Here is a 52,785-nt window from a genome sequence, read left to right as displayed (position 1 = left end):
CAGTATGCCCTGCGGGCGCAACGAGTCCGAGACCTGTTTTCCGGGGTGCTGGCGCACGACCTGCGCTCGCCTTTGGGCGTGGTGCTGAATTCCGCTGAGATTCTGCTTTGCGACAAGAGCCTTTCGCCGGCGGGCATCAAAGCCACCGCCTATATGCAGCGCAGCGCGCTTCGTATGAAAAGAATGATCGATGACCTGCTCGTGTTCTCCGGCTCCCGCTTGGGTGCCCCATTGCCTCTCGAGTTGACACGGCAGGACATGGGCCGCATTTGCCAGAACGTCATCGAAGAAATCAATGTGCTGTTTCCCCATGTCAGCGTCAGGCTCAACCATGAAGGAGAAACCGCTGGAACATGGGATGCGGGCCGGATAGGGCAGTTGTTTTTCAATCTGCTGTCGAACGCGGCGCGATACGGCAAGGGCGGGATCGATCTGATCGTGACCGGCCAAGCGGAGGGCGTGGAGGTTGTCGTGGCCAATACAGGCAATCCTATTCCGCGCAGCGCGTTCCCGACGCTGTTCGACCCCCTCACGCGCGTGCAGGCCATTCCAAACGAGGGTGGCATGGCGGCGGGGATAGGCCTGGGCCTTTATATCTGCCGCAGTATCGTCATGGCGCATCATGGTGCTATCGAAGTGGAATCGGACGACTTCGGGACGGCTTTTACGGTGCGCCTGCCATTGAATTCGGGGGCGGTTGGCGCCTCGCCGCCGCCCGGTGCCTAGAGGCCGATTCAGGCCTTGCGCCACGTTGCATGCCTCGCATTTGCCGCCGATACTGCAAGCAGGCATGAGGCTTGCTGGCGGCGGTGGCGTTGCGCGCCAAGCGCGTCCCAACGGCACGTCGCTGCGCGACGTCGCAGCGTATGGAAACTTCCCCGACGCACACTCAATCGGATAAGCAGATGACGGACGCCAAAAACGTTTGCGGCGCACAGAAGGTCGTTCTCGTCGTGGAAGACAACGAGACCGCCCGTTGGATCCTGGCCGAGATATTGACTGTCGAGGGCTATGCCGTTTGCGAGGCCAGTAATGCGGATGAGGCAATGCAATGGCTTACGGGGCAAGCCGGCATCCATGCGGTAATTTCGGACATCGAGATGCCTGGATCGATGAATGGCCTGGAACTGGCAGCGCGAATACACACTGAACTGCCTCAGATTGCCGTGCTGCTGACATCGGGCCGCCATCATCCGCCTGTGGCTACGTTGCCTCCGGCGACAAAGTTCGTCCCCAAGCCTTGGGTGCCTGGCGAGATCATTCGAGAGTTGGAAGCACTGCTCTCCTGCTAGTCTTGGGGGGCAGTGCCGTCTTTGGGGGAAATGCTTGAATGTTCAGTCAGCCGCTTCAGCGCCTACCCTGGGGAAGTACAACGTGAAGGTCGTCCCCCCTTCCGGGCTACTGACGACATCGATATGGCCACCGGATTGCGAGACGTACCCGAAAACCTGGCTCAGACCAAGGCCCGTGCCTTTGCCTTCCGGCTTGGTGGTGAAGAACGGCTCGAAAATGTGATCCAGGACCTCTTGCGGGATGCCTTCGCCATCGTCGGAAATGCTGACCGCCACGTATTGACCGTCGTGCGCGTGTACGCGTCCGTCGGGGAGTGAATCGACGCAGCGGACTGCAATTTTTACATTGCCGCCGAAGGGCATGGCGTCCCCGGCATTCACCACGAGGTTCAGCAACGCATTCTCGAGCTGGCTGATGTCGGCATTAATGTGGCACGTTTCCTCAGGCAACTGATATTCCACCCGAACTGCGGCGCCGAGTGCGCCTTGGAAAATCTGCTTCATTCCCTGGACGCATAAGCCCACATCCATGTGGCAGGGCTCCAGGGGCTGGCGCCGGGCGTACGCCAGCATTTGATTCGTGAGGTGGGTGGCGCGCTGCGCTGTGTCGGCAATCGCGTTGATGTATTTAAGCCGCTTTTCGGTCGTGAGGGTGGGGTCGCGCAGCAGTTCGGCTGCCCCATTGATGACCGAAATGAAGTTATTGAAGTCGTGGGCAAGGCCGCCCGTGACGCGTCCAAGCGCTTCCATTCTTTGAGCACGATGCAGCGCTTGTTGCGTCGCCTGCAATTCGAGCTGGTTGCGCCGTTTGTCCGTGATATCGCGTGTGACTTTTGCAAAGCCGACGAGCTGGCCTCCGTAATCCCGGATGGGATCTATTACGACACTGGCCCAGAATCGCGAGCCATCTTTGCGGACTCTCCAACCTTCCGCTTCGAACCTGCCTTCGCTCAATGCGATGGCCAGCGCCCGCTGGGGGACTCCGTCGAGACGATCTTCTTCCGTATAGAAGCGCGAGAAATGCTGCCCGATGATCTCGGACGCCTGGTAACCCTTGAAGCGTTGCGCACCGGCATTCCAGCTTGCGACGTAGCCATCGGCGTCGAGCAGGAAAATGGCGTAGTCAAGAACGGCCTCCACCAGCAGTTTGTAGCGGTAGGGTTCGTCGAGCAGGGCCAAGCTGCCGAGGAGACTCGATTTTCCTTGTTCCGGGGGCTCAACAATGCTCATCGGTGCTCCAGGTCACGATGCTGGGAGCTCAATTATCAAGTGCAAGAGTCAGTCGTGCAACGATGTGGCGCTGCGACACCCGTGCGAGGCCAATGGTTCGCTCATTCCTCGGCTTTAGTGTCTAGACCCCGGGGGCTTAGACGCGGCAGCCGTCACGGCGCCAGCAGGCGGAATGCGAGATCGAGCAAGGTCAGCGTCAGGGCAACCGCGGCCCAGAGCAGCAAGGCCAGCCAAAGGCTGGTGGAAAAGCGAGGGCGTCTCCTCGCAGGGGCGGGGGCCGCATCCTCTTGAGCGGACGCCGCGTCCGCAGGCTCATCCCCGTTATTGGCTGCGACCGGCGCAACCCCATGCGGCGCCCGCGGCGGCAGCAGCGACACGGTTGCGTTGCCAGCCAGCACGGAGGGTGTTGCCTTCTTGGGGGTGTGCATGGCATATCCTGGTTGTTCCGGCATGACCCCGTCGCGCTGTCCTGCCTTGCGGGGCAACACCCAGACGCCTCTCAGCAATTTGCGTACCTGGCACCCCCCGTCGCCACGCGCAGTGCCGCCGCGGTGGCGGGAATCACGGCCGCTCGTTTGGGTACGCGACTTGCGACAAGTTGGGCGACCCGGCTTACAACGCCGGCGCAGGCCGGCACTCACTCCAAGGGTAGTGCCCGGTACAAAGGGGCGATCGCCTCGGTCTGGACCATCAAGGTGCAAAGCGGATCAATGGGTCAGTCTCTGGCCGACGTGTCAACGACTGGCTGGGCGCGCTCTGTTCGCGCGCTTTGTCCCTTCATGGGAGTCTTAGAGGGTCATATTATGGATAAGCTTAATACCCTGGCTCCAAGCGAAAGATGGTGGGTCAACGTGAATGAGCAGCGTGACCTGGAGTATTGGATGGAAAAATTGGGCGCCACAGAGGAGGAAATCCGGCAAGCCGTCGCGGTGGTGGGCGTTTCTGTTTCGGCCATCAAAAGGCAATTGAATAAGTAGAGGCACCGAGAAACGACAGGTTCGATATGAGCCACGCCACGCCGGCGCGGTCCGAAAACGGGAGCGCCGTATGCCGGGGACAGCCATGCCACAAACACCTGAGCCGCTCGACGTACAAGTGAAGCCGGAAGTCTGGGCGGTGGGCGATGTCCACGGATGCAGCGCATCTCTGGACGCATTGCTGTCGCGTCCAGAGATCGCAGATGACCCGGCATGCCGGGTCTGGTTCGTGGGCGACCTGGTCAACCGAGGCCCGCAGTCGGCCGCTACGCTCAGGCGCGTCATGGGCTTGGGCGGACGCGCCACGGCCGTGTTGGGCAACCACGATCTTCGGGCGTTGTCCATCGCGGCGGGCTGCATCAAGCCCGGCAGGCACGACACGGTGGATGATCTGATCAACGCTCCCGACGCCGATGTCTTGCTGGATTGGTTGAGTCGTCTTCCATTGATGCATGCCGAAGCGGGTTATGTCCTTACCCACGCTGGCATACACCCGCGCTGGGCGGTTGCCGAAGCCATGTCCCTGGCGGGTGAAGTTGAAAACCTGCTCGGGGATGGCCAGTGGCGGCGTCGGATGCGCATGTTCGACGGGCCAACGGCGGAAAGCTGGAACGCCAAGTTGACGGGGGCGCGCCGCGTCAGATTCATTGTCAACGCATTCACACGCATGCGCCTTTGCAACCCTCACGGCGAATTGACCTCCGCGTCCAGGTCCGTGCCTGGAAGGCGGCAGGGGGGAGCGCTGCCTTGGTTTGACGTGCCAGACAGAGCCGCCGAGGGCGCGCGCATCCTGTTCGGGCACTGGGCGGCCCTGGGCCTGATGGTGCGCTCTGACGTGGTTTGCCTGGACACGGGCTGCGTGACCGGCGGTTGCCTCACGGCCCTGAGGCTGAGTGACCGGAAGCTGCTCCAGGTCAGCCGCGAGCAGGCCGACTCGCCGGCCTAGACTCTTGCCGCCAGGCCGTTCATCGGCCCGCTTCCAAACAAAAGCCCGCGGCTTGCGCTCGCGGGCCTCTCATCTTCAGCCTTCAAAGAAGTTCTTCTTCTTCCTCCGATTCACCGGCCGGAGAATTTCACCTGACTTGAGCCGGTACACGTCTTTGCCCTCCCAGATCACGGTGCCGCCGGTGGAGAGGCGGCATTGCAGCACTATGTGTGGATCGGGACTTTCGTCCGTTGCGGGTTCTTGAATGATATGTCGCTCGATCCGGTACTGGTCTCCTGCTGCCGAGACCGCAATCACATCCTCCAGTCGTCTGCATGAGATTGACATGATGAGCCTCCTTCACTTGCACCACGTTGAAACCTGTGGCGCCGAGGTCATCGTCTCGACTGGCCCTTTCGCTGTCAATGCTGCTGGGGTTCATCATCCAAGCGTATGCGCGGCGCTCCCCTGGGGAGCGTCGTGCATAAGCATGAGGCGTTGCATGCGTTTGATCTAGGCTGTTTTCAAGGCAGAGCAGGCGTTGAATGCGCTTGCCTTCTGAGGTAGCGGCCGCCGCAAGGCCGCGCGCCCGATCTATTCAAGCTTCACGTTGGCGGACTGGATGACGCCGCGCCATTTCTTATAGTCCGCGGCGATGGTCTGTGAGAACTGCGCGGGCGTGGTGGGCATGGCGGTCGCGCCCTGGGCCGCGAGCGCATCCTGCACGTCCTTCAATGCCAGGATCTTGTTCAGTTCCGTGTTCAGCGTCTGGATGATGGGCTTGGGGGTGTTTGCGGGAGCGAGCAGTCCGTACCAGACGCGCACGTCGAAGTCGGGATAGCCAGATTCCGCGACGGTGGGTACGTCCGGCATCGCCGGGCTGCGCTTGAGCGAGGTCACCGCCAGCGGGATGGCGCTGCCCGCCTTGATTTGCGGCGCGGCCGAGGGGATGGACGTGAAGATGACGGGGACCTGGCCGCCAAGCAGGTCTGCCATGGCTGGCCCGGAGCCCTTGTAGGGCACGTGGACGAGCTTGATGCCTGCCTGCAGCTGTAGCAGCTCGGCGGCCAGATGGGTGATGGTGCCGGCTCCGGGAGATCCGTAGTTGATGGTTCCCGGCGCCTTCTTGGCGGCGGCGATCAGGTCTTTGAGGGATTTGTACGGACCATTCTTGTTGGCAACGACCACCAGGGGGGCTTCGCCCACGATGCCTATGGGCTCGAAGTCCTTGACCGGGTCATAGGCCAGCTTGGCGTACAGCGACGGCGCCACGGCCAGGTTGTCCACCTGGCCCATGACGATTTCGTAGCCGTCGGGCTTGGCGCGCGCGGCGGTGGTAATGCCTATGGTGCCGCCCGCGCCCGGGCGGTTCTCGGCGACGACGTTCCACTTGACCGAGTCCGAGAGCTTGGCGGCGACCGTGCGCGACAGGAAGTCGGTGCCGCCGCCTGGCGTGAACGGCACGATGACGCGTATGGGCTGGTTCGGGTACTGCTGTGCGGTGGCGGGGGCGCAGGCGGCAAGCGCGCAGGCCGAGAACATTAGGGCACGTAGCATGTGTAGTCTCCATTCCTTGGTGGGCGCGTCCGGTCATGATCGCCAGACGTCGGTTGCTGCGAATGCTGATGAGGCGTGCTGCGGGTCAGGCTACCGCGGGCAGGGCAGTCGGTGTGGGTTAGACGACTCCTTGCTCGCGCAGTTCGCGGATCCGGTTGTGGGACAGTCCCAGGTCTTCCAGCACTGCATCGGTGTCCGCGCCTAACGCAGGCGCGGCGCTGCGGGCCTGGCAGGGCGCATCGGCGAACTTGACCGGAAAGCCCAGCATCCGTACCTGCTGGCCATCGGGATGGGGCACGTCTATGGCCATCTGCTGGTCGGCCACCTGCGGATCATCAAACACTTCCTGCAGGTTCAGCACCTGCCCGCAGGGCACGCCGAACTGGTTCAGGCGTTCGATCCAATGGTGGCTGTCCTTCTGGCGGGTGCGGGCCTCGATGACGGCCTTGATGGATGCGCGGTTCAGCATGCGGTCCGCGTTGGTCCGGAAGTCCGGGTGCGCGCGCAGTTCAGGAAGTTCCAGCGCATCCAGCAGCTTCTCGTACATGGCGTCGTTGGACGGCGCGATTGCAACCTGGCCATCCGCGGTCTCGAACAAACCGTAGGGGGCCACGATGCCGTGGTCGTTTCCGGTGCGCGGCGGCAGTTCGCCGCTGGCGAAGTAGTTGGACGCCTGGAAGCTGAGCAGTCCTATCATGCTGGAAAGCAGGCTGACGCTGATGGAATCGCCGCGGCCGGTGCGCTCGCGGCGCAAGAGCGCGGCGACGACGCCCAGCGCGCCGTTCAGGCCGGCGGCCAGGTCGCTGATGGGTGGGCCGGCGCGCATGGGAGGATTGTCTTCGCCGCCGTTCAGGCTCATGAAGCCGCTCATGGCCTGGGCAATGAAATCGAATGCGGGCCGGTCGCGGTACGGGCCGGACGTGCCGAAACCGTTGATGCTGCAGTGAATGATGTCCGGGCGCAGCGCTTTGAGGGCTTCGTCGCCGAAGCCCATCTTGTCCATGATGCCGGGCCGGTAGTTTTCGATCACGACGTCGCAGCTCGGTATCAGCTGGCGCAGGATCTCTTTGCCTTGCGCGCTGTACAGGTCCAGCGTGACCGACCGCTTGTTGCGGTTGTAGTTGGCGAAATACCAGCTCAGCCCGTCTTTGATGACGCCCTGGCGGCGAATGGGATCGCCTTCGCCGGGAGCCTCGATCTTGATCACCTCGGCGCCCATGTCAGCAAGTATGGATGTGCAGTACGGCCCTGAGATGATGCGTGTCAGGTCGAGGACGCGGATTCCGGTAAGTGGCATGGTGTGCATCTTTTCAGCTTTTGTTTATGGTCAGCGGCCCAGTCCCGGCAGCCACAAAGTCAGGGGAGGAAAGGCGCAGATCAGCGCAAGCACGATCAACGACCAGATGAAGAAGGGAACGATCTCGCGCACGATCGGGCCTATCGGGGTGCGACCCACGGCGGACGTGACAAACAGCAGAATGCCGACAGGCGGGGTCAGCATGCCCGTCATCAGGTTCAGGATCAGGATCATGGCGTACTGGATCGGATCCATGCCCAGCTGGGCGCCAATAGGCAGTAGCGCGGGTAGGGTGATGATCATGGCGGGCAGCGGTTCGAGTATCTTGCCCACCAGGATCAGGAACACGTTCACCGTCAGCAGCACCACCCAGGGCTGATCCGAGACGCCCAGGATGCCCTTGGCGATCGTGGCCGCGACGCGCGATTCGCTGATCAGCCAGCTGAAGGGGCCGGCGGCCGCCAGCAGGAACAGCACCACCGCCATGGTGCGACCGGCAGAGTAAAAAGCCGATCCCAGTTCGCCCGGCTTCAGTTCCCGGTACACAGCCAGGCCCACCAGCAGGGCGTACACGGCCACGAACGCCGCCGCCTCGGTGTCGGTCAGGAGGCCGAAGCGTATGCCTGCGATGATCAGGACCGGCATCATCAGGGCCCAGATGGACGCGCGCGTGACCTGGGCCCGCTCGGGCCAACTGGCTCGAGGGCGCGATTTGTAGCCATGCCGCCGTGCCTGCCAGGCGCAGATGGCCATGTACCCCGCCAGCAGCATGAAGCCGGGAATAATGCCAGCCAGGAACAGGCGGATGATGGACAGGTTGGCCAGCACCGCGTACACGATCATCGGGATCGATGGCGGCAGGATGGGGCCCAGCATGGCGCCGCAAGCGATGACGGCTTCGGGGTAACCGCGCCGGTAGCCTTCGCGCTTCATCGACGGAATCATCGCGGTGCCGATGGCGCTTGCGTCCGCCACCGCGGAGCCGCTGATGCCGGCCATGACCAGGTTGGTGGTCAGGGACACTTGCGACAGGCTGCCGCGCATATGTCCGACCATGGCCATGGACCAGTTGATGAGCCGCAGCGTGACGCCGCCGCGGTTCATGAGTTCACCGGCCAGGATGAAGAGCGGAATGGCAACGAGGGCGGTCTCGTCGATGCCGCCCAGCATGGACAGCGGCGCCTGGGCGATATCGACCCCGCCGCCGCCCTTGAACAGCATGCCGATGAGGGCGGCGGTGATCATCGCGAAGCCTATGTCCAGCCCGACCAGGATGAGCACGACGAAAAGCACGACGGAAAAGAGGATCATGGGTGCGTCCCAGGGGTGTCGGACTCGTCGCGCGCAAAAGCGTCCAGCGGCGCGGCTGCGTCAGGGATCAGCAGGCGCAAGGCCAGGAACAGCATGAAGAACACCATGCCCACGGTCAGGGAGGCGTAGCTGACGGCATAGGTGAAGGGCGTGCCGACGATGTCCTGGAAATTTCCCACGGCGACCACGTCCAGACCCTTGTAGAACAGGGTGGCGGCCAGCGCCAGCAAGGTGGCGTCGAACAGGCGGTCGCGCACGCGCCTCACGCGTTGCGGCAGGTGGCGGTCGATGATGTCGATGACCACGTTGCGCCGTTCGCGCAATGCCATGGCGGCGCCGACAAATGCGCACCACAGCATGCCGATGCGGGCGATCTGGTCCCAGGCGTCGAACTGCGTTTTCAGCAGATAGCGGTCCAGCACCTGGGCGAAGCAAAAAATCAGCACCATGGCCAGGGTAAGGGCCACGGCGAGCCGGCCGGTCCAGCACACGACGCGGTCTGCGCGCAGGACCAGGCTGCGCCAGCCGGATGTCGCGTGGGCCGCGGGGCGAACCGTCGTCGCGGGCATGGGCGCGCCCATGGCTTACTCCTGCATCTTCTGTATGCGTTCAACCATGCCGGCGGGCCAGTCTTTGCCTTCGTATTGCTGGTAGACGGTGGCCAGCGCCGCCTTGAACGCGGCTTTGTCGGGCTGTGTGTACGTGACCCCGGCGTCCTTCAGGATTTTGATCGCGTTGTCGTCCAGCTCCTGGTCCAGCTTGGTGGCGACTTTGCCTCCGGCCTTGGCCGCCTCGGTCAGCGCCTGGCGCTGCTTGGCGTCCAGGCCTTGCCAGACGCGTTCGGAAATGAACCAGCCGGTCAGCTCGTAGGCGTGATCCGTTGCCGCCCAGTATTTCGCCTCTTCGTGGAAGCGCAGGGGAATCGACAGGTCGAAGCCGTTGTCCTGGCCGTCTATCATGCCGCGGCCCAGCGCTGTGTAGATTTCGGTCATGCCCAGCGGCACCACCTGCGCGCCCAGCTTCTCGAAGGTGGACTTCAAAATGGGGATCGAGGGGACGCGCAGCTTCAGGCCTTTGACGTCTTCAGGCTTGTTGATGGGGCGCGACACGGTCTGCAGTGCGCGCGGCGAGCGTATGCCAAAGGCCGCAAACACCCGCACGCCCGATTTCTTTGCCACGTCGTCGAAGATCTGCGCGAACTCATCGCTATTGATGATGCGTTCGGCCTGTTCGCCGCTTTTGAACAGATAGGGCGCGTACAAAATGTTCAGAGGCTGGGCGCCCCGCAGGAACACCACGGATCCCAGGCCGAAGTAGCCCATGTCCAGCGTGCCCAGTTGCATCGAAGACAGGATCTTGCTGATGTCGCCCAGCTGTCCGTCCGTATAGACGTGTACTTGCAGGTCGTTCTGGGATTGCCTGGCCGCCTCTTCGGCAAAGGCTCGCATGGCGTGGTCCCAGGGGCTGTTGGACGCGGCGATGGTCGCGATCTTCATTTCGCGCGCCTGCGCATCGGCCGCGGGGGCGAATGCGCCGGCGACGGTAATCGAAAGGGCCAGCAAGGCCGCCGAGGCGCGGGCCAGGGGCTGCGATATTTTCTTGTTCATGATGTCTCCTCCGGATTGCGGTCCGGGCTACCAGTTCCAGTGCACCGGCTTGAGCCCGGCGACCGGCGAATCGAACACCGCCAGCCGGGATCCATTGATGCAACCCATGTAGGCGGTCTTGCGTTCTGGGCCGCCGAACGCCAGGCTGGTGATGTTTTGCAGCCTCTTGCTATGGTTGTCATAGACCATGGGGCGGCTCAGGCGATTGGCCAGGTATTCGGCTTCCAGTCTGTCGATATGCGCGGCATCGCAGTCTTCCAGCACCAGCTGTTGCTTGCCGTCGGGGCTGACGCGTATCACCCGGTTGGAAACCACGCTGACCACCCAGATGTGGCCCTCTACGTCGACCGCCATGCCGTCGGGATAGGTGCCCTTGCCGAATTCCGTGATGACCGTCCGTTCGCTGAGGTTCCCATCGGCGCCGATGCGAAAACGCAGCAGGCGCCGGCCGAAGGTTTCGTTGACGTAAAGATACGTGCCGCTTGGATCGGTGCGGCATTCGTTGGTCCAATGCACGTCCTGGGCCACCACGCGCGTGCCTCGCTGGTCGCGCACCGCGATGAAGCCGTCGGCGATGTCGCGGCGGAACTGATGGTCGCCCCGGCGCACCGTGCTCACGCAGATCCACAAGCGCTCCCGATCATCCAGCCAGACAAAGTTGACGCTGGGCAGCGTCACCCCTTCGATCTCCATGATGTGGGGTTCCGCGGCGCCGTCGCGCTGCACGCGCCAGACGCCGCCATCGTCGGCCAGGTTCGCGACCGCAAAGGAGCCGTCGCGCAGCAAGGCGAAGCCGTTGGGAATCAGCCCGGCTTGGGCGCCGATCAGCCGCGCATCGCCATTGGGCAGGATGTGGCGTATGCCGCCGGCCTTGTCCGATACGTAGAGATCGCCCGCTGCCGTGCTCAGCACGCATTCGGGACGGTTCAGGTTGACGCCGGTCTCGCGCAGGTCCGATAGTTTCAGCAGCGCGCCGCGATTGGATTTGCTGTCCATGCTGCCTCCTCAGCCCACGGCGCCGGCGGCTACGTTGTAGTCGTGCAGGCGCAGGCGCGGTCCGGCCTTCATCAGCTGGCCGGGCAGGCCGCGGCCGATAATGCCTTCCAGGCGTTGCGCCACCTTGATCAGCTCGCCCAGATCGATACCGCTGTCCACGCCCATTTCATCAAGCAGATAGACCAGGTCTTCGGTACAGATATTGCCGGTGGCGCCGGGGGCGAACGGACAGCCACCCAGGCCCGCCAGCGAAGACTCGTACGAAGTGACGCCGGCCCGCAGGCCTTCCACCACGTTCACCAGTCCGATGCCGCGCGTATTGTGGAAGTGCAGCGATATCTTGATGCCGGGATGGTCGGCGCGCAGCGCTTCGACCGTGTTGCGTACCAGGCGCGGCGTGGCCATGCCGGTGGTGTCCCCCAGTGTCACGGCATCGAAGCCCTGGCGCGCGAAATGGTCGAAGATGGTCCGGATGCGACCCAGATCCACGTCGCCTTCGAAAGGGCAGCCGAAGGCGACGGCAATGGCGCCCTTGCGCTTGATGGGATGGTCTTTCAACAGCTGTGCGACGTCTTCGATGTCGCGCAGCGACTGTTCGACGGGACGGTTCAGGTTCTTGGTGTTGTGGCTTTCGGTGGCCGACAGGAATACGACGACTTCGTCGGCTTTCGATTGCAGCGCGCGTTCGACGCCCTTGCGGTTGGGCGCCAGCGCGCCCAGCACGACGCCCGGACGCTTATGCACGCCTTCCAGGACGTCCTGGGCATCGCGCATCTGCGGCACGGCGCGCGGCGACACGAAAGACGTGGCCTCGAAATGCCGTACGCCAGCATCGATCAGCGCGTTCAGGATCTGGATTTTGGTGTCAGTGGGCACGAACTCGGACTCGATTTGCAGCCCGTCACGCATGCCGACTTCCACGATTTCGACTCGGTCTGGAAGGCTCACGGCTTTTCGTCTCCTGGCGCCCGGATCCGCGCTTGCGCGAGGGTCTCGCGGCGATGTCCGGGACATGGGTTGTCGGCCACTATCTTCAGTGATGGACCCCGGCAGGACAAATCGTGAATATTCGGCGGGGTATCGCGAAACGCGATGGCTCGGACGGCATGCCTCGCGCGGCGGCAGGGCCGCGGACGTTATTGCTGCGTTGCGGCTTCAGCGATCAGGTGATCCAGCAGCAGCCGGGCGGCGCCCGACAGCGATTCATTGCTGCGCACGCACAATTTGAGTTGTCGCCTGGCCCAGGCATCGGTCAGCGGAATGATGCAGAGTTCATCGCAGACGTAAGCGGACAGGGCCTTGGTCGGCACAATGCCTATCCCCAGGTCCGCGCGCACCATGGACACCAGCGCGTCGTAAGAGGTGACCTGGAAGCGCAGCCGCAGCGAGCGGTTCATGGAGGCGGCTTCACGCGTGAACAGATAGTTCGCGGCGCTGCCCCGGTGCATGCCCACGTGGTCGTAATCCAGCGTGTCGGCAAACGATATCTGCCGGTGCCGCGACAGGGGGTGACCGGAAGGTGCCACCAGCGCCATGACGTCGCGGTGGTAGGGAAAGATGTCCAGGCCGTTTTCGTCGTCGGACTGCGTGTAGACGCCGATATCGGCGGTGTTGTCGATTACCGCGCGGGTGACGCCAGAGCTGACGGACTCTTCCAGATCGATCTGCACGTGAGGATGTTGCGTCAGGAAGCGGCGCAGTTCCATCGGCAGGAACTGCGCGATCGAAGACAGGTTGGCCGCCACGCGCACCCGCCCGCGCAGGCCGGTGGAGTAGTCGCGGATTTCGTCGGCCAGGTCCTGGGTTTGATGCAGCAAAGTGCGCGCGCGCCGCGCCAGCGCGCGCGCGGCGCTGGTGGGTTCCATGCCGCGCGCATGGCGCTGGAACAGCGGCACGTCCAGAACGCGTTCGAGTTCGGACAAGCGCTTGGACAGTGCTGACGGCGCGATATGTTCGCGCGTGGCGGCAGCGGCGATGCTGCCTTCTTCCAGCACTGCCAGGAACACCTGCAGGGTATACAGATCCAGACGAGGGGTCATGGGTAGTCGCGCATAGACACGTCCGCGAGGATAGCGGGTGTGATGCGCGGCAGGCCTAGGGGATTACGCTGAGCCTGCTTCCACCCGTGCCGCTGGCGTCGACCATGCACGGGGGCTTTGCTTCTTGGGATCTGGCCGGCGCGCCCGGCAAGCGGAACGGCGATGGCGCGCCGCTAGCGTTCCTGCATCGTGAAGGCCAGGGCCGCGGCGGCGCGTGCCATAGCCGCCAGGCTCATGAGCGAGCCCGGCTGGCGGCCGGTGTCTCCTTCTTGCCGCGCGGCTTGGGCGCAGTTTTCGGGGTTTGGGCAGGAGCGTCGAACTCCTGTTTGTTGCGTTCGCCCCGGGGGGTGTTTTCCGGATGCGGCTTGGGAAAAGCCCAGGGCTTGGTTTTCTGATCCATTGCATGTACTCCTTGCACAGGCGGAACAGTAGCATTAGCCGTGGCGCTGGGTAAGTGAGGGTTGACGTCAATATTCATCACATCGTGATTTTCAGGTGAAAAACGCGATGGATTCGACCCGCGATGCCCCATTATGTTCCGCCCTGATGGATCAGGAGCTGTCGGCGCCAGGCAGGAGCTTGCGCCGGGCGCCGGTGCTAACCGGCTTGCGGTTCGTTTTCGAGCCAGATGCGGTCGAACTGTTCGCGCGCATGCCGCGCCCAGTCATCGATGGCGCTGCGCACGTCGTCCGCCGTGGGTTGGCGGTCGGCAGGCAGATTGCCGCCCGTCACGGTGCCGAGCGAAGTGATGAGCAATTCGTTGGTGTTGGCGTCGCGCAGGGCGGCTTCGAGCAGCAGGCGAGCGGATTGGTCCCGGTAGCCAGCAGCCTTGACCGTCTGGCCGATTACGAAGCCGATGGGTACGTACTCCATGATCCTGGGGTCGCGTTCGTTGCGGAACGTGCCGGTGATGGCGGCGGACAGGCGCAGCGCGTGCGGCGCGGGGCGGGTCAGCAATTGATAGCCGGCTTGCTCGAACTCGCGCCGGATCGCCTCGTTCAGGTATGCCAGCGCGCGCTCGCGCATGACGCTGTCATCCTTCATGTTCAGCTCATCCGGTCGGTCGCCCTGGATGTACCGCACCGGTTCGAGAATGAGTTTCTTCTGGTACTGGCTGCTGACAGGGGGCCCGGGACGCACCCACACCATGCCAGCGCTCCAGTCGGGATCCTGTTTGAGCCGGCTTTGGTTTTCGCCCAGGGACGTGGAGTAGTTCTGCGGCTTGGGCAGGTTGGTGCAGCCGGCAAGGCCGATCACTGCGCAGCAGGCGGCCAGGGCGAGATGGAGCTTCATGTTCTTGTCTTCCAATTAGTGACGTCCGACGCCGCGGGGGAGGCCGCGCGTCATGGCCTGCGCAATTATTGCTTCATTCGTCTCGCGCATTGGCGTCTTGCGTGGGGGTGAAAACAAGGTTTCGCCGGAAAGCAGAATTCCATTTTCGTAAAAGTGGATTTCGCTTGCTCCTGAATGCCAGGCACCGACTCCCGGCGCCATTTCGGGTAGGCCGAAATAGCCGCCGCGGGATGCCGCCGCGGGACTACGATGGAAGCGTGAACATAGGGAGACAACTATGGACACCGCCAAGCAGTGGTATGCCGCCGTCAAGGATTGGCAGCGGGCCCGCGACGAGCTCACCGACGCAATCGCCGCGATAAAGTGGCCGAATCCCACGCAGGATTGCCTGGACACTTATGACCGTGCCTATGCCAATGAAACGCAGGCTCGGGACCGCATGAACCAGGCGTACGAGCGGGTGCGACGATAGCTGCGCGCATCTCCCTTCGCGGCCTGGGCGCGGGCATTGCTACACTGCCGCGCATGACGGACCAACAGAAATTCTTGATCAGGCCCGCGCGGCCCGAGGATGCGGCATTGCTGGAAGACCTGCTGATGCGCACCTACGAAGGCACGTGGATGCCACAAATGACGGCCGAAAGGGATCGGCAATTTCGCGCAAGCGGCAAGACGGCCACGTATGTGCGCACCCGGGGGCACCTCTTCCTGGTGTGTGAAATCGAAGGCGTGCTGGCTGGCATGGCGGACTGGGAGAACGACTTCATCTGGGCCTTGCATGTGCATCCCGCGAGGCAAGGCCAGGGCGTGGGCGGGGCTTTGCTGAGCCGGGTGGAAGCGGCCATCCGCGACCAGGGGTTCGGACGCGCGCGCCTGGAGACGGACACCTTCAACGAGCGGAGCCGGCGGTTCTACGGCAAACATGGCTACGCGGAAATCGACAGCTATCCAGACGAAGAGTGGGACAGCGGTTTTACGACCGTGCTGCTGGAAAAGCCACTGGCGGTTTGAGTTCTGTGGCCCCATGAAAAGGGCTTGGCCTGGCCCTGGTAATGGGGCCACGATAGCGGTATGTTCTGGCTTTGCCCGCTACCGCCGAACCCGCCATGTATCTGCCATCCGCCTTTCGCGAAGATTCGCTTGAAGTTCAGCACGATTTCATCCGCGCCCATCCCCTGGGTGTGCTCATGACCAGCGGCGATGGCGGGTTGATGGCAAACCATATTCCCTGTCTGCTGTATCCCGAAGGGCCGCACGGCGTGCTGCGCTTGCACGTGGCCCGGGCCAATCCGCAGCTTGCCGACCTGGCGACGGGCCGGGAGTGCCTGATCGTTTTTCACGGGCCCCAAGCCTACGTGACGCCCTCCTGGTATCCGACCAAGGCCGAAACCCACAAGGTCGTGCCCACCTGGAATTTCGTCGCCGTGCATGTCTGGGGCTCGCCGGTCATCCAGGATGATCCGGCCTGGCTGCGCGCACAGCTGGATGCCTTGACCGATAGCCAGGAGAAGGCCAGGACGCAACCCTGGCGCGTGGATGAGGCGCCAGCGGATTTCATCGCCGCGCAGATGCGCGCCATCGTGGGCGTGGAGATTCCTGTCTCGCGCATCGAAGGCAAATGGAAAGTCAGCCAGAACCGCACGCTTGCCGATCGGCGCGGGGTGGCCGAAGGCCTGGCGGGCGAAGCCGGCGATGCCGTCATGGCCGCGCTGGTTGCCCGTCGCGGCGGGTTGGCCTGACCCGCCCCAGCGCAAAACCTGCGATGGCGGCCGCCTGCAGGCTGGCTGCTACCGCGAGGAACCAGAAGAGCGGCTGTCCGGCCTGCTCGGACCAGGCGCGCAGCAGGCCGAACAAGGCAGGCGCGAAGGCATAGGCGCCTTGCGATATGGCGACGATCAACGGCACCACGCGTTGCGCGTCCTCGCGCGCAAATTCGCTCTGCGCGATCAGTGGCGGCAATGAAGTCGCGTTGCCTATGCCCGAGCCGAACAGGAGTACGCCCAGCCAGATGGCCCAGGCGTGTTCGGCGGCCAGCATCAGGACCAACGAGCCGCCGATCTGTATCGCGTAGGCCAGGCAAGCTACGATGCGCCGGTCCGCCCCGGCCGGCATCAACCAGCCCACCAACGTTCGGCCTGCGATGGCCGCAGCCGTCGCCAGTCCCATCGCAATTCCGGCGGTCTGCGCGCCCAGCAGTGGCGCCAGCAACGACAGCAGGTGAGCAATCAGGCCGATCTGGGCGAACAGCCCCAGCGCCATGCCCGCAGCCAGTGTGAGGAAAGCCCGGTTGTGCCACAGGTTCGCCACCGGCACTGGCGATACGGAGCTTGCGGCGGCCACCGCGTGCGGCGCTCCTGTCGCGCCGTCCGGTTCCTGTCCGAGCTGCTGCGGCGTAATGGCAAACACCTTGCGCGACAGCACCGCGATCACCGCCACCATGGCCAGGCCGACCCACCACGCGGCCTGTGCGAAGCCGGCGTGGCTGATCAGGTAGACCCACAAGGGCGAAAAGACGATGCCGCCTACGCTGGCGCCGTTGTAGGCCATGCCCAACGCGGCGGGCCGGCGGCGCGCGAACCAGGGGGAGATCAACGCATTAACGGCTGCCGCGCCCAAGGTCACCCAACCCATGCCGGAAAAGAGCGCGGCCACGTACAACTGCCAGGGTTGCGCGACCGTGGCCCAGCCGCCCACGCCCAATGCGAGCAGCACGGCGCCGCCCAGCGTCACCGCAGGCACGCCGCAGCGCCGATACAGGCGCGGCAGATTGGCGACCACCACGGTGCCGCAAAGAAAATGCAGGGTGACGGCGCCCGATATGAGGGCGACGCCCCAGCCTGTGCGCCCGGCCACCGCGTGCAGGAAGACGGGCGGGCCATAAAAGCCCACGCCCCAGCCGAAGACCGCGAGGACGAACGTGGCGTAAAGAACGGTCCAGCCGAAGAAGGGTTGGGTTGCGCGCATGGCTATCCGGCAGGGCCGGCTGTCTTGTGGTGTCGAGTCGCAGTATGCTTGACCGTGCACGCAACACTTTGATCAGGGTCGAATCATGGAATCCGAGTTCGCCGACATCAATCTTTCCGCCGTGGCAGGCGCCATCGCCGACCCGGCGCGCGCACGCATGCTGTGCGTGTTGCTGGACGGGCGCGCCCGCACGGCGACCGAACTGGCCGCCGCCGCCGATATCGGCGCTTCCACGGCCAGCAGCCATTTCCAGCGCCTGCGGGAGCAAGGCCTGGTTGAAATGGCCGTGCAGGGCAAGCATCGTTATTACCGCTTGTCCAACAGTGAGGTCGCACATGCGCTGGAGGCGTTGCTGGTCGTGGCCGGCGCCGAACGGGCGCCGTTCAAGCCCAATACGCCTTCCGCCCTGCGCGAGGCGCGCACCTGCTATGACCATATGGCTGGCACGCTGGCCGTGCGTATCCACGACGCCATGTTGTCGCGGCAATGGCTGGCGGCGGATGGGCGCGATTACCTCCTGACGCCGCTGGGCGAGGCCGCGTTGGCGCAGATTGGCGTGGACGTGGCGCAGGCGCGCCAGCGCCGGCGCCGCTTCGCCTGTTCCTGCCTGGATTGGAGCGAACGCCGCTCGCATCTGGGCGGCGCCTTGGGCGCGGCCCTGCTGGATGCGCTGACCCGGCGCGGCTGGGTCAGCAAGGACCTGGATTCGCGGGCGCTGAGCATCACGAAAAAGGGCGAACGGCAATTTCCCTCGTTCTTCGGCCAGGCCGATGAAGTCGCCCGGGGTTTCGCGCAGCGAGACCTGCACGCCGCTGCGTGATCACGCAACAAGGTGTGCATATGCAACAGGGCTAGGGAAATCCCCCGGATTCGCTCTGGGGACATATCACGGCCAGGCTATGCATCACGCCACAAGCCGCGTCACGCCTGGCCGGGCGACTCCCCCAATCACTCCGCGCGTTGCGTGCGGCAAATGGGGACGCAATTCTTGCGATGCAACAGTGTTTCTATTTTCTGCCAGGGTTACAAAACTTATCCGACCTGTCATGAACAGCCGGGGTATGCTGGATCGCAGAAAGAGGGCATCCGAAGTGCATCAGAACAACTTGATCTACAAGGGATACCGGCTGACGGCCAAAGTGTCCCGGGGCGCAGACGCCGAGGTTCAGGCGCAATCCAGTGGCCCCGTATTCATTGCGTCGGTGATGGTGGTCCAGGCAGGCGCCGTGCTCGAAGGCGGCGACGAATACCCGGTTCCGCGTTTTGCCGAAGGCGGTTTTGTCTACAGTCCGCGCGAAGCGGTGCATGCAGCCATCCTGCATGGCCGCGAGATCGTCGACGGCCTGACCAACATGCCAGCCTGACGCCCATCCTAGCTGGAAAAGACTTCCCGCCAATCCCGCGTTTTGGCCAGCGTCTGCACGGTTGCGGACTGTTCCAGTATGGTCACGGCCTTCTTGAATTCCTCGGCCGAGGCGCCGTCTTCCAGGATGACCATGCGCGAGTTGCGCGCGTCGGCCATCTTCACGTCTGACATCTTGCCGTGGGTCTGGTAGACCTGCGTCCAATCCATTTTCTTGCCGGCCTTCAGGGCGATGGGCTCGATGTAGGTCAGCGCGGTGCTTCCGGCTGCCCGTACCGCGAACGCGAAGTCGGCCGTGTGGCCGCTGCTGCCTTTGGCGCGCGCGCCCTTGACCATCCGGTTCACGCCCACGCCTGCCGTCAAGGCGCGTCCGACCTGCGCGCGAAAGCGCAGCTGGCTGAACTTGGGCATCCACTTGGCGCATTGGAACGAGAGCGCCATCGCCAGCTTGACCGCATCCCACAGGGCTTCCTGCAGTTGTTCGTTGGGGCCGGACGCGACGATGGCGCCGTCGCGGTCGAAGTGCGCCAGGCTGACGCCGGGCGTTTCATTCAGGATGTCGATGCGCTTGGCCGCCAGGTCGATGCCGTAGCTGGAGGCGTGCATCGCGGTCTCACAGGCGTCGGTCAGATAGAACGTGGACTCGTCGGGATGCGCGATGAAGAAGGCCGCGTGCTGTCCGTCCAGGCCCAGCGTCATGGGCGATATGGCTCGGATGGCGTGTTCACCCGCCGGCAGGACGGTCCAGCCGGAGGCTTCCAGGAAATTGCTCATAGGATCAGTTCGATTTGGCGGCCTTTGAGGGGATGCGCGAAACCGCCGGTCAGCGTCAGGTTCGCCCGCGGCAGGAAATACTGCATCAGCGCGCCGATATTCTGCAGGGCGGGCACGATGGGCTCGGCATAGCCTTCGCCTTCGTCCACCCAGATGTGTTCATGGCTGCGGTCCGCAAGCGGCTTGCGGTACTGCGGCCGGCCTTCGCCCACCAGACTGGTGTGGAAGGAGTCGTCGGTGTCCACGCCGAACACGCGGTGCGGGCCCACGAAGAGACTGGCGCAGAACGCTTCGGCCAGGAAAATGGTGGCCTGGCCATGCACGGCCGTGCGGGCGCCGCGATAGATTGCTCGGAAGATCACGTCTTCGCGCACTTCGCCCTTGACCCGACAGGCGCACGCGAATTCCATCCACTGGGGATTGCTGGCGGCGGGCTTCGGCGCCCAGGTGATCGGTTTTACGGTTTCCTTGGGTTCGGCAAGAATCTCTTGCACCTCATCAACGGTGATTAACGGTTCGAACTTGTTGGCCATGGAACGGATCTAGGGTCTTGGAAATGCGCGCGCCGGACAGCGCGCCTGGCATGCGCCGCGCAGCGGCGAACGCACGCGCAACACAGCGAGGGGGCGTAATCTTACAAGATGAAGACTGCGCCGCCCTCTTTGCTGTATGGATATACAGCGAAGAGGGCGGCGCGGGAGTTGGTGCTCACGCGCCTACAGCGAGCTGGCGCCGAACGTGTCGCATTGCTTGATGCTGCCGCTCTCCAGTCCGCGCTTGAACCAGCGCACGCGCTGCGCCGAGGATCCGTGCGTGAAGGTGTCGGGCACGACATAGCCCTGGCTCTGCTTTTGCAGGCGGTCGTCGCCGATCGCGGTGGCGGCGGCCAGGGCTTCTTCCACGTCGCCGCTTTCCAGGATGTTGCGCGCCGCGTTGGCGCGCTGCGCCCACAAGCCCGCGAAGCAGTCGGCCTGCAGCTCCATGCGCACGGACAAGGCGTTGGCCTGGGACGGGTTGCGGCGCCGCAGATTGTCGACCTGATCCGAAATGCCCAGCAGGTGCTGGACGTGATGCCCGACCTCATGCGCGATCACATAAGCCTGGGCAAAATCGCCGGGCGCCTTGAAGCGGCTTTGCAATTCGTCGAAGAACGCCAGATCGATGTAAACCTTGCTGTCGCCCGGGCAGTAGAAGGGGCCCATGGCCGACTGCCCCGTGCCGCAGGCGGTGGGCGTGGCGCCGCGGAACAGCACCAGCTTGGGCGCCACGTACTGGCGGTTCAGGTCTTTCTGGAAGATGGCGCTCCAGGTGTCTTCGGTTTCGCCCAGCACCTTGGAGACGAAGACGGCCTGCGGGTCGTTGGCGGGCGGGCGCGAGGCCGGTGTCTCCTGTTGCTGCACGGGCGGGCCTTCGGCCATCTGCAGGACCACGCTGGGATCCACGCCGAAATACATGGCGACCAGGGCGAGCACGATCGTGCCTATGCCGATGGTGCCGCGGCCGCCGATACGTGGGCCGCTGGAACGGCGGTCTTCCACATTGTCGCTTTCGCGCGAGTCATCAAGGCGCATACTCTTTCTCCGGGCGGGTCGGCGTTCCCGCCATTTTGCATCGCCGCCCTTTACTGAGCGGCCTTCAAGAGTGTTAGGATAAACCCATGGCCCTGTATTTCTCCATCCATCCCGCGAATCCGCAACCGCGCCTGCTCAAGCAGGCGGCCCAATGGCTTGCCGACGGGGGATTGGTCGCGGTACCCACTGACTCGAGTTACGCCGTGGTGGCGCGTCTGGACGACAAGAACGCCGCCGACGGACTGCGCCGCCTGCGGGGCCTGGACGAGCGCCATCATCTCACGCTGCTATGCCGCGACCTGGCCGAAATCGGCCATTTCGCGCGCGTCGACAACCGCCAGTACCGCCTGCTGAAGGCAGCCACGCCGGGACCCTGGACCTTCATCCTCGAAGCCACCAAGGAAGTGCCGCGCCGCGTGTCGCACCCATCGCGCAAGACCATCGGCATCCGCGTGCCGGATCATCCGGTCATGCTGGGCTTGCTGGAGCAGGTGGGGGCGCCCTTGCTGTCCACTACGCTCATCCCCAAGGACGAGACCGAAGCGCTGAACGACGCGGAAGAAATCCGCGAACGCTACGAACATTCCCTGGCGGCCATCATCGACGCGGGCGCCTGCCCGCAATCGCCCACCACCGTGATCGACCTTACCGGCGACGAGCCGGTGGTGGTGCGCGTCGGACGAGGCGATCCTGCCACCCTCGGTCTTGGCTGACTGCGTCCACCGCGCCGATCCAAAAGCCGGCATGCGCCGGCTCGTGGCTCATCTACAATCCGGTTCGCCATGAACGACATCATTCAAACCATTGCGGTCTACGCGATACCGGTCATTTTCGCCATCACCTTGCACGAAGCCGCGCACGGCTTTGTCGCGCGCATGTTCGGCGACCCCACGGCCTACCAGGCCGGACGCATCAGCCTGAATCCGGCGCGGCACATCGATCCCGTCGGCACGCTGCTGGTGCCGGTGGCGATCCTGCTGGCGTCCAAGCTATTGGGCAGCCCCGGCATGCTGTTCGGCTGGGCCAAGCCCGTGCCGGTGGATTTCAGCCGCTTGCGCAGGCCCAAGCAGGACATGCTTTGGGTGGCGTTGGCAGGGCCCGCCGCGAACCTGCTCATGGCCGTCCTGTGGGCGTTCTCCTTGCGCCTCTTCCTGGAGTCCGGGCTGCAGGAGTCGTTCTGGTTCGAAATGGCCGTGGCCGGGGTGAACGTCAACCTGGTGCTCATGGCGCTGAATCTGCTGCCCATCCTGCCCCTGGACGGGGGACGGATCCTCTTCAGCCTGCTGCCCAATCGCATGGCCTGGCAGTACTCGAAAATCGAGCCGTATGGCCTGGTGATCGTCGTTGTCCTGCTGGTGACGGACGTGCTCTGGCTTTTGATGCGCCCCGTGCTTGCCATGGGGACGACCATAGTCCAGTGGTTTCTGTAGGATTTCAGCCAATATCCGTTAAACTCAATAGTTTCATTGATTCTGGCCCCGGGGCATCCTGCCGTGGGGTTTTGGAGCCCTACATTTATGGCATCCCCTGCAACCGCCGCAGGCGTTAATTTCCAAGGCAGCATGGTGGCCCTCGTCACCCCTATGCAGCCCGACGGCAGCCTGGACTACGCTGCCTACCGGTCGCTGATCGACTGGCATATCCAGGAAGGAACCGACGCACTGGTGGTGGTGGGCACTACCGGGGAGTCGCCTACGGTGTCCATGGAAGAGCACGCGGAACTGATCCGCGTTGCCGTCGAACACGCAGCGGGCCGCATTCCGGTCATCGCGGGCGTGGGCGCCAATTCCACCGACGAAGCCATCCACCTGACGCGCCACGCCAAGGCCGTGGGCGCGCAGGCCGGCCTGTCCGTCGTTCCTTATTACAACAAGCCTTCGCAAGAAGGGCTGTACCGCCACTTCCGCACCGTCGCGGAAGCCGTCGATCTGCCCACCATCCTGTACAACGTGCCGGGCCGTACCGTTGCCGACATGAGCAACGAGACGATCCTGCGCCTGGCGCAGGTGCCGGGCATCATCGGCATCAAGGACGCCACGGGCGACATCGCCCGCGGTGGCCTCTTGCTGCGTGAAGCGCCGGCCAGCTTCCAGGTTTTCAGCGGGGATGATCCCACCGCCGCTGCCCTGATCCTGCTGGGCGCGCGCGGCAATATTTCCGTAACGGCCAACGTGGCGCCGAAGCTCATGCGCGAGCTCTGTGCCGCCGCCCTGGCTGGCAATGTGCCGAAGGTGCGCGAACTTAATGCGTACCTGGCGCGTCTGAACAAGGCTTTGTTCGTTGAAGCCAACCCCATCCCTGTCAAGTGGGCGTTGGCCGAAATGGGCCGCAGCGCACTGGGCTACCGGCTGCCGCTGGTTGAACTCGGAGCGCAGCACCACGCGACCGTGCGCGCCGCGCTCCAGGAAACGGGCCTGCTCTAAATATCGTGAGGATACGTATGAACAAACGTCATGCCGGTTTGTCGGCATTGATGTCTCTGGTGTTGTTGGCCGGTTGTAGCGAGGTCAATCAATTCCTGGGCAATGAAGAGTCCGTCAATTACAAGAGCGCAGTCACCCAGCGTGGAGAGCCCCTCAGCATCCCGCCTGACCTGACCCAGGCCAACAGCGATCCGCGTTACCGCGCGCCCGCCTCGGGCTCGACCACCTATTCGCAGTTCCAGCAGCAGGGCCAGGTTCAAGCCAGCCAGCCCAAGACCAGCAACGTGCTTCCGGGCCGCCAGGACATGCGCGTCGAACGTGACGGCGACCTGCGCTGGCTGGTCGTGGATCGTCCGCCGGAAGACGTGTTCCCGCGTCTGGTGGACTTCTGGACCGAAAGCGGCTTTACCGTGGCCAGCAATAATCCGTCGGCTGGCCTGATCGAAACCGATTGGGCCGAAAACCGCGCCAAGATTCCGGAAAGCTGGCTGCGCCAGGCCCTGGGCATGATCCTCGAGTCGGCCTGGGATAGCGGCGAGCGCGAGAAATTCCGTACTCGCGTCGAACGCGTGAACGGCCATACCGAGATCTACGTCAGCCACCGCCAGATGCTTGAAAAGCGCGTGGGCAGCGACGGCATGCAGGTGCAATGGCAAAACGGCAAGGAAGATCCGGGCCTGAACGCCGCCATGCTCGCCCGCATGATGGTCTATCTGGGTTCGGACGTCGACAACGCTCGCAAGCTGGTCCAGCAGGCTGAAGCGGCGCCGCAGAAGCCGGCCGTGCAGCAGGACGTGCGTGCCCAAGGCGCGTCGCTTATCGTCAGCGAATCCTACGACCGCGCATGGCGTCGTGTCGGCGTGGCGCTGGACGGCGGCGGTTTTGCCGTGGACGATCGCGACCGCTCCGCTGGCGATTACTTCGTCCGCTATGTCGATACCGACACGGGCGAGAAGATCGAGCAGCCGGGCTTCTTCAGCCGCATGTTCTCGGGCGACAAGAAGGCCGAAGCGCCGCAATACCGTATCCACCTGGCCGCAAGCGGGGATCAGACCCTGGTGACGGTGCTGGATGCCAATGGCGCGCGCGACAACAGCGCCACCGCCCAGCGTCTGCTGAGCGTGCTGAAGGACAAGATGTAAAGACGAACCGGTCCTGCGCCTTGGCGCAGGCCTGCGCAAAGAGGCCCCGGATGGGGCCTCTTTTTTTTCGTCTTTTCTTGGTGCCTATGTTGACCAGGGCGTCGCGCTCCAACTGAGCGCCGCGGACGAAAAAAAAGCCCCGGCTGCAATAGCCGGGGCTTTTTCTTGCGTCTTCAGAGCGGGGGTTCGTCTCTGAATTTTATTAGGACGCGGGCGTGGTCGAGCCGCCGGGGGTGGTGGAACCGCCGCCCGGCGTGGTGTTGGGCGTGGGCGCCGGAGCCGGTGCGGTGGCCGGAGGCGTCGTGGACGGGGCGGGCGTGCTTGCGCCCGGGGCGGGGTTGGTCGCGGGCGCCGGGGCATCTTCCTTCTTGTTGCAGGCGCTCAGCGCGACGGCCAGCACCGAGGCAATAATCAAGGTTTTGCTCATCATTTTTAGACTCCTGTAGATGACGACTCTTGAAACCCCATTAGGGGAAACCAGAGGTCAGGCTACAGGAACACGTGGGCGCAGCGCGTATGAAAGTTAAAAAGGTCGCATCCCAACGGCAACAAACCTTTCAGCTTCGTGTTATGTCTTTCTTGATGTGTCCCGCGTATCAGACCTGATTTCCTTCTGTACAGGACTGATACGCGGCGGTGTCCGGATGCTACGCCGGCTCGTACCGGATCCAGCCTGAATCCAGCCAATCCGCGAGGCAGGAGCGCGCGTCGTCGGACAGGCGCGCGCAGGACGGGTCGGAACAATCCAGGCTGCGTGCATCGGCCAGCGCGCGCAAGGCCGCTTCAGCGGGCGCCATGGCCGTTTCCCCGTTGATGAAAAGCTGCTTGCCGCGATACAGCATGCGGCTGCGGCGGTCCAGCACCAGCCTGCCCGTGGCAGGCCAGTCCTCTTCCAGGTCCACGTCCATGCCTTCGGGCGCGTCGAACACGCTGAGATTGCTGGGTTCGGTCAGCCAGCAACCCAGAAAACGCGCAGCCAGCGCATCGTCAAAGCGCAGCTTGTCCACGGTTTCCAGCGTGGCGGCCACCAATGCGTCGGGCAGGGCGGCGGGGGTGTCGACGGCCGGCTGCCCGGGGTCGCGATACACGGCGGACAGCTTGGGGCCGGGCAGGGCAGGTTCGCCATAGGGGCCGCCCAGCAGGCCGACCCGGGCCATGACCTGGTCCGCGGCGGCTTCGAGCAGGCCGCGCGCCAGCGTCGCCTGGGTGGGCGCGCGGAAACCGATGGAGATGGTCATGCACCCGTCGCCCATGGCGATGCCGTCATGGGCGGCTTGAGGCGGCAGGTACAGCATGTCTCCGGGGACCAGCACGGCCTTTTCTTCGGGTTCGAAGCGGCTCAGGATCTTCAGCGGCAAGCCGGGCTCCAGCGACAGGTCCTTTTGTCGGCCGTAGCGCCATTCGCGCTCGCCCGCCGCCTGCAGCAGGAACACGTCGTAGCTGTCGAAATGCGGCCCCACGCCACCGCCGTGGCTGGCGATGCTGATCATGACGTCGTCCAACCGCGCGTCGGGAATGAAGCGGAATAGCTGCATCAGTTCGGAGGCGGCGTCGCTGTGCAGGTCGACACTTTGCACGAGCAGCGTCCAGTCGCCTTCATTGTCCTTGGGCAGACGGGCGAATGGGCCGTTCTCCATTTGCCATTCGCCGTTTTCGCGCCAGATCAGGCGCGACTCCACGTCGTCGCGGCGTGCGAGCTTCTTGATGGCGGCGATGGTTACCGGGGGCTTGAATCCGGGAATGGCCTGACGGATCAGCAAAGGCTTGCGCTGCCAGTAGCGGCGCATGAAGTCGTTGGGACTCTGGTTGCCCAGCAGCGTCAAGGGATGATCAAGGTTCATTGCAGGTGCTTCTTCAGGCGGTAGAGGGCATCCAGCGCTTCGCGCGGGGTCAGGCTGTCGGGATCGATGGCGGCGAGTTCCTCGCGCAGGGCGTCCAGCGCCTCCAGCTCGTCGGAGCGGTCGGCTTGAGCGTAGGCTTGCGCGTCGGCGTCCGCCGCGGCCGCGAACAGCCCCAGCTGCGGCGTGGGCGCGCCCTGGGCTTCCAGGCGTTCCAGCTCGCGCGAGGCCTGGCGGATGACGGCGGCGGGCACGCCGGCGCGCTGCGCCACCTGGATCCCGTAGCTGCGGCTGGCCGGGCCTTCGCGCACTTCGTGCAGGAACACGATGCCGCCGGCCGATTCCGCCGCGGCCAGGTGCACGTTGGCTGAGGCCGGCTGTTCCGCGGGCAGGCGCGTCAGCTCGAAATAGTGGGTGGCGAACAGCGTCAGCGCGCGGTTGTGCGCGAGAAGGCGGCAGGCGATGGCCCACGCCAGGGCCAGGCCGTCGTAAGTGGAGGTGCCGCGGCCGATTTCGTCCATCAGCACGAGGCTGTTGGGCGTGCTGGCCGACAAGATGGCGGCGGCCTCGGTCATCTCCATCATGAAGGTCGAGCGCCCGCCCGCCAGATCGTCGGCCGCGCCGATACGGGTGAAGATGCGGTCGATCTTGCCAATCCGGGCGCGCGACGCGGGCACGAAGCTGCCGATGCGAGCCAGCAGCACGATCAGCGCCACCTGCCGCATATAGGTCGATTTACCGCCCATGTTCGGGCCGGTGATCAGCAGCATGCGGCGCGCGGGCTCCAGCCGGCAACCATTGGGCGTGAAGCGTTCGATGGCGTTTTCCACCACGGGGTGGCGGCCCGCGTCGATGTCGATGTCGGCCTGCTCGGACAGTTCGGGCGCGATCCAGTCGTGGCGGCGCGCATGTTCGGCCAGGGCTGCCAAGGCATCCAGTTCCGCCAACGCGGCGGCGCAGTCGGACAGCGGGCGCACGTGCTCGGCCAGCACGTCGAGCAACTGCTCGAACAGCCATTTCTCGCGAGCCAGCGAGCGGTCCTGGGCGGACAGCACCTTGTCCTCCCAGGTCTTGAGTTCAGGGGTGATGTAGCGTTCGGCGTTCTTCAGCGTCTGGCGGCGGCGGTAGTCCTCCGGCACCTTGGCCGTCTGGCCCTTGGTGACTTCGATGTAGAAGCCATGCACGCGGTTGAATTCCACGCGCAGATTGCTGATGCCGGTGCGCTCGCGCTCACGCGCTTCCAGCTGCACCAGGAAGTCGCCGCCATCGGCCGCCAGGCCGCGCAGCTCGTCCAGTTCGGCGTCAAAGCCGGCAGCCAGGACGCCGCCGTCGCGGATGGCGACGGCGGGTTCGGCGGCGATGGCGCGCACCAGCAGGGCGGCCAGGGCCGGATCCACCGACAAGTGAGCGGTCAGTTCGCCCAGCCGCGGCGAGTCCGCCATGGGTTCCACCTGGTCGCGCAACGCGGGCAAAGCCTGAAGCGCATCGCGCAGGCTGGCCAATTCGCGCGGGCGAACCGAGCGCAGCGCCAGACGGGCGGCAATACGCTCGATGTCGGGGAAGGCGTTCAGTGCGTCGCGCAGCGATTCCAGCAGGCCGGCCGAGCCGAAGCCGGCCGCCCCGAAGCTCTGCTCCATGTCCATGCGGCCAGCCAGCAGCGCCGAAATGGCCTGCTGGCGCGCCAGCGCCGGTTCATTCTCGCGCAATGGATGGTGCAGCCAACGCCGCAGCAAGCGGCTGCCCATTGGGGTGCGGCAGCCGTCCAGCAGCGAGAACAGCGTGGGCGAGTCTTCGCCGGACAGGGTCTGTGTCAGTTCGAGATTGCGGCGCGTGACCGGATCCAGCAGCACGTACTGGCCAGGGCGTTCCGCCGACAGGCTTTGGACGTGGGTCAGGGCCTGCGACTGGGTGCGCGCCGCGTAGCGCAGCAGGGCGCCCGCTGCGCATATGCCGGCGGGCATGTCTTCGATATCGAAGCCAGCCAATGTGTCCGTCTTGAAATGGGCCAGCAGGTGGGCGCGGGCACTGTCGGCTTCGAAGTGCCAGTCGGGCACGCGGGCCCGCGCGCCTTCAAAGGGGAAATCGAATTCGGCGCTGTCGGCGCAAACGATTTCGGCCGGCGCGATGCGGTGCAGTTCGGATTCCAGTTGCCCGGGCGCGCATTCGGTCACGCGGAAATCGCCGCTGGCCAGATTCAGCCAGGCCAGCCCCGCGCGCGGCGCGCGCGCCGTGCCGCCGACGAACACGGCGGCCAGCGCGCGGTCCGCCTTGGCGGGCAGCAGCGCGTCATCTGTCAGCGTGCCGGGCGTGACGATGCGCACGATGCGGCGCTCGACGGGTCCTTTGGACGCCGCCGGATCGCCGATCTGCTCGCAAATGGCGATGGATTCGCCCATGGCGACCAGCCGCGCCAGGTATTGCTCCATGGCATGGACCGGCAATCCCGCCATGGGAATCGGCGTGCCATTGGACGACCCGCGCTTGGTCAGCGTCAGGTTGAGCAGACGCGCGCCGCGCTCCGCGTCTTCATAGAACATTTCATAGAAATCCCCCATGCGGTAGAACAGCAGCAAGGGGCCGGCCTCCGCCTTCAGGCGGAGGTATTGCTGCATCATGGGGGTGTGGCCCGCGTGGGCGTCGGCGGCGGTGTTTTGCGTTGCGGAATTCATGCCCGTGATTGTATCGGGCGGGCGAACCGCTGCGGGGAGGGACGGATGCCGGTTTGGTCCGTACTTTATTTGTTCATGATGTTGCCCAGCTTCTTGATGACCTCGCGCTCCGTATCCGCGCTGGCCTTCGCGGCTTTGGTGTAGGTGGCGGAATCCATGTATTGCGGCGAGACGCCGGATTGGCGCAGCAGGGCGAGGAAGGCCTCGTCCTTGAGGGTGGCGCGGAAGGCGCCGTCGAGCTTGGCGATGACGGCCGGGTCCATGCCCTTGGGGCCGGCAATGCCGAAAGGCGAGGTGTGCACCACGGGATAGCCGGCCTCCTTCAGCGTGGGGACGTCCGGCAGGTCCGGCGAGCGCTTGTCGCCCAGCGAAGCGAGGATGCGCACTTTGCCCGAGGCCACGTAGGGCAGGATGGTGCTTGCGCCGACCAGCACCTGGATGTGGCCGCCCAGCATGGCGGACAGCGCGTCGGCATCGCCCTTGTAGGGCACGTGGGTCCATTTGGCCTGGGCGGCTTCGCCCAATTGCACCATGGCGATGTGCTGGCTGCTGTAGGCGCCCGGCGTGCCGTAGGAAATCGCGTCAGGCTTGGACTTGGCGTAGGCGACCAGATCGTCCAGTGTTTTCCAGGGAGAGTCGGCGCCGACCGCGACGTAATAGTTGTAGCCGGCGATCATGGAGATATAGGTCAGGTCCTTGATCGGGTCATACCGCGTGCCGGTGATATGCGGCATGCGGAAGATGCCGATGGGCACCATGGTGACGGTGTAGCCGTCGGGGGCGGTGTTGAGCATCTGCGTTGCGCCCAGGGTGCCGTTGGCGCCGGTCTTGTTCTCCACCACCACGGTCTGGCCCAGCCGCTTGCCAGACTGTTCGGCCAGGGCGCGGCCGACGACATCGGTGACGCCGCCGGCGGAATACGGAATGATCAGGCGGATCGGATGGTTGGGGAAGTCTTGCGCCAGCGCGGGCGCGCTGCCTGCCGCTGCCAGGGCCACCATGCCTGCTGCCAGAATCTTCTTCATGTCTTTCCTCCTTTGTGTGCCGCCGGCTTGCCGGCTGGTTCCAGGCTTTGCGGGATGCCTGGTTTTGAATGTCATTCGATGATGCGTGCCCGGCTTGCGCCGAAGCCGATGCGCTGGAACCCGTCGCGGCTGCAATGGGCCGTCAGGGTGACTTCATCCCCCGCCTCCAGGAACAGCCGCGTTTCGCCCGAGGGCAAGGTGATGGGGCGCGTGCCGCCGTGAGTCAGTTCGAGCAAGCTGCCGTGGCCGCTGTCGTCGGGCGTGGAGATGGTGCCGGACCCCAGCAGGTCGCCCGGCCGCAGATTGCAGCCGCCCAGCGTGTGCTGCGTCACCATCTGCGCCGGCGTCCAGTACAGATGGCGCGCGTCGGAGGCAGCCAGCCGCTGCGGCGCCAGCGAGCGTTCGCGCATGAGGGGAGTGGACAGCCATGCCTCCAGCGCGATGGCCATCCCGCCCATGGCGGCGTCGTCGGTGTTGCGCAGATATGGCAGCAGGTCGGGGTCGCCGTCGCCGCGCGCCATGGCGGCGCGGCGGAACGGCGCCAGCGCCTCGGCGGTCACCACCCATGGCGACACGGTGGAGGCGAAGTTCTTGCCCTGGAACGGCCCAAGCGGCTGGTATTCCCAGGCCTGGATGTCGCGCGCTGACCAGTCGTTCAGCAGGCCGTAGCCCGCCACGTGGCTCGCGGCCTGTTCCAGAGGTACTGGCTCGCCGAGCGCATTGCCGGGGCCGATCCAGATTGCCAGTTCCAGTTCGAAGTCCAGTTGCGCCGACGGGCGATAGGCCGGGGTGTCGACGCCGGCTGCGGTCCGGACCTGTCCGCGCGGCCGGCGCACCGGTGTGCCGGAAGCGCAGATGGATGAGGCGCGGCCATGATAGGCAATGGGCACATGCTTGTAGTTCGGCATCAGCGGGTTGTTGGGCCGGAACAGTTTGCCCACGTGGCTCGCATGATGGATGCCGGCATAGAAGTCGGTGTAGTCGCCCACGTCCGCCGGCAACAGCAGTTCGCACTCCGCCTGCGGGTGCAGCAGGCGCGCGGCCTGTGCCGCATGCCGGGCGCTGGCGGGGTGGGAGGCGTCCAGCAGCGCGAACAGGGCGTGCCGCACGTCCTGGCGGGCAGTGGCCGGCAACGCCATCCAATCGTTGAGCCGGTTTGCCGACAGCGCCTGGCGCGAAGCCGGATCCAGACCGTCCAGCAAGCCCAGTTCCACGGCGGCTCGCGCATCCAGCACGTGCTCGCCGATGGCCACGCCGACCCGGGGCGTGCCGCCGTCGTGGCGGAACACGCCTATTGGCAGGTTCTGCACCGGGAAGTCCGGATGGCCGTTGGCTCCGTCGACCCAGCTCTTGGCGCCGGGGGCATGGGTGTGGTCCAGCATCGTGCTCTCCTCGCGGGCGTTATCGGTATGGCTGCGCGCCGATGCCCGGCCGGCGCGTATGTTCAGTTGCGGCTGCTGCCGCGATTTCAGGCGGCGGTGGTGCCGCCGTCCATGGCCCAGGCCACGCCGCGCACTTCGTCCGCATCAGGCGAGCAAAAGAACTCGCACAGGCCCGCGATCTGTTCCAGGGTGACGAACTTGCCCGAAGGCTGGCGCAGGCCCAGCAATTTGTTGGTGGCTGCGGCATTGTCCAGGCCCTCGCGCTCGGCCAGCGCGTCGATCTGCTTTTGCACCAGCGGCGTATGCACCCAACCGGGGCAGATCGCGTTGCAGGTAATGGCGGTCTGCGCCGTCTCCAGCGCCACGGACTTGGTAAGGCCTATCAAACCGTGCTTGGTTGCGTTGTAGCCAGTCTTGCCCGCACGTCCGCGCAATCCGCTGATGGACGCCATGTTTACGATGCGACCCCAGTTGCGCGCGCGCATGGCCGGCAGCGCCGTGCGTATGGTGTGGAAACTGGCCGACAGGTTGACCGCGATCATGTCGTCCCATTTGTCGACGGGGAAGGCCTCGATCTGGCTGACGTGCTGGATGCCGGCGTTGTTGACCAGGATGTCCAGCGCGCCATAGGCGTGGTTCAGCTCGGCCATCATGGTTTCGATCTGCGCCGGCTTGCGCAGGTCGCAGGCTTGGAACCGCACCGGCACGCCATAGGTATCGCGGAATTCGGCGCACAGGGCATCGACCGCGTCCGCATCGGCCAGGCCGTTGAGCACCAGGGTGGCGCCCGAGCGCGCCAGGCGCCGCGCCACGGCCAGGCCGATGCCGCTGGTCGAACCGGTTACCAGGGCAACGCGCCCCGAAAGATCAGCCATGCTTGTCTCCACGCTGTGTCGTTATGCAATGCGTGGCAGCTTAGTGGGCTGAAATTGAGTCGTCCAATTTATTATCGGAACATCATTTATATTGGATGCATATCAATAGCCGATACCGGAACTCGTCATGGAATTGCGCCATCTGCAAAGCTTCATGGTTCTTGCCACGGAGCTGAACTTCACGCGCGCCGCCTTGCGCCTGCACATCGCCCAGCCTCCCTTGAGCCAGCGCATCCGCGAACTGGAAGACGAGTTGGGTGTGAAGCTTTTCGATCGCAGCACGCGCAAGGTGACGCTGACGGTGGCCGGGCGCGTATTCCTGGACAACCTCCAGCCCATGTTCCGGCAGCTCGACAGCGCCGTGCAAGCCTGCCGCAAAGCCGGCCGCGGCGAGACCGGCAGCCTGCGGCTGGGCTACACCGGACGCGCCAGCCACGTGCGCCTGCCTGGCCTGGTGCGGGATTGCCGGCGCCATTACAGCGACATCGCGCTGGACATCCAGGGGCCGTTGCCCACCGGCGAACTGCGCCTGAAGCTGCTGGACGGCGCGCTGGACGCGGCGCTGTGTTTCTTGCCGCTGGAAGGTAAGCACATCGTGTCGCACGAGTTCATGCTCAGCGAGTTCTCCATTGCGCTGGCCGACGCCCATCCCCTGGCGGCCAAGCCCGGCCTGCGCGTTGCCGACCTGGCCCATGAACCGTTTATCGCCTATCCCTCGGGCAAGGGCTTTCACCTGCGCGGCGCCATGGATGCCATCTGCCTGGAGGCAGGCTTTCTGCCCCGCGTGGTGCGCGAAACGGAGGCATCGCAGACCCTGATGTGCCTGGTCGCGGCCGGCACGGGCGTGGCCATCATTCCGCGAGACATCGAGTCGTTCAACATGGAGGGCGTGGTGTTCCGGCCGCTGCCTGCGGACGCGCCCAAGCTGCAACATGGCATCGCATGGCTGGAGACCAATCAGAATCCAGCGCTGGGCCGGCTGCTGGCGCTGTGCGGCGTCGTTACCGCGGGGGAATGAGGAATCGCCCGGCGCTTGCCGCCGCTATCCTGCGGACGGCACAATCGCAGCGCGCGACCCTTGTCGCGTCATCGGAGCCTTACATCTATGCAGGATCTTCCCGTTCCGGCATCGCTGGATGCCAGCGAACGCATCACCATTGCCAGCGGCCCGCACCTGGCTGAGTTCGCGCCTGGAGGCGGCGGACGCCTGACCCGGCTGTCCACGCACACGCACGACTGGATCGTGCCGCTGGCCGCCACGCAGTGGCCTGCCGGCCAGTGGCCGCGCGCAGGCTCCTATCCGCTGGCGCCGTACGCCAACCGCATTCGGGACGGCGTGTTCGCCTTCAACGGCGTGCGCCACGCGCTGCAATCCGTGCCGGGCCGGCCCCATGCGATCCATGGAGCGGGCCTGCATCAAGCGTGGCGCGTGCGCAGCCACGGCGCGGACAGCGTCGACCTGGTGCTGGATCAGCCCGCCGGCGTGCTGGGCTGGCCCTGGGCCTTCGAATGCGTGCAGCGCTACCGGCTGGACGCGCGCGGCCTGAGTGTGGCGCTTGGCATCACCAATCTTGGCGATACGCCCATGCCGTTCGGCTTGGGCCTGCATCCCTATTTCACGGCTGAACGCGTCACGCTGCACGCGCGCCGCGAATGGCCGGCGGACGCCGACGGGTTGCCTGCGGGCAGCAAGGCTGTCCACGTGCGCGAATTGCGGCGTTCGGCCAGCGGCTGCGACACCTATCTGTCGCAATGGGAAGGGCGGGCCACTCTGCATTGGCCGGACGGGCACCAGCTGGCGCTGCACGCCGATCCGGCGTTTGCGCACCTGGTGGTGTATACGGCGGGCGGTTCGGAGTTCCTGTGTGTGGAGCCGGTCACCAATGTGGCGGACGCGTTCAACCTGGCGGCAGCTGGTGACGCCCGCACCGGCATGCGGGTGCTGGAGCCTGGCGCGCGTTTCAGCGCGACCGCGCTGTTTAGGCTGGACCCGCCGCGGGAGGCGATTAGCCGATGAACCGCGCCCCTTTGAAAGCGCTGCCGCCTGCGGCGATAATCCGGGCAAACCAAGTCTAGGAGTCCTCACGTGAAAAAGCTCAGCACCGAACAATTGCAGGCTGCGGCCGAGATCCTGCGCCGGGTGCAGGCGAGGCTGGCCCGCGCCGGCAACCTGCCGCTTGAGCCCACCATCTACGCCTGCGCGCAAGGATTCCGCCGCAACGTGCCCGACTACCTGTGGTCGTGGCTGTCGGGCCTGTTGGCGCCGCATAAAAGCCTGGGAGCGTGGATGGATGCGCACCAGCCGGGCTGGCGCACAGGCAAGACGCCGGCCGCGGTGGTCTATGCCCGCGCTGAAAACGGCTGGTTCGAGTGGTTGATCGCCGAACTGGAGGCTGAAATCAAGGATCCTCACGCCCGGGCCAAGCGGGAAGGGCGCGCCTGAAAAGGGGCCGGGCGGCGCATCGGGTCTTGTCCGCAGGCCGCTGCGGCGTGTCAGGCGCGCTCGGTGCGCGAGCGCCGCAGCAAGTGCACCAGCAGTTCCAGCACGGCCGCCGCCAGCAGGGCGGCCAGCATCGAGCCCAGCACCAGCGAATCCCAAAGCCGCGGCGGACCCACGCGGAATTGCACGGTATCGAAGACCAGGCCCGCCGTGATGCCGGCGACGATGGCGGCCTTCCATCCCTGCAGGGGCGCCAGCCTCAGCATCAGCAAGGTGAAGGCCACCATCCCCCAAAGCACGGGTTCCAGCGTCTGATTGAATATGTGGTCGAGCAGAAGAGACTCCCGATGGCATTGCGCTTGCGATTGCGCGCAGTCGAGGTTGTACTGCTTTCCGCCGCCAATTGCGAGATGCCCCGCCGCGCGGATCGCGGCAAGGCATGCGCGCTTCCTAGAACCCTTCCAGCACGATCTTTCCCTGCGCCTTGCCGCTTTCAATGAAGGCATGGGCGCGCCGCAGGTTTTCCGCGTTGATCTTGCCGTAGTGCGCGCCGAGGGTGGTGCGCAATGTGCCTTCGTCGATCAGGCGGGCGGCCTGGTTCAGCAGTTCGTGCTGCGCGATCAAGTCGGGGGTGGCGTGCAGCGAACGCGCGAACATGAACTCCCAGTGCAGCGAAGCCGACTTGGACTTGAGCAGACGCACGTCGATGGCCGCGGGGTCGTCGATCAGGGCGATCTTGCCTTGCGGCGCGATCGCTTCGGCCATTTGCGCGAAGTGCTGGTCGGTCTGGGTCAGGCCGGCGATGTGGCTGACGTGCGGAAAACCGATGCGCTTGAGCTCGGCGGCCAGGGGCTGGCTATGGTCGATGACGTGATGCGCGCCCAGTTCGCGGACCCAGGCTTGCGTCTCCGGACGCGAGGCGGTGCCGATCACCGTCAGGCCGGTCAGTTGGCGCGCCAGTTGCACCAGGATGGATCCCACGCCGCCTGCGGCCCCGATGACCAGCAGGCTGCCCTGGCTGGGGGCGCTGTTGTCCAGCACGCGCAGGCGGTCGAACAGCAGCTCCCAGGCAGTGATGGTGGTCAGCGGCAGCGCGGCGGCCTGCGCGTAATCCAGGCTGGCGGGCATTCGGCCCACGATGCGCTCGTCCACCACGTGCAATTCGCTGTTGGCGCCGGGCCGGTTCAGCGCGCCCGCATACCAGACGCGGTCGCCCGGCTTGAACAGGCTGGCCTTGGCGCCGACCGCGCGCACGACGCCTGCGGCGTCCCAGCCTATGACCTCGGGCTGGCCTTCCTTGGGCTTGCGATTGGCGCGGATCTTCACGTCCACCGGGTTGACTGAAATCGCGCGGACTTCGACCAGCAGGTCGCGCTCGCCCGGCACGGGATCGGCGAGGGTGATGTCCTGCAGCGCCTCGGGATGGTCGGCGGGCAGGTTCTTGGAAAAGGCGATGGCTTTCATGGTTTCAGGCAAGGATCAGATGATGGAGCGGACGACGCCGCCGTCCACGCGCAGCGCGGCGCCATTGGTGGCCGAGGCTTGCGTCGAGCAGGTGTAGACGACCATATTGGCCACTTCTTCAACGGTGGCCAGGCGCCGCAGCAGTGAGGTGGGGCGGTGTTGGGCGATGAAGTCGCGTTCCATTTCGTCCTGGGTCACGCCTTGCTCCTTGGCCATTTCGGCGAAGAAGTCCGATACGCCCTCGGAGCGGGTGGGGCCGGGCAGTACGGCGTTGACGGTAACGCCGGTGCCGGCCGTCAGTTCAGCCAGCCCGCGAGACACGCCCAGCAAGGCGGTCTTGCTCACGCCGTAATGGATCATTTCGGCGGGAATCTGCACCGCGGATTCGCTGGAGATGAACACGATGCGACCCCAGCCGGCGGCCAGCATGCGAGGCAGGTAGTAGCGCGACAGGCGCACGCCGCTCATGACGTTGGTGTCCAGCATGTACTGCCAATCGTCGTCCGTGATTTCGGTGAAGGACTTGGGGGCGAAGTAGCCGGCGTTGTTGATCAGGATGTCCACGTCGGGATGCGCGGCGGAGATCGAAGCCGCGCCGTCGGCGGTGGCGAGATCGGCCTGCACGGTGCTGACGCGGGCGGCGGCAAACTGTTTGGCGAGGGAGGCGGCGGCCTGTGCCAATTTGTCGGCGTTACGGCCGTGCAGCACGACCTCGGCGCCGGCCTCGGCCAGACCCGCGGCGATGGCCAGGCCGATGCCGCCGGAAGATCCGGTGACCAGGGCCTTCTTGCCGTTTAGTTCGATTTTCATGGGGTGACTCCTTGCGTGTCGGGGGATGTGGGCATGATTACCCAGTCCAAACCAGGGAAAAAGCGGCTAGCATCGCAGTCAGTTTCAATAATTTTTTGAAAATGAGGCCGGCATGGTGCGGTTTGAGGACCTGAGAATTTTCATGGCGGCAGCCGCCCAAGGCAGCTTTTCCGCCGCCGCGCGCGAACTGGACCTGACGCCTGCGGTTGCCAGCGCCGCGCTCAAACGGCTGGAGCAAGCCCTGGACGCGCGCCTCTTCGTGCGTTCGACGCGCAGCCTCAGGCTGACCAGCGACGGCGAACGCTACCTGGAGCATGCCCGCTCGGCGCTGTCGGCCTTGGAAGCAGGCAGGAATGCCGTGGCGCGCAACAAGACGGACATCTCGGGCACGCTGTCCGTGTCGATCCCCTCGGACCTCGGCCGCCACGTGTTGCTGCCCTGGTTGGACGAATTCCAGGAACGCCATCCGCGCGTCAACTTCCAGGTGCGCATCAGTGACCGCCTGGCCGATCTGTACCGGCAACCGGTCGATATCGCCGTGCGCTATGGCACGCCGAACGACTCGGGACTGGTGGCCCTGCCGCTTGCCGAGCACAATCGCCGCGTCGTGTGCGCTTCGCCGGCCTACCTTGCGCGCCATGGCGTCCCCCGCGTGCCCGAGGACCTGCGGCGCCACAATTGCCTGTCGTTTGTGCTGGGCGAAACCTTGCATGACCGCTGGGCCTTTCTGCACCAGGGGACCGTCCTCAACGTACCGGTCAAGGGCGATCGAGTGGGCGACGACGGCGAACTGGTGCGCCGCTGGGCGCTGGCCGGCCACGGGCTGGCGTACAAATCGCGCTATGACGTGCTGGCCGACTTGCGGGCGGGCCGGCTCATCGAGGTCCTGGCCGACTATGAGTGCGAGCCTTCGCCGCTATACCTGCTCTGCGTGCACCGCATGCTGCTGTCGCCGGCGGTCAAGCGCCTGCGCGAGTTTCTGCATGAACGCTTCAAGGCATTCGAGGCAGGCCCTGCCGCGGGGCCGGACGTCAGGGCCTGACCGGGCCTCAATGTGCGTGGGCGGCGCGCTGATTCGCCGCGCGCGTGCGAGCGGCTTTCTTCGCCGCTGCGGAACGCCCCGCCGCGCCTTTGGTGGCGGCAGCCTTCTTGGCGGCGGCGGAGCGCGCGGCCGCGGTGCGTTTGGACGCGGATGCGCTGGCCTGGCGCGACAGCGCAGTGCGCGATGCGGGCTTGGTGCTTTCTTTCTTCAGGGCGGTGGTGGTGGCCTTGGCGCGTTTGGTCGACTTGGCATGCCCGTCCTCAGCCGCCTTGCTGTCCTGCTTGGCCTTGCGCTTCGTGGCTGCGCTGGCCTTCTTGGGGGTGGGCAGGTCGACGCCTGCCCGCCGCGCCTTGGACAGTCCGATCGCGATCGCCTGCTTGGTGGAGCGCACGCCGTGCTTGCCTTCGCGCACGTGTTCGATTTCCTCGCGCACGAACTCTCCGGCTTGCGTGGACGCGGACTTTCCTTGGCGTTTATCGCGCGCCGCTCGTTCCAGGGTTTTTCGTTCAGGCATGACGACACCTCCTTGCTTGCGTTGCGGGAACGGGTTCCGCCGCGCCGAGGCCGGTGCGACGGAACTCGTAACACCACTCTAGCGCCGTGAGCGTATGCTGTGTGTTCGAATGGATTGCCGGTCGTAAGCGCCGGAACACCTTGGCCAGGCCGACGATTCACGACTCACACCCTCAGCGGAGACGAGCTATGTCGAATCATGTCTACAAGCAAATCGAATTGGTGGGCTCTTCCACCAAATCCACCGATGACGCCATCTCCCAGGCCATCGCCCGCGCTTCCGAAACGCTGCGCAACCTGGATTGGTTCGAAGTCACCGAAGTGCGCGGCCATATCAAGGACGGCAAGGTGGCGTACTGGCAGGTCGGTTTGAAGATTGGCATGCGGCTGGAAGGCAACGAATGAGCTCTCTTGCTGCTTCTTTCTTGAGCACGCCATCCAAGTGACTGTCGGATAAGGGTTTTTCCAGCTTGTTATGCGACTGTTCAGAGGCTTGTCCACATTCGGTGGGGACAAGCTGGCCGCGCTTTTGCCCTTTGCAGTTTCTGCTCGGCATGACACCGTGGGTCCGCGGATAGTGAGCGTTTCTTGAGCGGGCCTTCCAAGTGCTTGGCCCGTAAGGGTTTTTGAACGCTACCCGCAGGCTGTCCTCAGGCTTATCCACATTTGCCGGGGACAACCCGCCACGTCTCGATACGGTGTTTGAGCCATTCTTGACCACCCCCTGCAGGCACTTGATATGCAAGGGAATTTCCAAGCTGCCCTCATACTGTCCTCATGCTTTTCCACAGAACGCGGGGACAAATGCACATGGCCGCAAGATTGCGGCGCGAGGTCGCGGGTTCATCCCGATTTCAGTGGATAAGTGCGACAAAAATCATCCAAAAGGATGATTGCGCATTTTTTGACCGCCCCTTGCAAGTGCTTGGCGGGACAGGAGATTTTGACTCTGCCCAAAGGCTGTCCTCAACCTTCTCCACAGTTGGCGGGGATAAGTGTGGGCCTCCACGCCGCGCCTTCGGCTTGCTGCCCTCGAGGGGGCTGGCCCACCTTGGGGCGGGCTGTGCATTCTTCCGGAGGCGCGAGTGACTATTTTGCGGTGGCGGCGCGGGCACGTCCAAAAAAAAAGCCCCCCGAACGTATCGGGGGGCTTGATCGCCCGGAGGTAGGCGGGCGATCTCTGCCGGCCGGGAGGAGCCCGTGCCGGCAGCGGCGGCGATCAGGCGTTGAACTTCTTGATCCAGTCCACGTAGCGGTCCACCCAGCCTTGCAGGAACTTGCGGGTGCCTTCGTTGGTGATGGTGTACTGGTCATCGATCAGGCCTTCCGTGTACTGCAGGAAGACCTCAGGCGTGGTCAGGACGTTGGCTCCTTCAGCTGCCAGGATATTGCGCAAGTGCTGCTGCATCAGCGCGGTGCCGGCGGCGCTGGGCGAGGTGCCGACGATGCCGGCGGCCTTGCCGGTCCAGGAGTTCTGGCCCCAGGGGCGCGAACCCCAGTCGATGGCGTTCTTGAGGGCAGCGGGCAAGGAGCGATTGTGCTCGGGCGAAACAAACAGGATGCCCTGGGCGTCGGCGATCTGCTGCTTGAGCTTGGCGGCGGGCGCGGGCAGGTTGTTCTCGTTGTCCTGGTTGTAGAGCGGCACATCGCCCAGGCTCACGTACTCGAACTTGAAGTCCGCGGGCACCAGCTTTTCCAGCGCGCGGGCCAGCCGCAGGTTGAACGAGGCAGCGCGCAGGCTTCCGACGAAAACGGCAATCTTGTAGGTGCTCATGGGGCGCAGGCTCCAAGGGTTGGACGGGAATGTCAGTGTAGACCTGTACGCAAGCCCGCTCAATGACGATCGCGCATATGTTTATTCAGCATCATGACGCGCTGATGTCGGCGGGCGCATCAACTCATCAGGCTGACGTGGGCGGCCACGACGCGCCACCCCTCGGGCGTGCGCATCCACGTCTGGCTTTGCCGTCCAGGGCGGTCGCTGCCGTCGCGCTGGAACTCCAGATTGGCGGTGGCGAAATCCTGGCCGTAGGTCGTGACGACCGTGCGCAGCACGCGGCGTGCCAGGCCTTGAGGCGAGCGCGCCGCGCGGAACGCGCGTATGGCTTCGTAGCCATAAAGGTTCTCGCCCGCGCCATAGCGCAGCGTGTGCGGGCTGTTCCAGAAAAGCGCGTCCAGCACCTCCACCTGATTGTTTACGAGGGCAGCCTCGTAGCGTTCGAGGGCGGCGGTGACTTCGGCCACCACGTCGGGAAGGTTGATATCCATGCCTGCTGCTCCGGTTGGCACCGTTGTGGTGCGGAATCTTTGGGAAATCACCAAGGTGGTGTATGGCGCGGTGCGGTGTGTCCGCTGCGATGAATGCTACGCCGGGGGACGCGCGGCGCCTGGTGGCTGGCATGCCGCTTGCTAGGGTTAACACTGCATAACAAGCTGCTTGCCGTCCCAGGAGTTCCGCCATGACCAGTTCCGCCGTTTCCGCCCCGGTCACCATGTTGGTCACCCGACACATCACACCCGAACGCTACGGCGATTTCCTGTCCTGGATGCGCCAGGGCGAAATCCTGGCAGCCGGGTTTCCCGGCTTTCTCGGGTCGGGCGTCCTGCAGCCGCCCGAGGGCGGCGACCAGTACCAGATCGTGCTGCGCTTTGCGGACGCCGCCAGCCTGGGCCGCTGGGAAAATTCCTTGCCGCGCCGCATGTGGCTGGAACGCGGAGCCGCGCTGGTGCGTGCCAGCCACGAACGCCGTGTCAGTGGCACCGACGATTGGTTCGCGCCCAGGGCGAGCGCGCCACCGCGCTGGAAGCAGGCCGTCAGCATCTGGCTCGCCTATTTTCCGGTGCTGCTGGTGTTTTCGATTCTGGCCAGCGAACCCCTGAGTCTTTTGCCGGTGTTCTGGCGCGTGCTGGTCACCAGCGTCGCGCTCACCCCCGTCATGGTGTTCATCTGCATGCCGCTGGTGTCCCGCATGCTGCATCGCTGGCTGCGCGCCGGTTGAGGCGGGCGCGCCCTCGTCAGGCTGCGCGCGCGCCACGGGCGGAGTACAGCCGGTGCAGCGTGATCTTGCGCACCGCGGCCTGGCTCCCCTGGATATGCGCGCTCAACAGTCCGACCGCGCGCGCCGCGTCCCCGGCCAGCGCGGCATCCAGTATCGCGGCGTGCTCTTCGTAGGTCTTGCCGATGCGCTCGGGCAGGGTGAAATCCAGGCGGCGCACGATGCGAATACGCTCGGTGGCCGCCCGATGCACGCGGGCGATCTCGGGATTGCCTCCCGCCGCGACCAGATCGATGTGGAAACGCTCGTCCAGGTCGGCCAGCCTTTCGCAATCACTGGAGCGTTCGCTTTCGTTCACCAACCAGATGTCGGCCAGCGGGCGCAGCGCGCGCTGCCGTTCAGCCGCATTGGCTGATACGCAGAGCGCTTGCACGGCGGCCGCTTCCAGGACGCTGCGCAGCTCGTAGAAGTGGTCCAGCGTGTTGAAGTCCAGCGGCTTGACCAGCCAGCCATTGCGCTGCCGCACTTCCAGGTAGCCCTCCCGCTCAAGGCGGAACAGCGCTTCGCGCACCGGAGTGCGGCTGACCTCCAGGCGGTCGGCGATCTCGGTCTCGGTGAAACGGTCTCCGGGCGCGAGGCGGAAGTCCAGGATGTCGCGCTTCAATGTGCCGTATGCGGTGTCGGCCAGCGTGCGCGGAATGTCGATGACGGCGAAGGCGGTTCCCATGTGTGGCCTCGGATCGGGGGGTTAAAGGGGGCGGGCGCGGGCGATGCCAGCGAGCTCCAGGGCTTGCGCGGCGCGCAGGCAATCGGCTTCGCGCCAAGGCGCGCCTATCAATTGCACGCCCAGCGGCAGGTGGTCGTCCTGTCCGGCTTCGGGCCAGACGGGGGCGGCGCAGACCGGCAGGCCGATGCATGACAACGGCTGCGTGAGGATGCCCATGCTGGCGCGCGCGGGCAGCTGCTGGCCGGCGAGCGTGAGCCAGTCGGAGCCGATGGGCGGGGCGGGCACCGGTGTGGCGGGAGCGATCAGCACGTCATAGCGCTCGAAAAGCGCCAAGGCCTCGCGGTAGACGCGGTGGCGTATGCGTTGCGCCTGTTGCGCCCATGCCGCGGGAACGAGGCTGCCCGCCACCAGCCGGTCGCGCGACAGCGGTTCGTAGTAGTCGTAGTGCGTGACGAGCCTGCGGCGGTGCAGGGCGCCGCCCTCCGCCGCCGTGATGACGAAGGCCGCGGCGCGAGCCTGTGCGGCACCCTGCAGTTCGACCACGGTCGAGGCGTCCAGCGCGCGCGCCGCGATCTCGACGGCTCGGCGCGCCTGAGGTCCGGCCCACTCGGAAAAGTAGCCGCCCAGCACCGCGACGCGCAGTCCGCGCGCGCCGTCCGCCAGGGTGGGTAGCACAGGGTCGGCAGCGCGCGGGGCGCAGGCCACGTCGTCCGCGTCTTCACCCTGCAACGCATCGTAGGCGGCGGCCAGATCGCTGGCGCTGGCAGCAAATGGACCCAGATGGTCCAGGCTGCCGACGAATGGGAACGAGCCCGCGCGTGACAGCCGGCCGAAGGTAGGCTTCAGGCCGAACACGCCACACAGCGAGGCAGGGACCCGGATCGAACCATTGGTGTCCGAGCCCAGCGTCAGCGGCACGAGGCCACCCGCGACGGCGGCGGCGCTGCCGCCTGATGAGCCGCCGGCGATGCGCGAGATGTCATGCGGATTGCGGCAGGCGCCGTAGTGGCTGTTTTCCGTGGTGAAGCCGTAGGCGTGCTCGTCCATGTTCAGCGCGCCCACCAGCACGGCGCCGGCCTCACGCATGCGCTGGACCAGCCGGGCGTCGCGCCTTGCGGCCGGGTTGGACGCATTGACGCGGCCGCCGGCCAGGGTGATTTCGTCGGCGATGTCGAACAGGTTCTTGACCGCGTAGGGGACGCCGGCCAGCGGCGGCAACGGCTCTCCACGGGCGCGGCGCGCATCGATGGCAGCCGCTTCCTGCCGCGCCCGGGTTTCCGTCAGCGCGGTGAAGCAGTTGTAGCGCGGGTCACGTTCGCGCACGCGCGCCAGCGTGGCGTCCAGCACCGCCATGGCGCTGCGTTCGCCAGCGCGGATCTGGCGCGCGATGTCCTGCGCGGGGCCGCTCACGGGCGGAACACCGAAGCTGATTCCAATTCCACGGACAGCGGCTCGTCCACGAAGCCGGCCGCGATATCGTGGATGCGCGTGAATTGCTGCACGACTTCGGCCGTTGCCTGCTCGCGCAGGGCATAGCCAGCCAGCGCCAGCGCGCTGCGTACGTATTGGTCGATGGTTTCCTGGGTCATGGCGGACTCTCCGGTACGGGGCTTACTTGCGTACTTCGCGCTGGAAGATCTCCAGGCTCAGTTTCTTCATCTGGATGAAGCTGGGCTCGGACAGCGTTTCCACTGTGCGGGGACGCGCGTCGCGGTAGTCCAGGATCTCTGCGACCCGCGTGGGGCGTTTGGTCAGCAGAAGCACCTGGTCCGCCAGGTAGACGGCTTCTTCCAGGTCATGCGACACCAGCAGCATGGTGGTGCCGGTCTGGATGAACACCTCCTGCAGTTTTTCGCGGATGAACAGCGTCATCTCGAAATCCAGCGCGGAGAAGGGCTCGTCCAGGAACAGCACTTCGGGCCCGGGGGCCAGCGCCCGCATGATCGACGCGGTCTGTTGCTGTCCGCCGGACAGCTCATAGGGATAGCGGTTCAGGTCGAATTTGACGTCGAATGAGGCAACCAGTTCTTCGACTCGCGCATCGACTTCACCTTTGCTGCGACCTTCCAGGCGTAGCGGATAGGCGATGTTGTCGATGGTGCGCAGCCACGGGAACATGGCTTCGCGGTAATTCTGGAAGACATAGCCTATCTTGGTCTGCGCCAGCGACTTGCCGTCGAACAGGATCTCGCCCGAGTCGATGGGAATCAGGCCGGCGATCATGTTGATCAAGGTGGATTTTCCGCAGCCGTTGGGACCGAACACCGAGACGATCTTGCCCTTGGGTATGTCAAGGTTGAAGTTCTCATACAAGGGCCAGCCCGCGAAGTACTTGGTCAGCCCGCGTATCGTGATGTGCGTGCCCAGCGGGCCGGGCGCGAACGGGGTGGCGGCAGGGTCGGGTGCGATGATGGGATTGATCACGGTAGACATCAGCGGCCGCTCCAGTGGACCACGCGCTTTTCCAGCACGAGAAAGAGAATATTCAGGACATAGCCCAGCGCGCCGGCGGCAAGAATGGCCGCATACATGTCGCGCACATTCAGCACCTGCTGCGCATTGATGATGCGATTGCCCAGGCCGCTGTCGGATCCGATGAACATCTCGGCCACGATCACGATGACCAGCGCCATCGACACCCCGCTGCGCAAGCCCACGAAAGTCGGCTGCAGGCTTTCCCAGATCAGCACGTCCTTGAAGATGCGCCAGCGCGACGCGCCCATGACGCGCGCCGCCATGACGCGCTGCTTGCGGGCGTTGATGACGCCGTAGGCGCTATTGAACAGAATCACCAGCACGGCCGCGAAGGCCGCGATGGCAATCTTGTTCATGTCGGTCACGCCGAAGATCATGAGGAACAGCGGAATCAGCGCGGAAGAGGGCGTGGAGCGGAAGAAGTCCACCAGGAACTCCACGCTGCGATAAGCCTTTTCGCTGCTGCCCAGCAGCACGCCCAGGGGCACGCCGATCACACCCGCGATCACGAAGGCTTGCAGCGTGCGGTTCAGCGACGCCAGGAAGTCCGCCAGCAGCGGGCCGCCGGCCATGCCCTTGGCCAGCGCCGCGATGGCCGCGCTGGGCGTGGGCAGAAGCACGGGGCTCACCAGTTGTAGTCGCACCACGAGGTCCCAGACCACGAACAGCGCCAATGGGCCGATGAGCGGCAGCAGCCGAGTCGTATCGAATTTGCGCGCAGGGCGCGCCGTGCCGGCGGGGCCGGCCGTCGTCGTTGCGGTTGCGGTCATGGCTCAGCCCTTGTAGAGCATGGTCGAGACGTCGACCTTCTGGGCGAAGACGCCCTTGTCGGCAAACAGGTCGAAGAACTTCTGGAAGTACTGGATGTCGCCGGGCGTGAACTCGTTGTAGAGCGTGTAGGCGGCCAGCGGCACTTCCTCGGTCATCGGCCCTTCGATGGCGGTGTAGCCCTTCAGGTAGGGGCGCGCTTCTTCGGGCTTGTTGCGGATCAGTTCGATGCCGCGCGCGTACGCGGCGATGAATTTCCGGCTTTCCTCGGGGTGTTTTTTCAGGAAGGCGGTCGTCAGGGACGCGGATCCGCCGAACCAGGGCGCCATCGGGTCGCCCAGCACGTATTTGGCGATGACCCCCGTTTCCAGGACGCGGGTGGTGCCGTTCAGCCTGCCTACCGTGCCCGTGGGCTCCAGCGTGTAGCAGGCATCCAACTGGCCGGCGGCAACCGCGGCGACGTGCTGGCTGATTGCCAACTCGACCACGGTTGCCCCGGTTGCGCCGGCGCGCTCCAGCACTGCTTTGGCCAGCGTGGCGTTCTGGATGCCGGGTCCAGATCCGACCTTTTTCCCCTTGAGGTCTGCGATGGATTTGATGGGACTGTCTTTCGCGACGATGAACTCGTCCAGCACATGCTTGGCATTGCTGGGGTTGGACGCAAAAATCTTGAACAGGCCGGGCGAGGCGATTTCGCCGATCGCCAGGTTGGCCGAGCCCGTGCCGTTGGCGCTGCCGTCCGCGCGGCCCGCCAGCATGGCTTCCATGACCTGCTGCGCTCCGGCGAACTTCAGCGGTTCGACATTCAGGCCAGCCTCCTTGAAGTAGCCTTTTTCCAGCGCCGCATAGAACGGCAGGCCGGCCGCCACGGGCCAGAAGCCGATGCGGATGACGGGTCCCGATTGCGCTCGCGCCAACGCCGGCGCGGCCAGCGTCGCGGCGCCCAGTGCGGCGCCCTGGATCAGTCGGCGGCGGGTGGCGTTGAAGGCATGGGGCGCGTTGCGGTAGATCATGTGGGACTCCTGGTGTGCAAGAAGGGGCGCTTGTAGACAAGCTGGCATACCAGGCATCAAGCAAAAGCCGTGCCAACCCTGTCGCGGGCCTCCCCGACTCCGGAAGAGGGCCGCGCCAGCCTCGCGCTGGTGCCACGCTTGAACCACTTTGGTGCACGCCGCACCATTGAAGGGGACACAACCAGGCGCGCGCCGTGCCTGCCTTTATGGCGGTAGCATGGGAGCGGATCGGAGCTTGGGGCTCCGGAGTTCTGAGTCCTTGCGCGATGCCTGGCCGCGTCGTACCGAGATGAATACGCGTTTTGTCGAAGCTTTCTTGTGGTCGGCGCGCCTGGGCAGTTTCCGGGCGGCGAGCGATCGCCTGCACATTACCCAGGCCGCCGTGGCCAATCGCATCGCCTCGCTGGAAGAGGACATAGGCGCGCGCCTGTTCGAGCGCGACGCCAAGGAACTCAGGCTGACCGCCACCGGCACCCGTCTGCTGGACTATGGCGAACGGCTGCTGGAGATCCGGCAGCAGATCCTGTCGCTGGGCAAGGGTGGCGACGAAGTCTTCGGGTTGGTGCGCATCGGAGCCATCGAAACCGTGGTGCATACCTGGCTTATCGGCTTTCTGACCAACCTGCGATCCACCTATCCGGGCATCGAGGTGCAGCTTACGTCCGAGACCACACGGGCGCTGCACCGGGGCTTGCGCGAAGGCGCGCTGGACATTGCGCTGCAGACGGACCTGCTGAACGACAGCGGCATCATCAGCACCGCCTGCCTGCCCATGGAGATGGGCTGGGTCGGGCCGGCAGGCGACGAAGAAACGCTGACGGCCCAACAACTGCTCAGCGAGCCGGTGCTGACCATGAGCCCTGGATCGCAGCCGCATGAAGCGCTCAAGGCCCTGTACCGGGAGGTCGGCATGCCGCAGGGCAAGGTGCATTGCGTCAGTTCGATTTCCGCGCTGGCGCGCCTGGTTCGCAGCGGCTTTGGCCGGGCGCTGGTGCCCTTGCCGCCCATCTACGAATACGTCGCGCGCGGCGAGGTGCAGATCATCCGCTGCGACATCCCGGTGCCGCCGCAGCTGCTGGTCGTGAGCTATCTGGAGAGCGCTGGATCCGATGCCATCAGGCTGGTGGCGGAACTTGCCAGCCGGGCTTCGGACCAGTTCACATCCTCGGTCACTGCGCCGCGATTGGGTTCGGCGCAATAGTGTTATCCCTAGGGCGGCTTTCAATAATTCTGTTGCCGCGCAGAAAAATTACTCGTTTGTCCGCCGCCCGCCCGCCGGCTGAAGATGGAGCCTTCCGCAATCGAAGGAATTCCCTGTCTTCAGCTCATGAGCACCCATACCGAATCCTCGCTTTCCTGCCCAGGCCTGCTGTTCGTCGCCACTGACGCCGATCCTGCCCACGAGGCCGATTTCAACCGCTGGTACGACCGCGAGCACGTGGAAGAGCGCGTGCGCATTCCAGGCTTCCTCTCCGGCGCGCGCTACCTCTCGCGGGAAGGCGGCCGCAAATACCTGGGCCTGTACCGCACCGAGTCGCTGGCGGCATTCACCACATCCGATTACCGCGCGGCTTTCGAGCGCCAAACCGCGTGGTCGGTGACCAATCTGGACCGGATGCGCAACCCGATGCGCCGCGTGTGCGCGGTGCGGGCCGTGACCGGCTTTGGCTCCGGCAGCGAAATCGTGGTGCTGCCGCTGCCGCAGGCGGACGACAGCGAGGCCCTGGTTGCCCGAGCCAGCGCGCTGGGCGCCGACCTGGCGCAAACGGACGGCTTCGTGCAGTCCTATCTGCTGGTGCCCGACGCCTCCCTCAGCACGCCGCTGCCGCGCGAGTCCACCGAAAACCGGGTGCTGGCGCCCCTGCTGGTGGTGGAGGCGAGCGCGGCGCAGGCCGCTCGCGCCCTGCGCGCCCAGGCCTGCGGCGCCTTCGGCGCCGATCCCTCGGGCGCCTGGCTGCTGGAACTGGGCTGGAAATTGACGGCGGCGGACCTGCGTTAAGCAGGCCGCGGCATCGCACCACATATCGTATTCAAGGGGAATTCCATGGCAGAAGAAACGCTGTACGGCGCCGCTGCGGTCAAGACCGCGGACGCGCCCAACAAGATGCGCAGACTGGCGCTGGCCAGTTCGGTTGGCACTACGCTGGAGTGGTATGACTTCACCATCTACAACCTGATGGCGGCGCTGGTATTCAACTCCATCTTCTTTCCCTCCTTCGATCCGCTGACGGGCACCATCCTGGCATTCTCGACATATGCCGTGGGCTACGTTTCGCGGCCGTTGGGCGGCTTTGTCTTCGGCCATCTGGGCGACCGGCTTGGGCGCAAGTTTGTGCTGGTTGCCACACTGGTCATCATGGGGATTTCGACGGGCCTGATGGGGCTTTTGCCGACCTATGCGACCTGGGGCGTGTGGGCGCCCGTGGCGCTGGTGGCCTTGCGCTTCGTGCAAGGCGTGGCGCTGGGCGGAGAATGGGCGGGCGCCGTGCTGCTGTCCATGGAGCACGGCAAGCCCGACCAGCGCGGGCGCAACGCTTCGTTTACGCAGATCGGTCCGTCCTGCGGCACGCTGATAGGTACCGGTTTCATCGCGGCGGTGTCCGCCTTCCTGAGCCCCGAGGATTTCCAGGCATGGGGCTGGCGCGTGCCGTTCGTCTCCAGCGTGGCGTTGGTGCTGTTCGGCCTGTGGCTGCGGCGCGGCGTCGAGGAAACACCCGTGTTCCTGGAAATGGAGCAAAAGCGCGAAACCGCCGCCACTCCCATCAAGGAAGTGCTGGGGCAGTATTGGCGGCAATTGCTGGTTGCGGGCGGTTCGCGCATCGGATCCGACGTGCTCTATGCGCTGGTGGTTGTATTCACGCTGACCTATGTGACGACGGTGCTGCATCTGTCCCGGCCCATGGCCCTGACCGCCACCATGCTGGGCGCCGCGCTGAACGCGATCGCGGTACCGCTGTGCGGACATCTGTCCGACAGGATCGGCCGGCGGCCGGTGTATCTGGCGGGGGCGGTGCTGGGCATGATCTGGGCCTTCGTCTTCTTCGTGCTGATGGACTCCGCGCATCCCATTGCCATCTGCGCGGCGGTCGTGGTGGGCCTGCTGATCCATGCGCTGATGTACGGCCCGCAGGCCGCGTTCATCACCGAGCAGTTCCCGGGCCGCGTGCGTTACGCCGGCTCGTCCCTGGCTTACACGCTGGCGGGCATCGTGGGCGGCGGGTTCGCGCCGCTGATCATCGCCAGCCTGTTCAAATCCTGGAATTCGACCATCGCCATCTCTCTGTATGTGGCGGCTGCGCTGCTCGTCACCGCGGTGGCGGTGCTGGCGGCGCGCGAGACGGCAAAGGCGCCCTTGCAGCGTTGAGGCATCGATGCCCGACCGCTGCCTGGATGGCGATCCGGGCGGCGGCAGGCGGCTCAGGCGAGGCTGCGATTGGCCAGCGGTGCGCCGGCGAGCCAGCGATTGAGGTTGTCGACGAACAGTCCGCGCACACGCGCGGCATTGCGGTCGGAAAAGCCGGCGCTGTGCGGCGTGACGATGACATTGGGCAGGTCCCACAGGGGCGACTCAGGCGGCAGCGGTTCGTGCTGGAATACGTCCAGAAAGGCGCCGCCCACGCGTCCTGCTCGCAGCGCCGCGATCAGTTCCGGTTCGTCGATCACGTGGCCTCGGGCCACATTCACCACCATGGCGTGGGCAGGCAGCGCGGCAAGCGCGTCACGGTCGATCAGGTTGCGCGTGGCCGGCGTGAGCGGGCAGGCCAGCACCAGCCAATCCGCCGCTGGCAGCAGCGACGCCAGCGCCCCGTAATCCACCGTATGGCGCGCCTGCGGCACGGGTGCGCCGCTATGACGCGCGACCGAGATATCCAGGCCGAGCGCACCCAGCAACGCGCCGATGCGCTGCCCGATGCCGCCCCAACCCACGATCACGGCATGCTGGCCGGCCAGATCCCGCGGCATGCGCGCATCCAGCAGCGGGCGCCAGGCGTGGACGCGCTGGTCCGAGGCCAGCGCCGGCAGGCTGCGCGCGAGCGCGAGCAGGCCGGCGATGGCGCTCTGGGCGACCACCGGGTCGCTTGCGCCTTGCGAGGTGGTGACCGCCACCCCGCGCGCGTGCAATGCCTGATAGATCTCGCGGTCGGCGCCGGCCGAGTGCACATGCACCCAGCGCAGCGCCGGCGCGTGGCGCATGGCCTCGTAATACAGCGCCGTGGACTCCTGGATTTCGAACTTGGTGGAATGGCCCGTTACGTCCCGCGAGATAAAGGCGGTTTCGGCCGTCATGGGCTGGCCCGCCACGGGGTGGATTAACGCATAGCGGCCGGCCGCCGGCGTGCGGTCCAGCGCGAGGCGCAGCGATGGCGCCTCGGCCGGCGAGCACAGGATGCTTGTGTCAGAGCTTCGTGTCATGGCGCGGCCGGTTCAATGGGCCTCGGGGGCAAACTTGCGCACCAGCACCGCCCATTTGTCGTGTTCGCGCTGGATGAACGCACCGAATTGCGCGGGCGAACCGCCAACCGGTTCAGCGCCTTCCCGCAGCATCTGTTCGTTTAACCCGGGCAGGGCGGCATTTACCTCGCGATTGACGACATCCACCACTTGTTGCGGCGTGCCCTTGGGAGCGAAGAAGCCGAACCAGGAACCGGCGTCGAAGCCCGGATAGCCGGATTCGGCGATGGTGGGAAGGTCGGGCAGGGTGGCGGAACGCTGCGAGGTGCTGACCGCAAGCGCCCGAAGTTTGCCGGCGCGGATATGTCCGATGACGGACGGAATGGTGGCGAACATGAAGTCGATGCGCCCGGCCAGCAAGTCGTTGACCGCGTCCGCGCCCTTGTAGGGCACGTGGGTGGCGTTGACTCCCAGCTCGTCCATCAGCATGTAGCTGGACAGATGCGAGGAGGTGCCCACGCCGGTCGAGCTGTAGTTGAGCTGCCGCGCGGTCTTGACGTACTTCAGGAATCCCTGGATGTCCTGGGCGGGAAAGGACGGGGGCACCACCAGCACATTGGGCACGGTGGCGATCTGCACCATCGGAACCAGGTCGGTCAGCGGGCTGTAGGGCAGTTTGTTCAATGAGGGGTTGACGGCGATGGGGCCCACGGAATTGACGATCAGGGTGTGGCCGTCGGCCGCGGCCCGCACGACATACTCGGTGCCGATGTTGCCGCCCGCGCCGGGCTTGTTCTCGACCACGAAGGGCTGGCCCAGCTTTTGGGTCAGGGTGTTGGTGACGCTGCGGGTCAGGGTGTCGGTGGTGCCGCCCGGCGAGAACGCGACGATGACTTTCACCGGCCGGTCGGGATAGTCCGCCGCCGCGGTCGGCGCCAGCGTACAGGCGCCCGCCAGCGCTGCGGAAGCGAGCAGGGCTCGTGCAGTGTTCATGATGTCTCCTCGCGTGGGCGTAGTCGAGTTTTCGATGGCGCCGTGCCGCCACGCCGGCCGGCGCCTGCAAAATCAGGCAACTCAGTCGCGATAGCTCGGATCCATCCGGTCGAGCTTGCGCAGCAGCGCGGGCCACTCCATCACGCCATATGGCCGCCGCGTGCCAGGTTGGTAGTTGTTCCAGGTGTCGTGCAGCACGGGCGCGGCGACGGCCCTGAGCGGCGACTCCGTGGCCATGGCAGCAAGCTGGGAACGGCATGCCAGTTCCAGGCGGTGCATCCAGTTGAAGGCCTCCCCCACGGTCCGGCCCACGGTCAGCGCCCCATGGTTGCGCAGGATGAGCGCTTCGCCCTGGCCCAGGTCTTCCAGCAGCGAGGCTTGTTCTTCGAGGCCGAGCACCACGCCCTGGTAGTCGTGGTAGCCGATCTTCAGGAAACGCATCGCCGTCTGGGTCAGGGGCAGCAGGCCGCATTCGAGCGAGGACACGGCCATCGACGCCCAGCTGTGCGTATGGATGACGCAATCCACTTCGTGGCGGTGGGCGTGCACCGCGCTGTGGATCACATAGCCTGCCTTGTTGATGCCGTAGTCCAGCTCGCCGA

60 protein-coding genes (2 of these 60 only partly in view) are annotated in these 52,785 nt (G+C 65.2%); 22 read left to right on the top strand and 38 right to left on the bottom strand.

Annotation, left to right across the window (positions count from 1 at the left end; all coding sequences use genetic code 11):
- Window positions 1–726: the 3' portion of a sensor histidine kinase gene (locus tag CEY08_RS16915; RefSeq protein WP_088607733.1), read on the top strand. 426 nt of this gene lie to the left of the window's left edge; 726 of the gene's 1,152 nt are visible here — the last part of the coding sequence; its start codon lies beyond the left edge, outside the window; it ends in the stop codon at window positions 724–726.
- Between the two features lie 179 nt (window positions 727–905).
- Complete coding sequence (locus tag CEY08_RS16910) at window positions 906–1,292, top strand: response regulator (RefSeq protein ID WP_042794538.1); 387 nt, start codon at window positions 906–908, stop codon at window positions 1,290–1,292.
- 42 nt (window positions 1,293–1,334) lie between these two features.
- On the opposite strand, the gene CEY08_RS16905 is transcribed toward CEY08_RS16910, so the two are convergent.
- Complete coding sequence (locus tag CEY08_RS16905; protein ID WP_076814753.1) at window positions 1,335–2,522, bottom strand: two-component system sensor histidine kinase NtrB; 1,188 nt, start codon at window positions 2,520–2,522, stop codon at window positions 1,335–1,337.
- 152 nt (window positions 2,523–2,674) lie between these two features.
- Window positions 2,675–2,950 carry a hypothetical protein gene (locus CEY08_RS29990; RefSeq protein WP_063641077.1) on the bottom strand — a complete coding sequence of 92 codons (276 nt, stop codon included), beginning with the start codon at window positions 2,948–2,950 and terminating at the stop codon, window positions 2,675–2,677.
- A gap of 375 nt (window positions 2,951–3,325) precedes the next feature.
- Between CEY08_RS29990 and CEY08_RS29985 the strand changes: the two genes are divergently transcribed.
- Window positions 3,326–3,499 (top strand): DUF3606 domain-containing protein, encoded by a 174-nt coding sequence (locus tag CEY08_RS29985; RefSeq protein WP_076817810.1) that lies wholly within the window; start codon window positions 3,326–3,328, stop codon window positions 3,497–3,499.
- Between the two features lie 118 nt (window positions 3,500–3,617).
- The gene (locus CEY08_RS16895) at window positions 3,618–4,445 is read left to right on the top strand and encodes a symmetrical bis(5'-nucleosyl)-tetraphosphatase (protein WP_088607742.1); all 828 of its coding nucleotides are present in this window, start codon (window positions 3,618–3,620) and stop codon (window positions 4,443–4,445) included.
- A 75-nt stretch (window positions 4,446–4,520) separates the two neighbouring features.
- Here the strand turns inward: CEY08_RS16895 and CEY08_RS16890 are convergent, their stop codons facing one another.
- From CEY08_RS16890 to CEY08_RS16845, 11 genes are all read right to left on the bottom strand, one after another.
- The gene (locus tag CEY08_RS16890; protein WP_076814751.1) at window positions 4,521–4,772 is read right to left on the bottom strand and encodes a hypothetical protein; all 252 of its coding nucleotides are present in this window, start codon (window positions 4,770–4,772) and stop codon (window positions 4,521–4,523) included.
- Window positions 4,773–5,018: 246 nt separating this feature from the next.
- Window positions 5,019–5,981 (bottom strand): Bug family tripartite tricarboxylate transporter substrate binding protein, encoded by a 963-nt coding sequence (locus tag CEY08_RS16885; RefSeq protein WP_063641079.1) that lies wholly within the window; start codon window positions 5,979–5,981, stop codon window positions 5,019–5,021.
- A gap of 118 nt (window positions 5,982–6,099) precedes the next feature.
- Window positions 6,100–7,278 carry a CaiB/BaiF CoA transferase family protein gene (locus CEY08_RS16880; RefSeq protein WP_232033818.1) on the bottom strand — a complete coding sequence of 393 codons (1,179 nt, stop codon included), beginning with the start codon at window positions 7,276–7,278 and terminating at the stop codon, window positions 6,100–6,102.
- 30 nt (window positions 7,279–7,308) lie between these two features.
- Window positions 7,309–8,589 (bottom strand): TRAP transporter large permease, encoded by a 1,281-nt coding sequence (locus tag CEY08_RS16875; RefSeq protein ID WP_042794532.1) that lies wholly within the window; start codon window positions 8,587–8,589, stop codon window positions 7,309–7,311.
- Window positions 8,586–9,170, bottom strand: coding sequence for a TRAP transporter small permease (locus CEY08_RS16870; protein WP_042794531.1), 585 nt, complete (start codon window positions 9,168–9,170; stop codon window positions 8,586–8,588). The genes CEY08_RS16875 and CEY08_RS16870 overlap by 4 nt, the downstream gene beginning before the upstream one ends.
- Before the next feature lie 3 nt (window positions 9,171–9,173).
- Complete coding sequence (locus CEY08_RS16865) at window positions 9,174–10,196, bottom strand: TRAP transporter substrate-binding protein (RefSeq protein WP_042794530.1); 1,023 nt, start codon at window positions 10,194–10,196, stop codon at window positions 9,174–9,176.
- Window positions 10,197–10,223: 27 nt separating this feature from the next.
- Window positions 10,224–11,192, bottom strand: a complete 969-nt coding sequence (locus CEY08_RS16860) for an SMP-30/gluconolactonase/LRE family protein (protein ID WP_063641082.1) — start codon at window positions 11,190–11,192, stop codon at window positions 10,224–10,226.
- 9 nt (window positions 11,193–11,201) lie between these two features.
- Window positions 11,202–12,140 (bottom strand): hydroxymethylglutaryl-CoA lyase, encoded by a 939-nt coding sequence (locus CEY08_RS16855; RefSeq protein WP_076814747.1) that lies wholly within the window; start codon window positions 12,138–12,140, stop codon window positions 11,202–11,204.
- Between the two features lie 188 nt (window positions 12,141–12,328).
- Entirely contained in the window at window positions 12,329–13,231 is a 903-nt protein-coding gene (locus tag CEY08_RS16850; RefSeq protein ID WP_063641083.1) for a LysR family transcriptional regulator, read from the bottom strand.
- 232 nt (window positions 13,232–13,463) lie between these two features.
- On the bottom strand, window positions 13,464–13,631 hold the full coding sequence (locus CEY08_RS29980) for a hypothetical protein (RefSeq protein WP_164793875.1): 168 nt from the start codon (window positions 13,629–13,631) through the stop codon (window positions 13,464–13,466).
- Window positions 13,632–13,828: 197 nt separating this feature from the next.
- Window positions 13,829–14,524 carry a DUF3313 domain-containing protein gene (locus CEY08_RS16845; RefSeq protein ID WP_076814745.1) on the bottom strand — a complete coding sequence of 232 codons (696 nt, stop codon included), beginning with the start codon at window positions 14,522–14,524 and terminating at the stop codon, window positions 13,829–13,831.
- A gap of 277 nt (window positions 14,525–14,801) precedes the next feature.
- Between CEY08_RS16845 and CEY08_RS16840 the strand changes: the two genes are divergently transcribed.
- From CEY08_RS16840 to CEY08_RS16830, 3 genes are all read left to right on the top strand, one after another.
- Window positions 14,802–14,996, top strand: coding sequence for a hypothetical protein (locus CEY08_RS16840; protein WP_042794527.1), 195 nt, complete (start codon window positions 14,802–14,804; stop codon window positions 14,994–14,996).
- A gap of 53 nt (window positions 14,997–15,049) precedes the next feature.
- Window positions 15,050–15,535 (top strand): GNAT family N-acetyltransferase, encoded by a 486-nt coding sequence (locus CEY08_RS16835; RefSeq protein ID WP_076814743.1) that lies wholly within the window; start codon window positions 15,050–15,052, stop codon window positions 15,533–15,535.
- Window positions 15,536–15,630: 95 nt separating this feature from the next.
- On the top strand, window positions 15,631–16,263 hold the full coding sequence (locus CEY08_RS16830; RefSeq protein ID WP_076814741.1) for an FMN-binding negative transcriptional regulator: 633 nt from the start codon (window positions 15,631–15,633) through the stop codon (window positions 16,261–16,263).
- On the opposite strand, the gene CEY08_RS16825 is transcribed toward CEY08_RS16830, so the two are convergent.
- Window positions 16,223–17,488 (bottom strand): MFS transporter, encoded by a 1,266-nt coding sequence (locus CEY08_RS16825; protein WP_076814740.1) that lies wholly within the window; start codon window positions 17,486–17,488, stop codon window positions 16,223–16,225. The two genes, CEY08_RS16830 and CEY08_RS16825, sit on opposite strands and share 41 nt — an antisense overlap.
- Window positions 17,489–17,573: 85 nt before the next feature.
- Between CEY08_RS16825 and CEY08_RS16820 the strand changes: the two genes are divergently transcribed.
- Complete coding sequence (locus tag CEY08_RS16820; RefSeq protein ID WP_042794523.1) at window positions 17,574–18,308, top strand: ArsR/SmtB family transcription factor; 735 nt, start codon at window positions 17,574–17,576, stop codon at window positions 18,306–18,308.
- Between the two features lie 271 nt (window positions 18,309–18,579).
- The gene (locus tag CEY08_RS16815; protein ID WP_041655905.1) at window positions 18,580–18,852 is read left to right on the top strand and encodes a hypothetical protein; all 273 of its coding nucleotides are present in this window, start codon (window positions 18,580–18,582) and stop codon (window positions 18,850–18,852) included.
- 8 nt (window positions 18,853–18,860) lie between these two features.
- Here the strand turns inward: CEY08_RS16815 and CEY08_RS16810 are convergent, their stop codons facing one another.
- The 3 genes from CEY08_RS16810 to ypfJ all read right to left on the bottom strand — a co-directional run bounded on the left by CEY08_RS16810 (window position 18,861) and on the right by ypfJ (window position 21,196).
- A complete protein-coding gene (locus tag CEY08_RS16810; RefSeq protein ID WP_042794521.1) occupies window positions 18,861–19,625 on the bottom strand; it encodes a DUF1828 domain-containing protein in 765 nt (254 codons plus the stop codon).
- Entirely contained in the window at window positions 19,622–20,158 is a 537-nt protein-coding gene (locus CEY08_RS16805) for a hypothetical protein (RefSeq protein WP_042794520.1), read from the bottom strand. The genes CEY08_RS16810 and CEY08_RS16805 overlap by 4 nt, the downstream gene beginning before the upstream one ends.
- Before the next feature lie 183 nt (window positions 20,159–20,341).
- Entirely contained in the window at window positions 20,342–21,196 is an 855-nt protein-coding gene (gene ypfJ / locus CEY08_RS16800) for a KPN_02809 family neutral zinc metallopeptidase (RefSeq protein ID WP_042794519.1), read from the bottom strand.
- 86 nt (window positions 21,197–21,282) lie between these two features.
- Here ypfJ and CEY08_RS16795 point away from each other — a divergent pair, with 86 nt between their 5' ends.
- From CEY08_RS16795 to bamC, 4 genes are all read left to right on the top strand, one after another.
- Entirely contained in the window at window positions 21,283–21,909 is a 627-nt protein-coding gene (locus CEY08_RS16795; RefSeq protein WP_076814737.1) for an L-threonylcarbamoyladenylate synthase, read from the top strand.
- Window positions 21,910–21,978: 69 nt separating this feature from the next.
- A complete protein-coding gene (locus CEY08_RS16790) occupies window positions 21,979–22,626 on the top strand; it encodes a site-2 protease family protein (RefSeq protein WP_042794518.1) in 648 nt (215 codons plus the stop codon).
- A gap of 87 nt (window positions 22,627–22,713) precedes the next feature.
- Window positions 22,714–23,619 carry a 4-hydroxy-tetrahydrodipicolinate synthase gene (gene dapA / locus CEY08_RS16785; protein ID WP_042794517.1) on the top strand — a complete coding sequence of 302 codons (906 nt, stop codon included), beginning with the start codon at window positions 22,714–22,716 and terminating at the stop codon, window positions 23,617–23,619.
- A 17-nt stretch (window positions 23,620–23,636) separates the two neighbouring features.
- Complete coding sequence (bamC, locus tag CEY08_RS16780) at window positions 23,637–24,761, top strand: NlpB/DapX family lipoprotein (RefSeq protein WP_063641091.1); 1,125 nt, start codon at window positions 23,637–23,639, stop codon at window positions 24,759–24,761.
- Between the two features lie 202 nt (window positions 24,762–24,963).
- On the opposite strand, the gene CEY08_RS16775 is transcribed toward bamC, so the two are convergent.
- The 6 genes from CEY08_RS16775 to CEY08_RS16750 form a co-directional block, all read right to left on the bottom strand.
- On the bottom strand, window positions 24,964–25,191 hold the full coding sequence (locus CEY08_RS16775; RefSeq protein WP_042794515.1) for a hypothetical protein: 228 nt from the start codon (window positions 25,189–25,191) through the stop codon (window positions 24,964–24,966).
- Between the two features lie 217 nt (window positions 25,192–25,408).
- A complete protein-coding gene (locus tag CEY08_RS16770) occupies window positions 25,409–26,602 on the bottom strand; it encodes a cupin domain-containing protein (RefSeq protein WP_063641092.1) in 1,194 nt (397 codons plus the stop codon).
- Window positions 26,599–29,268, bottom strand: coding sequence for a DNA mismatch repair protein MutS (gene mutS, locus CEY08_RS16765; protein ID WP_084738577.1), 2,670 nt, complete (start codon window positions 29,266–29,268; stop codon window positions 26,599–26,601). Before mutS ends, CEY08_RS16770 begins: the two co-directional genes overlap by 4 nt.
- A gap of 65 nt (window positions 29,269–29,333) precedes the next feature.
- The gene (locus tag CEY08_RS16760; protein ID WP_076814736.1) at window positions 29,334–30,293 is read right to left on the bottom strand and encodes a tripartite tricarboxylate transporter substrate binding protein; all 960 of its coding nucleotides are present in this window, start codon (window positions 30,291–30,293) and stop codon (window positions 29,334–29,336) included.
- Window positions 30,294–30,364: 71 nt separating this feature from the next.
- Window positions 30,365–31,675, bottom strand: a complete 1,311-nt coding sequence (fahA, locus tag CEY08_RS16755; RefSeq protein WP_076814734.1) for a fumarylacetoacetase — start codon at window positions 31,673–31,675, stop codon at window positions 30,365–30,367.
- An 86-nt stretch (window positions 31,676–31,761) separates the two neighbouring features.
- A complete protein-coding gene (locus tag CEY08_RS16750) occupies window positions 31,762–32,550 on the bottom strand; it encodes a 3-hydroxybutyrate dehydrogenase (RefSeq protein ID WP_063962486.1) in 789 nt (262 codons plus the stop codon).
- A 127-nt stretch (window positions 32,551–32,677) separates the two neighbouring features.
- Here CEY08_RS16750 and CEY08_RS16745 point away from each other — a divergent pair, with 127 nt between their 5' ends.
- The 3 genes from CEY08_RS16745 (at window position 32,678) to CEY08_RS16735 (ending at window position 34,993) form a co-directional block, all read left to right on the top strand.
- A complete protein-coding gene (locus CEY08_RS16745; protein ID WP_076814732.1) occupies window positions 32,678–33,568 on the top strand; it encodes a LysR substrate-binding domain-containing protein in 891 nt (296 codons plus the stop codon).
- Window positions 33,569–33,655: 87 nt separating this feature from the next.
- On the top strand, window positions 33,656–34,567 hold the full coding sequence (locus CEY08_RS16740) for an aldose epimerase family protein (protein ID WP_063962488.1): 912 nt from the start codon (window positions 33,656–33,658) through the stop codon (window positions 34,565–34,567).
- Window positions 34,568–34,636: 69 nt separating this feature from the next.
- Entirely contained in the window at window positions 34,637–34,993 is a 357-nt protein-coding gene (locus CEY08_RS16735) for a hypothetical protein (RefSeq protein ID WP_076814730.1), read from the top strand.
- A 50-nt stretch (window positions 34,994–35,043) separates the two neighbouring features.
- Here CEY08_RS16735 and CEY08_RS16730 read toward each other — a convergent pair whose 3' ends face one another.
- From CEY08_RS16730 to CEY08_RS16720, 3 genes are all read right to left on the bottom strand, one after another.
- Window positions 35,044–35,277 carry a hypothetical protein gene (locus CEY08_RS16730; protein ID WP_042794509.1) on the bottom strand — a complete coding sequence of 78 codons (234 nt, stop codon included), beginning with the start codon at window positions 35,275–35,277 and terminating at the stop codon, window positions 35,044–35,046.
- A gap of 163 nt (window positions 35,278–35,440) precedes the next feature.
- On the bottom strand, window positions 35,441–36,454 hold the full coding sequence (locus tag CEY08_RS16725; protein ID WP_063641100.1) for a zinc-binding alcohol dehydrogenase family protein: 1,014 nt from the start codon (window positions 36,452–36,454) through the stop codon (window positions 35,441–35,443).
- A 15-nt stretch (window positions 36,455–36,469) separates the two neighbouring features.
- On the bottom strand, window positions 36,470–37,264 hold the full coding sequence (locus CEY08_RS16720; RefSeq protein WP_076814728.1) for an SDR family NAD(P)-dependent oxidoreductase: 795 nt from the start codon (window positions 37,262–37,264) through the stop codon (window positions 36,470–36,472).
- A gap of 112 nt (window positions 37,265–37,376) precedes the next feature.
- On the opposite strand from CEY08_RS16720, the gene CEY08_RS16715 reads away from it, so the two are divergent.
- Window positions 37,377–38,306, top strand: a complete 930-nt coding sequence (locus tag CEY08_RS16715; RefSeq protein ID WP_063962491.1) for a LysR family transcriptional regulator — start codon at window positions 37,377–37,379, stop codon at window positions 38,304–38,306.
- 7 nt (window positions 38,307–38,313) lie between these two features.
- On the opposite strand, the gene CEY08_RS16710 is transcribed toward CEY08_RS16715, so the two are convergent.
- Window positions 38,314–38,820: a DUF6496 domain-containing protein gene (locus CEY08_RS16710; protein ID WP_063641102.1), complete on the bottom strand. Its 507-nt coding sequence runs from the start codon at window positions 38,818–38,820 to the stop codon at window positions 38,314–38,316.
- A 188-nt stretch (window positions 38,821–39,008) separates the two neighbouring features.
- Between CEY08_RS16710 and CEY08_RS16705 the strand changes: the two genes are divergently transcribed.
- Window positions 39,009–39,224: a dodecin gene (locus CEY08_RS16705; protein ID WP_042794506.1), complete on the top strand. Its 216-nt coding sequence runs from the start codon at window positions 39,009–39,011 to the stop codon at window positions 39,222–39,224.
- A gap of 814 nt (window positions 39,225–40,038) precedes the next feature.
- Here CEY08_RS16705 and CEY08_RS16700 read toward each other — a convergent pair.
- Together CEY08_RS16700 and hpxZ are read right to left on the bottom strand one after the other, a co-directional pair.
- Complete coding sequence (locus tag CEY08_RS16700; RefSeq protein ID WP_063641103.1) at window positions 40,039–40,593, bottom strand: NADPH-dependent FMN reductase; 555 nt, start codon at window positions 40,591–40,593, stop codon at window positions 40,039–40,041.
- Window positions 40,594–40,712: 119 nt separating this feature from the next.
- Window positions 40,713–41,087: an oxalurate catabolism protein HpxZ gene (gene hpxZ, locus CEY08_RS16695; RefSeq protein ID WP_063641104.1), complete on the bottom strand. Its 375-nt coding sequence runs from the start codon at window positions 41,085–41,087 to the stop codon at window positions 40,713–40,715.
- Window positions 41,088–41,278: 191 nt separating this feature from the next.
- Between hpxZ and CEY08_RS16690 the strand changes: the two genes are divergently transcribed.
- Window positions 41,279–41,818 carry an antibiotic biosynthesis monooxygenase gene (locus CEY08_RS16690; RefSeq protein WP_042794503.1) on the top strand — a complete coding sequence of 180 codons (540 nt, stop codon included), beginning with the start codon at window positions 41,279–41,281 and terminating at the stop codon, window positions 41,816–41,818.
- 16 nt (window positions 41,819–41,834) lie between these two features.
- Here CEY08_RS16690 and CEY08_RS16685 read toward each other — a convergent pair whose 3' ends face one another.
- From CEY08_RS16685 to CEY08_RS16660, 6 genes are read right to left on the bottom strand one after another with little or no spacing between them, the layout of a single operon-like run.
- Window positions 41,835–42,542 (bottom strand): GntR family transcriptional regulator, encoded by a 708-nt coding sequence (locus tag CEY08_RS16685; RefSeq protein ID WP_042794502.1) that lies wholly within the window; start codon window positions 42,540–42,542, stop codon window positions 41,835–41,837.
- Between the two features lie 21 nt (window positions 42,543–42,563).
- Window positions 42,564–43,952, bottom strand: coding sequence for an AtzE family amidohydrolase (locus CEY08_RS16680; RefSeq protein ID WP_076814726.1), 1,389 nt, complete (start codon window positions 43,950–43,952; stop codon window positions 42,564–42,566).
- Window positions 43,949–44,131 (bottom strand): DUF4089 domain-containing protein, encoded by a 183-nt coding sequence (locus tag CEY08_RS16675; RefSeq protein ID WP_042794500.1) that lies wholly within the window; start codon window positions 44,129–44,131, stop codon window positions 43,949–43,951. Before CEY08_RS16675 ends, CEY08_RS16680 begins: the two co-directional genes overlap by 4 nt.
- Window positions 44,132–44,153: 22 nt before the next feature.
- Window positions 44,154–44,975, bottom strand: a complete 822-nt coding sequence (locus CEY08_RS16670; RefSeq protein WP_042794499.1) for an ABC transporter ATP-binding protein — start codon at window positions 44,973–44,975, stop codon at window positions 44,154–44,156.
- Window positions 44,975–45,787: an ABC transporter permease gene (locus CEY08_RS16665; RefSeq protein WP_042794498.1), complete on the bottom strand. Its 813-nt coding sequence runs from the start codon at window positions 45,785–45,787 to the stop codon at window positions 44,975–44,977. The genes CEY08_RS16670 and CEY08_RS16665 overlap by 1 nt, the downstream gene beginning before the upstream one ends.
- Before the next feature lie 3 nt (window positions 45,788–45,790).
- Complete coding sequence (locus tag CEY08_RS16660; protein WP_042794497.1) at window positions 45,791–46,798, bottom strand: ABC transporter substrate-binding protein; 1,008 nt, start codon at window positions 46,796–46,798, stop codon at window positions 45,791–45,793.
- 289 nt (window positions 46,799–47,087) lie between these two features.
- Between CEY08_RS16660 and CEY08_RS16655 the strand changes: the two genes are divergently transcribed.
- The 3 genes from CEY08_RS16655 to CEY08_RS16645 all read left to right on the top strand — a co-directional run bounded on the left by CEY08_RS16655 (window position 47,088) and on the right by CEY08_RS16645 (window position 50,162).
- On the top strand, window positions 47,088–47,999 hold the full coding sequence (locus tag CEY08_RS16655; protein WP_042797225.1) for a LysR family transcriptional regulator: 912 nt from the start codon (window positions 47,088–47,090) through the stop codon (window positions 47,997–47,999).
- Between the two features lie 126 nt (window positions 48,000–48,125).
- On the top strand, window positions 48,126–48,797 hold the full coding sequence (locus tag CEY08_RS16650) for a DUF4286 family protein (RefSeq protein ID WP_063641105.1): 672 nt from the start codon (window positions 48,126–48,128) through the stop codon (window positions 48,795–48,797).
- Between the two features lie 45 nt (window positions 48,798–48,842).
- Window positions 48,843–50,162, top strand: a complete 1,320-nt coding sequence (locus CEY08_RS16645) for an MFS transporter (RefSeq protein ID WP_042794495.1) — start codon at window positions 48,843–48,845, stop codon at window positions 50,160–50,162.
- A 53-nt stretch (window positions 50,163–50,215) separates the two neighbouring features.
- Here the strand turns inward: CEY08_RS16645 and CEY08_RS16640 are convergent, their stop codons facing one another.
- The 3 genes from CEY08_RS16640 to CEY08_RS16630 form a co-directional block, all read right to left on the bottom strand.
- Window positions 50,216–51,211, bottom strand: a complete 996-nt coding sequence (locus tag CEY08_RS16640; RefSeq protein WP_076814724.1) for a D-2-hydroxyacid dehydrogenase — start codon at window positions 51,209–51,211, stop codon at window positions 50,216–50,218.
- 12 nt (window positions 51,212–51,223) lie between these two features.
- Window positions 51,224–52,183 carry a Bug family tripartite tricarboxylate transporter substrate binding protein gene (locus tag CEY08_RS16635; protein WP_042794493.1) on the bottom strand — a complete coding sequence of 320 codons (960 nt, stop codon included), beginning with the start codon at window positions 52,181–52,183 and terminating at the stop codon, window positions 51,224–51,226.
- 81 nt (window positions 52,184–52,264) lie between these two features.
- Window positions 52,265–52,785 carry the 3' portion of a class II aldolase/adducin family protein gene (locus tag CEY08_RS16630; protein ID WP_076814722.1) on the bottom strand. It continues 280 nt past the right edge of the window, so the window shows 521 of its 801 coding nt (coding positions 281–801); its start codon lies beyond the right edge, outside the window; the stop codon is at window positions 52,265–52,267.

It is taken from the genome of Achromobacter insolitus (assembly GCF_002209555.1).
In the GTDB taxonomy this organism is placed as follows: Bacteria; Pseudomonadota; Gammaproteobacteria; order Burkholderiales; family Burkholderiaceae_B; genus Achromobacter; species Achromobacter insolitus.
Note: the sequence above shows the minus strand (reverse complement) of the source record. Positions and strands in the feature narration are given on the sequence as shown.

What these genes read in the sequence shown, in the direction of transcription:
- CEY08_RS16890 (WP_076814751.1), bottom strand. Translation starts at nt 4,772, where the DNA reads ATGTCAATCTCATGCAGACGACTGGAGGATGTGATTGCGGTCTCGGCA.
- CEY08_RS16725 (WP_063641100.1), bottom strand. Translation starts at nt 36,454, where the DNA reads ATGAAAGCCATCGCCTTTTCCAAGAACCTGCCCGCCGACCATCCCGAG.
- CEY08_RS16665 (WP_042794498.1), bottom strand. Translation starts at nt 45,787, where the DNA reads ATGACCGCAACCGCAACGACGACGGCCGGCCCCGCCGGCACGGCGCGC.
- CEY08_RS16790 (WP_042794518.1), top strand. Translation starts at nt 21,979, where the DNA reads ATGAACGACATCATTCAAACCATTGCGGTCTACGCGATACCGGTCATT.
- CEY08_RS16825 (WP_076814740.1), bottom strand. Translation starts at nt 17,488, where the DNA reads ATGCGCGCAACCCAACCCTTCTTCGGCTGGACCGTTCTTTACGCCACG.
- CEY08_RS16700 (WP_063641103.1), bottom strand. Translation starts at nt 40,593, where the DNA reads ATGAGCACCTACAAGATTGCCGTTTTCGTCGGAAGCCTGCGCGCTGCC.
- CEY08_RS16660 (WP_042794497.1), bottom strand. Translation starts at nt 46,798, where the DNA reads ATGATCTACCGCAACGCGCCCCATGCCTTCAACGCCACCCGCCGCCGA.
- CEY08_RS16740 (WP_063962488.1), top strand. Translation starts at nt 33,656, where the DNA reads ATGCAGGATCTTCCCGTTCCGGCATCGCTGGATGCCAGCGAACGCATC.
- CEY08_RS16810 (WP_042794521.1), bottom strand. Translation starts at nt 19,625, where the DNA reads ATGAGCAATTTCCTGGAAGCCTCCGGCTGGACCGTCCTGCCGGCGGGT.
- CEY08_RS16770 (WP_063641092.1), bottom strand. Translation starts at nt 26,602, where the DNA reads ATGAACCTTGATCATCCCTTGACGCTGCTGGGCAACCAGAGTCCCAAC.
- CEY08_RS16760 (WP_076814736.1), bottom strand. Translation starts at nt 30,293, where the DNA reads ATGAAGAAGATTCTGGCAGCAGGCATGGTGGCCCTGGCAGCGGCAGGC.
- CEY08_RS16730 (WP_042794509.1), bottom strand. Translation starts at nt 35,277, where the DNA reads ATGGTGGCCTTCACCTTGCTGATGCTGAGGCTGGCGCCCCTGCAGGGA.
- CEY08_RS16820 (WP_042794523.1), top strand. Translation starts at nt 17,574, where the DNA reads ATGGAATCCGAGTTCGCCGACATCAATCTTTCCGCCGTGGCAGGCGCC.
- CEY08_RS16910 (WP_042794538.1), top strand. Translation starts at nt 906, where the DNA reads ATGACGGACGCCAAAAACGTTTGCGGCGCACAGAAGGTCGTTCTCGTC.
- CEY08_RS16690 (WP_042794503.1), top strand. Translation starts at nt 41,279, where the DNA reads ATGACCAGTTCCGCCGTTTCCGCCCCGGTCACCATGTTGGTCACCCGA.
- CEY08_RS16745 (WP_076814732.1), top strand. Translation starts at nt 32,678, where the DNA reads ATGGAATTGCGCCATCTGCAAAGCTTCATGGTTCTTGCCACGGAGCTG.
- dapA (WP_042794517.1), top strand. Translation starts at nt 22,714, where the DNA reads ATGGCATCCCCTGCAACCGCCGCAGGCGTTAATTTCCAAGGCAGCATG.
- CEY08_RS16705 (WP_042794506.1), top strand. Translation starts at nt 39,009, where the DNA reads ATGTCGAATCATGTCTACAAGCAAATCGAATTGGTGGGCTCTTCCACC.
- CEY08_RS29990 (WP_063641077.1), bottom strand. Translation starts at nt 2,950, where the DNA reads ATGCACACCCCCAAGAAGGCAACACCCTCCGTGCTGGCTGGCAACGCA.
- CEY08_RS16710 (WP_063641102.1), bottom strand. Translation starts at nt 38,820, where the DNA reads ATGCCTGAACGAAAAACCCTGGAACGAGCGGCGCGCGATAAACGCCAA.
- CEY08_RS16720 (WP_076814728.1), bottom strand. Translation starts at nt 37,264, where the DNA reads ATGAAAATCGAACTAAACGGCAAGAAGGCCCTGGTCACCGGATCTTCC.
- CEY08_RS16795 (WP_076814737.1), top strand. Translation starts at nt 21,283, where the DNA reads ATGGCCCTGTATTTCTCCATCCATCCCGCGAATCCGCAACCGCGCCTG.
- hpxZ (WP_063641104.1), bottom strand. Translation starts at nt 41,087, where the DNA reads ATGGATATCAACCTTCCCGACGTGGTGGCCGAAGTCACCGCCGCCCTC.
- bamC (WP_063641091.1), top strand. Translation starts at nt 23,637, where the DNA reads ATGAACAAACGTCATGCCGGTTTGTCGGCATTGATGTCTCTGGTGTTG.
- CEY08_RS16835 (WP_076814743.1), top strand. Translation starts at nt 15,050, where the DNA reads ATGACGGACCAACAGAAATTCTTGATCAGGCCCGCGCGGCCCGAGGAT.
- CEY08_RS16670 (WP_042794499.1), bottom strand. Translation starts at nt 44,975, where the DNA reads ATGTCTACCGTGATCAATCCCATCATCGCACCCGACCCTGCCGCCACC.
- fahA (WP_076814734.1), bottom strand. Translation starts at nt 31,675, where the DNA reads ATGCTGGACCACACCCATGCCCCCGGCGCCAAGAGCTGGGTCGACGGA.
- CEY08_RS16880 (WP_232033818.1), bottom strand. Translation starts at nt 7,278, where the DNA reads ATGCCACTTACCGGAATCCGCGTCCTCGACCTGACACGCATCATCTCA.
- CEY08_RS16885 (WP_063641079.1), bottom strand. Translation starts at nt 5,981, where the DNA reads ATGCTACGTGCCCTAATGTTCTCGGCCTGCGCGCTTGCCGCCTGCGCC.
- ypfJ (WP_042794519.1), bottom strand. Translation starts at nt 21,196, where the DNA reads ATGCGCCTTGATGACTCGCGCGAAAGCGACAATGTGGAAGACCGCCGT.
- CEY08_RS29985 (WP_076817810.1), top strand. Translation starts at nt 3,326, where the DNA reads ATGGATAAGCTTAATACCCTGGCTCCAAGCGAAAGATGGTGGGTCAAC.
- CEY08_RS16645 (WP_042794495.1), top strand. Translation starts at nt 48,843, where the DNA reads ATGGCAGAAGAAACGCTGTACGGCGCCGCTGCGGTCAAGACCGCGGAC.
- CEY08_RS16650 (WP_063641105.1), top strand. Translation starts at nt 48,126, where the DNA reads ATGAGCACCCATACCGAATCCTCGCTTTCCTGCCCAGGCCTGCTGTTC.
- CEY08_RS16865 (WP_042794530.1), bottom strand. Translation starts at nt 10,196, where the DNA reads ATGAACAAGAAAATATCGCAGCCCCTGGCCCGCGCCTCGGCGGCCTTG.
- CEY08_RS16635 (WP_042794493.1), bottom strand. Translation starts at nt 52,183, where the DNA reads ATGAACACTGCACGAGCCCTGCTCGCTTCCGCAGCGCTGGCGGGCGCC.
- CEY08_RS16870 (WP_042794531.1), bottom strand. Translation starts at nt 9,170, where the DNA reads ATGGGCGCGCCCATGCCCGCGACGACGGTTCGCCCCGCGGCCCACGCG.
- CEY08_RS16840 (WP_042794527.1), top strand. Translation starts at nt 14,802, where the DNA reads ATGGACACCGCCAAGCAGTGGTATGCCGCCGTCAAGGATTGGCAGCGG.
- CEY08_RS16875 (WP_042794532.1), bottom strand. Translation starts at nt 8,589, where the DNA reads ATGATCCTCTTTTCCGTCGTGCTTTTCGTCGTGCTCATCCTGGTCGGG.
- CEY08_RS16805 (WP_042794520.1), bottom strand. Translation starts at nt 20,158, where the DNA reads ATGGCCAACAAGTTCGAACCGTTAATCACCGTTGATGAGGTGCAAGAG.
- CEY08_RS29980 (WP_164793875.1), bottom strand. Translation starts at nt 13,631, where the DNA reads ATGGATCAGAAAACCAAGCCCTGGGCTTTTCCCAAGCCGCATCCGGAA.
- CEY08_RS16750 (WP_063962486.1), bottom strand. Translation starts at nt 32,550, where the DNA reads ATGGCTGATCTTTCGGGGCGCGTTGCCCTGGTAACCGGTTCGACCAGC.
- CEY08_RS16905 (WP_076814753.1), bottom strand. Translation starts at nt 2,522, where the DNA reads ATGAGCATTGTTGAGCCCCCGGAACAAGGAAAATCGAGTCTCCTCGGC.
- CEY08_RS16775 (WP_042794515.1), bottom strand. Translation starts at nt 25,191, where the DNA reads ATGATGAGCAAAACCTTGATTATTGCCTCGGTGCTGGCCGTCGCGCTG.
- CEY08_RS16850 (WP_063641083.1), bottom strand. Translation starts at nt 13,231, where the DNA reads ATGACCCCTCGTCTGGATCTGTATACCCTGCAGGTGTTCCTGGCAGTG.
- CEY08_RS16685 (WP_042794502.1), bottom strand. Translation starts at nt 42,542, where the DNA reads ATGGGAACCGCCTTCGCCGTCATCGACATTCCGCGCACGCTGGCCGAC.
- mutS (WP_084738577.1), bottom strand. Translation starts at nt 29,268, where the DNA reads ATGAATTCCGCAACGCAAAACACCGCCGCCGACGCCCACGCGGGCCAC.
- CEY08_RS16860 (WP_063641082.1), bottom strand. Translation starts at nt 11,192, where the DNA reads ATGGACAGCAAATCCAATCGCGGCGCGCTGCTGAAACTATCGGACCTG.
- CEY08_RS16830 (WP_076814741.1), top strand. Translation starts at nt 15,631, where the DNA reads ATGTATCTGCCATCCGCCTTTCGCGAAGATTCGCTTGAAGTTCAGCAC.
- CEY08_RS16845 (WP_076814745.1), bottom strand. Translation starts at nt 14,524, where the DNA reads ATGAAGCTCCATCTCGCCCTGGCCGCCTGCTGCGCAGTGATCGGCCTT.
- CEY08_RS16640 (WP_076814724.1), bottom strand. Translation starts at nt 51,211, where the DNA reads ATGACACGAAGCTCTGACACAAGCATCCTGTGCTCGCCGGCCGAGGCG.
- CEY08_RS16715 (WP_063962491.1), top strand. Translation starts at nt 37,377, where the DNA reads ATGGTGCGGTTTGAGGACCTGAGAATTTTCATGGCGGCAGCCGCCCAA.
- CEY08_RS16655 (WP_042797225.1), top strand. Translation starts at nt 47,088, where the DNA reads ATGAATACGCGTTTTGTCGAAGCTTTCTTGTGGTCGGCGCGCCTGGGC.
- CEY08_RS16675 (WP_042794500.1), bottom strand. Translation starts at nt 44,131, where the DNA reads ATGACCCAGGAAACCATCGACCAATACGTACGCAGCGCGCTGGCGCTG.